This window comes from Nocardia brasiliensis NBRC 14402 (assembly GCF_000308475.2).
GTDB lineage: Bacteria > Actinomycetota > Actinomycetes > Mycobacteriales > Mycobacteriaceae > Nocardia > Nocardia brasiliensis.
In genome coordinates this window covers 1-55,690 of record NZ_BAFT02000015.1, presented here as the reverse complement: position 1 = coordinate 55,690, position 55,690 = coordinate 1, and the positions used below count along the sequence as shown (strand labels likewise).

The following is a 55,690-nucleotide window of genomic DNA, read 5'->3' as shown; positions in this document are numbered from 1 at the left end:
CGGCACCCTGCACGGACCCGACCCCGTGCACGTCTCCGCCCTCGACGACCTCGACGCCGAATCCTTCGCCGTCCGAGACGTTTCAGGCCTGCGCGCCCTGGAACAGATCATCGACACCGCGGTCACCCGAACCCAGGTCGACGGCGGCTACGTCTCGGCCATCGTGGTCAACCGCATCGGCACCGAAATCATCATGACCGTCAACGTCGCCTCGGCCCGCACCACCATGATCGCCCAATTCGACCAGGCCGGAAACATGCTACGAATGCGACAGGCATGAGCGACGCACACCCCGAAGACCACATCCCGCGACGCGCCCCGAAAATCCTCGCCACCCTCGCCGCCATCCTCACCGGCACCGCGATACTGGGATGCGTACTGCCCATTGCCATCTGGCCCGGCGAAGCAGAACTCACCGCGCCGCTGTTCTGCGCCGAACCGTTCACCGAACCGATCGTCGTCTCCGACACCTACCACGATTCCGAAGGGCAGAGCACGAACTACTCCATGTACTGCGTCGGCGAACGAGGGCAATACACCGAAGTCGGTTTCCTGCGGCCCTGGATCGCGCTGTGGGTGCTGCACAGCCTCATCGCGATCGCGCTGGTCGGCATTATTCGGTTGTTGCGGTGGCGGCCGTCGCGACCCGTGGTGCAGGACGATCCGTTGGCGCCACTATCGTCACAGTGACGTTTTTCGAACGCTTCAAGGTGTTGCGGAAATAACGGCAGGGGAGTCGGTCGCTCGCGGAGACGCGCGCACGGAGCATGATCAACAACTCGGGCGAGTGGCATGCCCGCCACAGCGATGTCGCGACCTGGATGCCTGACGCGCTGTTCAGGCTGGGGAGCGCTGTTCAAGCCGGGACAACAGGTGCGGGCTCGGCGGCAGGCCGGGGTTCGAACCCAGGCAGGAAACGGTTCGCCGTCGGAATCATCAGTTGGATCAGCGGCCCGATACCGAACGCGTACACCACCGTGCCGATCCCGACACTGCCGCCCAGAATCCAGCCGATCGCCAGCACCGTCACCTCGATCGAAGTCCGCACCACCCAGACCGAAACACCCGTCCGGCGGACCAGTCCAGTCATCAGTCCATCACGCGGACCCGGACCCATACCCGCGCCGATGTAGAGCACCGTCGCGATGGCATTCAGCACCACCGCGGCACCCATCGCCACCACCCGCGCCGGAATCGCCTCCCACGCCGGCAGCAGCCACAGGCCCACATCCACCGACACGGCGATCACCACCACATTACTCACCGTGCCCAGGCCGGGCCGCTGCCGCAACGGAATCCAGGCCAGCAGCACCGCGATACCGGTAATCGCCGTCACCGCACCGAAACTGAGCGGCACATGACCCGCCACACCCTGATGGAACACATCCCACGGATCCAGCCCGAGCCCCGCCCGCACCATCACCGCCATCGAGAACCCGTACAACCACAGCCCGACATACAACGCAACCAACCGCCGAATCAACACCGACCCAGCATCGCCGACGACTGGCCATCCAAAACAGAGCCAGTCATGAACCGATGGACTGCCACCAGGAGACCAATCGTCCGGCCACGTGCGCGCACCGCCATCGAACGCAGAAGTCGGGGCGTCAGCAGCTCCGAACTACGCCAACAGTTTTGGTACCGCAACCCACCGCAGCATGCCGAGTATCACCGCGGGCCGCGCGAGGCCGTGGCGATGCGCACCCGAAGCCCGTCAGAGTTCATGCCGCCCAACAAGATACGTCCACTCGCCTACCTTCGAATCGTCACTGTGACGTTTCGAAGGTAGGCGAGTGGACCCAGGGGGAGCAGCCCGCATATCCCAGGGAGCAGCCCGAACATCCCAATCTCGGCCCGCTTCAGGACTTTACGGCCAAAACACCAAACGGCAGGAATATTTACATCGGCCATACGCGGTTCCGGGGGAACACCGACACAGCCGACGCCGCCCATGACACCACAGGCAGACCTCGGCAAGCCCGGGCAGTCGGGAGCGGCACATGAAACATCGCCGACACCAACAACATACGCCCAGTCCCAGCACGCCCGTTTCCGTGCCGATAATCAACATTATGTCAACTAATACAGATCCAGCCGACCCATAAGCCGGTCACCGACCGCACTCTCCCGCGACCGGATACGGTGCCACCTACAGCTCGACGGACGACACGAAGGACAGCACGGTGGGATCTCTAGGTGTTCATTTCGCTCTGACATCGGAACAGGCGCAAGCCCTGCTCGGCGCGGACGATCCCGATGATCTCCTGACGCTGCTCGAGGAAATCGAGGAAGAGCTGGCCGACGAAGCCGACCAGGTGGCCAGCGACAAAGCGTGGGATGCCATTCATCGTTGCCTGTCCGACGGCACCCTCGATCCCGCCGCCGGCACCTACCCACTCTCCTATGCTGTGCTCGGCGGAACCCGCCTGGACGCGGGCGACGGCTACTTCGTCAGCTTTCGCACGACCGAACAGGTCGGCGATGTCGCGCGGGCACTGGCGCCGCTGGACGAACAAGCGTTCCGCGAACGCTTTTTCGCCTTGAACCCCGACGACTACGACGGGGCCCGCGACGAAGACGACTTCGCCTACACCTGGTCGAACCTCATCGACATCAGGACCTTCTTCACCCGGGCCGCGCAGCTCGGTCGGCCCGTCATCTTCACGGTGGACCAGTAGCGTCTAGTTCCAGTTGTCGATCCGCACATCGCGCGGATCCGGTGTGCCCGTTCCGGTTTCGACGTAACTCTTCAGGCTCATCAGGAACATCGCCCATTTGGTGCTGCAATGGTGCATGAACTCGACGGGTTCGCGCCAGCCCTGGTGCCGGAACAGCACGATCGCGTAGTCACCTTCGCGTTCGAGGGTGAACGAGACCTCGGTGCCCACCCACTCCTCGGGGCCGTCGACGACCTCCCATCGCACCCGTTCGGCGGGCTGCAGGTCGGTGACCTTCATATCGAACCCTTCCTTGCCTTCGGGTCCGAAGCGGAACCGGATTACTCCCCCGGCGTTTTCGTCGCCGTGGGTGTTGGTGGTCCACCAGTTGGCGAGGCCATCGATCGTCGTCAGTGCCGTGTACACATCGTCGAGGGGTGATTCGATCCCGACCCGATGCAGAATGTCGACCATTTCGGAGTTCCTCTCTCACTTCTTCTCTTCGGCGCGTTGAATCGCCTCGGCGATCTTCTTGATGCGCTGCAGCCGGGCGTCCCACGCGGAGCCGACCGCGTCGAGCTGGGCGACCGCGCGGGCTAGTTGGGCGTCGTCGACGTGGTAGCGGTGCTCGCGGCCGGACGGCGTGCCGTGCACCAGGCCGACCCGGTCCAAAACGCCGAGGTGGCGTGCGACGGCCTGGCGCGTCACGGGCAGCTGTTCGCTGAGCGAGGTCGCGGTGCCGCCGCCCTCGGCGAGCAGCAGGTCGAGCATGCGACGCCGGGTCGGATCCCCTATCGCGGACCAGAGATCGTCGTCGACGGCGGTGCTCATCGGCCCGCACCGACCTTCGCGGCGTACGCCACGAGGCGTGGCAGGAACAGCTCCCAGCCTTCGATGTGGGAGTTGTATTCGCGTTCCAGTACCGCGATCTCCCAACCCCTTTCGCGGAACCCGACCTCGGTCATCTGCACGGTGGTGCCCGTCCCGGACGGACTGAGTTCGAAGGTGACGAACAGCGAGTTCCCGGCGTCGGCAGCCTCGTCCGCCGGGTGTCCCCAGCGGAACGAGAACAGCTTGGGCGGCAGCGCGTCGACGACGGTCAGCAGGGCGACGGAGCCGTCCGGTGCGTTCCGGTCCCCCCACACGAGTTCGCCGACCGCGCCGGGCGCCGGATCGAGCGAGGCCTCGTCGGGCCACCACTCGCGCAGATGTTCGGGACTGCTGATCACCTCGTAGACCACCTGCGGGGTGGCCTCGATGTACAGGGATCGTTCGATGCGTCCGTACTCCATGTCCAAGCCTCTCGATGTGCAACACTTTGTTGCACGTGACGTTAGCTCAACACGACGCAATGCGCAACACTTTGTTGCACAACAGGGCGACCCGACCGCCGGAAACCTGCAGTGCCGGATAATTCGAAGGCCCCAATTAGAGTGATCGTTTAAGCTCTGTTGGGGGCTCGGGAAGCCATTTGATCGGGTGGGCCACATGGAAACGCACTATGGTGCCGACCGGGTGACGGCGACGCAAAGCGCGTTGACGCAACTGGTCGCTGGATTCGACAGCGCTTGGGTGGGTGCCGCCGAACCCCCGGACCTGGCCGCACACCTGCCGGCCGAGGCCGGGCTGCGCCGCTCCGCCCTGATCGAACTGATCAAGGTCGACCTCCAGCACCGCTGGCGAGCGACCGGCAACGGCAAACGCCTCGCCGAATACCGGGCCCAGTTCCCCGAACTCGACACTGCCCCACTGCCGCCGGACCTCATCTACGAGGAGATCACCGCGCGCAGCCGCGGCGGTGACGACCTCGACCTCACCGAATACGAGCACGAGTTCGCCACCCAGATGGCGCAGATCGCCGAACGTCTGGACACCGGCGAGAACTTCCGCACCACGCTGCTCGCCGACGCCACCGCGTCCAACGCACTCGACACCATCGCGCCCGGCGCCACCATCGACGACTTCGACCTGCTCATCGGACTCGGTCAAGGCGCGTTCGCCCGCGTCTTCCTCGCCCGGCAACGATCGATGCAACGCCTTGTCGCCGTGAAGATCTCCCGCGACCGCGGCAGCGAACCGCAGACCCTCGCCCAGCTCGACCACGAACACATCGTGCGCGTCTTCGACCAGCGCCAGATCGAGGAACAACACCTCAAGCTGATGTACATGCAGTACGTCCCGGGCGGCACCCTGCTCGGCGTCCTGCGCCTGCTCCGCACCACCCCGATCGACCGGCGCACCGGACAACTGCTGCTCGATGCCGTCGACACCGCGGTCACCTCGGGCGGCGTGCTCACGCCCCAACCGTCCACCACCCGAACCGAACTCACGAACCTGTCCTGGCCCGAGGCCGTCGCGTGGCTGGGCAGCCGGCTCGCCACCGCACTGGACTACGCCAACCGCGCCGGCGTCCTGCACCGCGACATCAAACCCGCCAACGTGCTGCTCACCGTCGACGGACAACCCAAACTCGCCGACTTCAATATCAGCTTCAGCACGCACATCCCGGGCGCGAGCCCCGTGGCGTACTTCGGCGGGTCGCTGGCATACATGTCGCCCGAACAGCTCGAGGCCTGTCACCCGGCGATCCCCACCACCGCCGCCGACCTGGACACCCGCAGCGACCTCTACGCCCTCGCGGTCGTCCTGTGGGAGCTGCTGACCGGGCGCCTCCCGTTCGCCGACGAGATCGGCATCGGCGAATCCGACACCTCACTCACCCGGATGATCGAACTGCGCAGGCGACCGATCGACGAACGCCGCAGCAGCGCCCCCGCCGACTGCCCGCAGATCCTCCGGCACGCCCTGCTCACCTGCCTGTCCCCCGACCGCGACAACCGCTATAGCACCGGCGCCGAACTCGCCGAACAACTGAACCTCGCGCTGGATCGCACCGCACGCGACCTCATCGACCCGCCCTCGCACAGCCTGCGCGGCCGGCTGCGGATGCGGCCGATGCCCGTCGTCACGTTGTCCAGCGCGCTCGGGCAACTACTCGGCGGCATGTACCTGGCCGGACACAACACCAGGCTGCTCGACCTCGAACTCACCGTCGACGGCCGCGCGGAACTCACCAGACTCGCACTGATCACCGCCGCCATCGGATACCCGATCGGCATCGGACTGCTGCTGTATTGGTGCCGGTTGGTGTTCCTGGTTCCCGAGGGACTGCGGCGCGGTAAACGCTACGACGACAAGACCTTGGCCAAAGCCCGCGCGGACACCCTCGCCTGCAGCGACCGCATCGCCACCGTCGCGTTCACGGGCTGGGTGCTCGCGCTCGGAGTCTTCCTGGTCAAGCTGCACTACATCGGCGACCTCTCCCCCGGACTGCTGATCAACCTGATCGCCTCGCACCTCGTCGCCGCGGCCGTCGCGGTCGTCTACACCTACTTCCCGGTGACCTTCTTCGTACTCCGTTGGTACTACCCCGGATTGGTCGCCGCGGGGCACAGCTCCCCCGGCGAAGCCGTCCAGCTGCACCGGCTCGCGCGACGCAGCCGGATCTACCTCGGCATCGCCGCCTCCGTGCCGTTGTTCGGGGTCGCGGCGGGCGTCGCGTTCCTGGATCCGACGCAGCAGCAGACCGTGATCGCCTCCATCGTGGCGCTGTGCGTGTGCGGGCTGTTCGCGTTCGTCGGTGCGCTGCGGGTGTTCTACACGCTCGAATCAGACCTGCACGCGCTACACCGGATCGTGGATCCACACGCTCGGCCGTGAGGGGCGAACCCCTCCTGTCCATGCGTTTCTGTTCGTTGGTTTCTTACCGCACTGCGGGGTAGAGCTTTATATGCATATATACGCACAGGAGCGTAACGGCATGTTATTCAACCTGTAGTGACTTCAGACGTCCAAACAGTTGAAGCCACTACGGCGATCACGCCCCCCTACGTCCTTCCGTGGCTGACGCGGCGGTCCCGTGCCCTCAGGCGGCAAACGCCACTTCTACCCTCCCGCGCACATCCTCGTCGTCCCGCGCGCATGTCGGTAGCTGACAGATCATGGACCGCATCTGGGATCGAGACGGAGAGTGCGCGGCGTGACATCAGCACGCGGCAGTGTGCCCCCGACTCCCCTGTGCCCAAGGCCAACCCGACTCCCCTAGCTGGATGTTCTTGTCTACCAAGATCACTGAATCGGCATTCGCCGAATAGTCGTGAGGTGAACTAACGTTCAACCGGTGCTTGGACATTCACATGCGACCAGTGGCGCTTTGGCCTGGTCGGGGGCGGCAGCAACGCTGCCCGTCGCGATCTTGACCTACCCCACGATTCAAGGCGCCACCGGACATCTCGGGCCCGTCGATCTGCTGCTGGGAACATTCCTCACGGCCGGAGCCGCGTTGCTGCCGGACGCCGATCACCCCAACGGGACCATCGCGCATGTGCTCGGCCCGCTCTCCTACACCCTCTGCAAGATCATTTCGTGGGTGTCCGGCGGACATCGGCATGCCACGCATTCCCTGGCTTTCGTGGCCGCCGTGACGTACGGAACATGGGCCGGCGAGCACTGGATCGGACGCTGGTTCACCCTCGGACTCGTCTTCTTCCTGCTCGCCCTGGCCGTGCGCGCCCTGCACCTGTGCCCGCCGGGCGACGGATTCTCCGCCTGGGGCACCGTCGTCGTCCTCGCCGTGGCCGGAACATTCGCCATGGACCACTGGATCGCCGACAAGCCCGTCTGGCTGCCGTTCTGCGTCGGCCTCGGCGCTCTGACCCACCTGCTCGGCGACTGTCTCACCGACCGCGGCTGCCGGCTGTTCTGGCCGTTCGCACTCCGCACCAGCCTGCCCATCATCGAGCGCACCGGGAACAAGGTCGAAACGTGGATCCTGTCCCCGCTCTTCGTGATCGGCACCCTCGCCGTGCTCTGGTACGCGATCACCCACCAGCCGTAGGCCTGCGCCGCAACGAACTGCTCACAGAGAGAGCACCCCTGGACATCTACAGCGACCGCTACGCCGCCGGTGCCGCGGGCGCGACCGGGCCGCTGTTCGGGCCGAGTGCGCCCCTGGACATCTGCCGCGACCGCTAGCCACCGTGCTCGCGACCGGGCCGTGAGCACGGTGGGCGTAGCGGTCGCCGCAGATGGAAGAGTGGTGCCCTCTCCGTCTAGGCAGTTTTTGATCGTGCGCACTTCTTTACCGCAGGATTGATCAAGGAGCGTATACATAGTTAGATGCGCATATCTACGTATGACCATGTTATTTTGGTGGACCGACCCCGGGCTGCCGAAAACCCGGGCGCAGCACGTATTCACACTTACCTCCCGCACTCGCCCCTCCCGGATCCGATTCCGCCAGGCACCTCCCTACCCCGGCGTTACGCTGAGACGTGCTCGCATCGACGATGAATCCGCAACGCTGGACCCCTCCCCCCGCTTCGCGGCGTGCGCGCGAAACACGCAGCACCCCACCTCTTCCCGCGCTCACACGAGTGGAATTGCCCGCGGCGGGTCCCGAGGATGTGGTGCGCACGCCGGACGGACGACTGCTCGCCGGAACCGCTGACGGTGCGATTCACAGCATCGACCCGGCGACCGGCGAGGTGCGGTTGCTCGTGAACACCGGCGGGCGACCGCTGGGCTTGCACGCCGACCCGGACGGCACCGTGCTGATCTGCGACTTCGAGCGTGGCCTGCTCGAACTGCGACCGGACGGCACCCTCGAGGTGCTCGTCGACGAGTTCGACGGCGCGCGACTCCCCTTCGCCAGCAACGTAGTTCGCGACTCGGACGGGACCGTCTATTTCTCCTCGTCGACCAGCCGGTACCCGCTGGACCAATACATGGGCGACCTGCTGGAGCATTCGGGGACGGGCAGGCTGTTCCGGCGCGATCCGTCGGGAAAGGTCGAATTGCTGCTCGACGGGCTGCATTTCGCGAACGGTGTGGTGCTCGCGCCGGATCGTTCGTGCGTGGTGGTCGCCGAAACCGGCGGGTACCGGCTGGCCCGGCACTGGCTGACCGGCCCGAAGGCCGGCACCCGGGACCTGCTCATCGAGAACCTGCCCGGTTTCCCGGACAATCTGGGCCTCGGCAGCGATGGGCTGATCTGGATCACCCTGCCCAGTGCCCGCAACCCGATTCTGGACCGGCTGCTTCCCCTGCCCGGGATTCTGCGCCGCATCGTGTGGGCGCTGCCGGACTGGGTGCAGCCGAAGCCGGCGAAGACGATCTGGGTGATGGCGGTCGACTTCGACGGCAACGTAGTGCACGACCTGCAGACCGAGGGCACGAATTTCGCGATGGTCACCGGCGTCGCCGAGCACGAGGGCACGCTGTACCTGGGCAGTCTCACCGAGTCCGCGATCGGCGTGACGCGCGTTCCGTAGTACGCCGAGGGGTCGCTTCGTCCGTCCCGTGCGCTCGGGCAGCACGGTCACCCGGACGATTTCAGTGCACGCTTGTACACTGAAACGATGATTGAGCAGGCGCAGCGGCAGGCCGAGGTACGCGCCCTCGCCAGATTGGCGGGCGACGAACTCGGTGGCGCGGTGGACGGGATCGCGGCAGTGCATCGGGCGATCACGGGCCGGGTGTTCGCGGCGGTGCGGTTGGGGGTCGGCCCGGCCGCGACGCCGGTCGAGGTGGTGCACGACGCGATCGCCGGCGGGGTGTATCGAATCGTGAGCGAGTCGGCCGTAGCGGTGGGCAAGCTGGCCGAGCGGACCGCGGATCTGCCCGGCGCGCAGCCGCCTTCGCGCACGGTGTTCGGGGCCGGGTTCCTCGGCGCGCTACAGGGTTTCATCGGCGACGAGCTGGAGCAGGCGCGGCCGATCCTCGCCGGGCCGATGACGTTGCGGGTGGATGGGGAGCCGGTCGCACCCGAGCGGATCGGCCAGTACGTGGCGAAGCCGAGTTCGACTGTGGTGGTGTTTCTGCACGGGCTGGTGGAGACCGAGCATGCCTGGCGGCTGGGCGGGCGGACGAGCTATGCGGAAGGGCTCGAGCAGGATCTCGGCTACAGCACGCTGCAGATCCGCTACAACAGCGGCCTGCACATCTCGGAGAACGCCCGCCAGTTGAGCGAGCTGTTGCAAAGGGTGGTGGAGCACTGGCCCGTCGAGGTCGAGCAGCTGTCGCTGGTCGGTCATTCGATGGGCGGGTTGATCGCGCGTGGGGCTTGTTTCGAGGCGAGCGAGTCCGGGTCGGCGTGGGTGCGCCGGGTGCGGCATCTCGTCTGTCTCGGTTCGCCGCATCTGGGTGCGCCGCTGGAGCAGTTCGTGCACTTCGCGTCCGCGGCGTTGGTTCGGGTGCCGGAGACGCGTCCGTTCGGCCGGTTGCTGCGGCGGCGTAGCGCGGGGATCCGCGATCTGCGGCAGGGTTCGCTGGTCGATGAGGATTGGCGCGATATCGACACGGACACGCTGCGGCGCAGGGTCATTCGTGAGGTCCCGCTGCTGGACGGGGCGGCGCATTATTTCGTGACTGCGTGCGTCACGCGCAGTCCCCGGCATCCGCTCGGGCGGATCATCGGTGACGGTCTGGTGCTCACCACGAGCGCGTCGGGCCGGAACCGGGCTCGCCGCATCGGCTTCGACGACGCCAACGGGCTGCACGTCCCCGCGGCCAACCACTTCACCCTCCTCAACCACTACGCGGTCTACGAGAGCCTGGTCCGCTGGTTGAGTACCGCGCCGGAGCTGGCTGTCGAGGAGGCGAGCGCGGTCACCGAGTCGTGATCCGATCGGCACGGCAGGCAAACACGCGTGCCGTGCCGATCACTGCCTACAGCAGGTGTTCGGGGTCGGAGTCGGCTTCGATGCGGACGTCGGCGGTGAAGAGGGCTTCGACGTCGTCGTCATCGGTGTGGGCGGCGTAGAGCAGCAGGCTGCCGCGGATGCCGTCGAGGAGGTCTTCGAGCAGGTCGAGGGCGGGGCGGGCGGGGTCGAGCCGGCTGATCCGGAAGCTCGCGAGCATGGCTTCGCGGGTTTCGGCGTCGACCTCGAAGGTGCGGGCCTGTTCCTCGATTTCGGCGACGCGGCCGACCACGGCCCACGGGGCGGGCACCCGGCCTTCGTGCACGGCCATGGCTTCGGCGATCAGGTCGACCACGACCTCGGTGGGGCTCTCCCCTGCGTCGAGCCGTTCGAGCACCAGGGTGGGGGTCTCGACCTGCAGGGCTTCGATGTCGTCGGCTTCCACGACGACGTCGGTGGCGGGCACGCCGGCCATCTCGCCGGCGACTTCGGCGGCGGCGAGCAGCCAGTGTGCGGCGGCCACGGCGGCGGAGGCGGGGTCGAGTTCGGTGAACAGTTCGATGGAGCCGAGCGGGTCGGCGCGCAGCAGGTCGTCGGCGGCTTGTACCTGGGCCGGGGAGACGTCGGGGCGGGACAGTTCGACGGCTTGGCGGGCGCGGCCGGACAGGTCGCCGCGTTCGGCGGATTCGATGGCCGCTTGTTCGGCGCTCACCTCGGCGATGATGGTGTCGCGCAGGACGGGGTCGTCGATGTCGTGCAGGGTGCGTCCGACGCGGTGTGCGGATTCGACGACGCCGCTGTAGGAGACGACGAGTCCTTCTTCGGAGGGCAGGTTGGGGGTGCGCAGTCCGACTTCGACCTCTTTGAAGTTGCGGCGCTCCTCGGCGCGGCGCCAGGCTTCGCTGTTGGGGATGTCGGGATCGCCTGCCGCGCTGGCCGGGTGGGTGTAGGTGCGCCAGTGGAACCGGGACAGCGTGGTCAGGTTCGACGCCAGATTGGTTGCCTGATCGTGGGTCACCTGGTTGGACAGCACGGCTACCGTCTGCGCGAGGTCGCCGCGTCCGGTCGCCCAGGTGGCGACTAGTACGTTGCGGTCGGCGTCGAATGCGTATCGGGTCACCCGGCAAGTCTGGTCTATTCGCGCGCGATCCGCGCGCTCAATCCCGTGCATCGACTCCGCCGCGCAGCGCGATTCGACGTGGCACGCTGAAAGATGGCAGCTCGGAGACAGACCCGGCGTCCGCGTGTCGGGCGGGCAGGAGAGGATGAACGCATGACTCTCGACCATGGTGACCCCGGCGACGCGCCGTCGATTCCGCAGCCCACGGGCCCGGTGGCGAACTCGGCTCGGCCTTCGGCCGCGGAGGAGGCGAGAACGGTTGCCGCCGCGACGAATACCGCGACGCTGGCCAGTCTCAGCGAGGACGGCACACCGTGGGCGTCGTTCGTGACGTATGGGCTGCTGGACGGGCAGCCGGTGCTGTGTGTGTCGCGGTTGGCCGAGCACGGCCGGAATCTGGCGGCCGACGCGCGGGCCAGTGTGGCGATCGTGGCGCCGGATATGCCCGCGGATCCGTTGGCGGGGACCAGGATCACGCTCGCGGGTGTGGTGGAGCAGCCGGTGGGTGCGGAGGCCGAGGCGGCGCGGGCGGCGCATCTGGCGGCGGTGCCCGCGGCGAAGCACTACATCGATTACAGCGATTTCTCGTTGTGGGTGTTGCGGGTGCGGCGGGTCCGCTGGGTCGGCGGGTACGGGCGGATGGATTCGGCGAGCGCGGAACAGTACGCGGCGACGTCGGCTGATCCGATCGTGCCGGTGGCGGCGGGGGCGATCGCGCACCTCAACGACGATCACGCTCCGGCGCTGCTGGCGATGGCGCAGGCGCTCGGCGGGTATCCGGACGCGACGGAGGCGAGCTGCGAGCGGGCGGACCGGTATGGGCTGGACCTGCGGGTGGTTACGCCGCGCGGGGTGGCGCGGACCCGGGTGGGTTATGCCGAGCCGATCGGTTCGATCGACGAGTTGCGGGCGGCGACAGTCGAATTGGCGCGGCGGTCGCGCGGGATGAATCAGACTTCGTAGAGTTCGAGCGGCAGGTCGTCGGGGTCGAAGAAGAACGCCATCCGTTTTCCGGTGACCTCGTCGACGCGCAGTTCTTCGGTGCGTACGCCTTTGGCGGCGAGGCGGTCCAGGGTGGCGGCGACGTCGCGGACCGCGAACGCGAGGTGGCGTAGCCCGGCGGCCTCGGGCCGGCTCGCGCGGTGGGGCGGTTCGGGGAAGGAGAACAGTTCGATCCTGCTGCCGCCGGGGATGGCGAGGTCGAGTTTGTAGGAGCGGCGTTCGGCCCGGTATTGCTCGGCGATCACGGCGAGCCCGAGTGTCTCGGTGTAGAACCGCTTGGAGCGCACATAGTCGGACGCGATGATCGCCACGTGGTGAATGCCTAGGAGTTCCACTCCGCGACCGTATCTCAGGGGTGCGGTCGTTCCCGGTAGGCCCTGTTCGGGTCGCGGGTGGATCACATCGGGTGCCGCGACGGCCGCGTCGCGGCGATCAGGAATCCCGATGCGGCGGCGAGCGCGGTCAGTACGCGGGCGTGGTTCCACCAGACCCACTGCGTGTACAGCTCGTCCCATCGGGTCGCCGCGCCGGGATCGGCGGGGTCGAGCGCATCCACCGACGCGCTGACGGGCACGTTACCGGCTCCGGTGAGCACGACCGTGGCGAACAGGAAGGTGACGGCTGCGGCGAGGATCCACGGCGCCGCAGAGGTACGCCATCGCATGGCCGCGCGCACGATCAGGACGAGGCACAGCGCGGTGGTGCCGTACATGGCCAGCATCAGCGGTGGCGTGACGGCGGTGCGGTCCAGGGCCTGCATGGCGGTGATCGCTTGTGCCGGGGGCAGCTCGCGTAGGCCGGGCATGACGACGAAGGAGAAGTCGAAGAACACGCCGGCGTTGACGGCCGTGGCGAGTGCTGCCGTCCACGTCAGCCATCGATCCGGGCCGCGCATCTCCCGTGCTCCGGGATTGTCTTTTCGCATGGTTCAACAACATCAGCCGTGCGTGCGAAACACCATGCGCGAGGCTCGCCGACGCATGCGGGAACGTCCAGTGCGGTGTTCACACGGTGAGCATGGCGACGATCATGGCGATGATTTCGGCGGCGTCGTCGGGCTGGGGTTTGCGAACGCCCGCTTCCAGGGTGCGTTCGTAGTCGGCGATGAGCGCGAACATGACGGTGGCCATGGTTTCCAGGCGTTGCCTGCGTTTTCGTGCGGACAGGTGCGGCAGGGCGGCGGTGAGCCGGGTGGCGATGATGCGGACGGCGGCGCGGTCGGCGCCCGCCAGGCGGCGCGGATCGGCGATCACCGGGTGGGCGCGCACGACCTCCAGGAAACGGCCGTAGTGGGTGACGCCGTCGGCGGCGCAGAGTTCGAGGATCGGTGCGGCGAGCATCGTGACGAGGGTGTCGAGGTCGTGTGCGGTGCCTTCGGCCTCGTAGCGGGCGAGCAATTGCATGCGCCGGTCTTCGAGCCAGTTCATTCTGCGGTCGACGATGGCTTCGATCAGGCCGGTGCGGGAGTCGAAGTAGTAGTGCACGGCGGAGTTGTTGCGGTTGCCCGCGGCCGCGGCGATATCGCGCAGCGGGACGTCGACCCCGCGTTCGGCGATGAGCCGCTCCCCCGCGTCGAGCAGTGCCGCGCGCGAATCGGCGATGAACATAGCGAGACTCTACTAAACACTCACCTTGACTCGGTTAAGCACACGTGTTTAGTTGAGGAGGTGGGTTGCGGGGTTCAGTGCCGAGCAGCGTCCGGCCGCGGCCTGACGCCTGCGGGTCCGAAGCGGCACTGCCGCGCGGAGGTCGGCCGATGATCGCGTGCGGGCCGATCTTTCAGCTGGGCTGGGTGGTGCCGGATATCGTGGCAGCCCGACGGCAGTTCACCGAGCGGTACGGGGTGGCAGAATGGTTCTCGATCCCGGACGTGCACTTCGGGCCGGAACTGTGTGAGTTACGGGGCGCGCCAGCCGATTACACGATCTCGGTCGCGCTCGGGTATGCGGGTGGGCAGCAGCTGGAGTTGATCGAGCCGCGAGGTGGGGCGAGCCTGTACGCCGAGCACCTCGAGCGGGCCGGCGCGGGATTGCATCATGTGGCGTGGGTGCCGGAGGACTACGACGGCGCGCTGGACGAAGCGCGGGCCGCGGGTATCGAGATCGTCGCTCGCGGGCAGTTCCAGGGTGTCGGAATGGAGTTCGCGTATCTCGAAGGAGGACCGCTCGGATCGCATGTCGAACTCATGCGCTTGTCCGGCGAAGTGCGGGCGATGTTCGACGCACTGATCCCGGAGGGCTGCACCAACCCATGGCAGTAGGAACCGAACTTCCCGATGTGGCCGTCCCACCGGCGGACTGGGACGAGACCGCCGATGTGGTGGTCGTCGGCTTCGGCATCGCCGGTGCGTGCGCGGCGATCAGCGCGGCCGAGGCCGGTGCGCGGGTGCTGATCCTCGAACGCACCGGTGCCGCGGGCGGCGCCTCCGCGCTCGCGGCCGGGCACTTCTATCTCGGCGGCGGCACACCCGTGCAGCACGCCACCGGTCATCAGGACAGCGTCGTCGCGATGCGCGACTATCTGGTCGCGGTCAGCCCCGACCCCGACCATCGCAAGATCGAGGCCTACTGCGCGGGCAGCGTCGCGCATTTCGGGTGGCTGGAAGCGCAAGGGCTGGGCTTCGAGCGGTCGTATTACTCCGGCAAGGCCGTGGTGCAGCCGGGTACCGAAGGTCTGATGTGGACGGGCAACGAGAACGTCGCGCCGCATCGAGACCTGATCGCCCCTGCGCCGCGCGGGCACAAGGTGAACGTGCCCGCCGAACGCGGCGGCGCCGAGATCATGCGGGTGCTCGCCGCGCGGGTGCGCGCGCTCGGCATCCGGGTGCGCTACGAGACGCGAGTCGAGCAGTTGGTGCTCGACGGCAACCGGGTCGTCGGCGTGTGCTGGCCCGGTGGCGCCGCGGCGGGTGCGGTGGTGCTCGCCGCGGGCGGCTTCGTCGCCAACCCCGGCATGCTCGCCGCCTACACCCCGCTCGCGCGGCATTTCCTGCCGTTGGGTGTGCCCACCGACGACGGGCTCGGCATCCGGCTCGGCCAGTCCGCGGGCGCGGCGACCGCGCACCTGCACGGCGCGTTCCTCACCGCCTCGTTCTATCCGCCAGCGCAACTGCTGCACGGGATCATCGTGAACAAAGCGGGTCGCCGGTTCGTCGCCGAAGACTCCTACCACGGGCGCACCGCGGGCGCGGTGGTCGCGCAACCGGATTCGACCGCGTACCTGATCGTGGACAGCAAACATCTGGTGTGGCCGGACCTGCCGATGGCGAAGTTCGTCGACGGCTGGGACACGGTCGCGAAAATGGAGGCCGCGCTGGGCGTGCCCGTCGGGGCGCTGCAGGAGACACTGGCGAACTACAACGTCGCCGCGGCCGACGAGCACGACCCCGAATTCGACAAGCATCCGGACTGGGTGACGCCGCTGACCGAAGGACCCTGGGGCGCCTTCGATCTGACGCCCGGTATCGCGACCTATGTCGGGTTCACCCTGGGCGGGCTGCGCACCTCCGTCGACGGACAGGTGCTGCGGGCCGGCGACGCACCGATCGGGGGGCTGTACGCCGCCGGGGCCTGCGCGTCCAACCTGGCGCAGGACTGCGACGGTTATTCGAGTGGAACCTGTCTCGGGGAGGGCTCGTTCTTCGGGCGCCGCGCCGGGGCGCACGCGGCGCTGCACTCGCGGCGCCAGGAAGGCGACTGATATGCGCTTCACCTATGCCGAGACGATGACCGACCCGGCCTACTACGTCCCACTGGCCCGCGCCGCCGAGGCGGCCGGCTACACCTCGATGGCGGTCGCGGACAGCATCGCCTACCCACGCGACTCCGACGCCAAATACCCCTACACCCCGGACGGGAGTCGAGAGTTCCTGGAGGACAAGCCGTTCATCGAGGCGTTCGTGCTCAGCGCGGCGATGGCGGCCGCGACCACCACGCTGCGGTTCACGCCGTTCGTGCTGAAGCTGCCCATCCGGCCGCCGGTACTGGTTGCCAAGCAGACCGCGTCGATCGCGGCGTTGAGCGGCAACCGGTTCGGGCTCGGCGTCGGGATCAGTCCGTGGCCCGACGATTTCGAGATCATGGACGTGCCGTTCGAGAAGCGTGGCGCACGGATGGACGAGTGCATCGACATCGTGCGCGGACTCACCGCGGGCGGCTACTTCGAATTCCACGGCGAGTTCTACGACATCCCGCCGATCAAGATCAGTCCGGTGCCCACCGAGCCCGTCCCGATCCTCATCGGCGGGCACAGCAAGCCCGCGCTGCGCCGGGCCGCGCAACGCGGCGACGGCTGGATGCACGCCGGCGGCGACGGCGACGAACTCGACCGTCTCCTCGTCGAATTGGACGCGCTACGGGCCGAATACGGCACCCGCAAAGATTTCGAGATCCACGTCATCTCCCTCGACGGCTTCACCGTCGACGGCATCAAACGACTCGAGGACAAAGGGGTCACCGACGTCATCGTCGGCTTCCGCCTCCCCTACACCCTCGACCAAGACACCGAGCCCCTCGACACCAAGATCACCAACCTCTCCCGCTTCGCCGAACACGTGATCGCCAAGGTCAACGGGTAATGCTCCGCTGCGCGCCGATCTTGGGTGCCAGGGGTGTTGGTCGGTTGATCACCAGGTAATGGTGGCGGGGAGCTCTCGCACGATGCCGCCACCATTACCTGGTGATCGCGTGACCAGGTTGTGCGCGGCGTGTCGGCGCGGCGTGTCGCTCAGTCGAGTTCCTGGACGAGGCCGATGATGACGCCGCCGGGGCCGCGGACGTAGCCGTAGCGGTAGATGTCCTTGTACTGGGCGATGTCGCCGACGAGTTCGGCGCCGTGCGGGCGCAGGCGTTCGAAGACTTCGGCGGTGTTCTCGACGACGAAGGTGAGACGCGGGATGCCGGGAGTGTTGACCGGTTCCCGGTGGGCGGTGCGGGTGGATACCGGGTTCTGGAAGGTCGACAGTTCGAGGCGGCCGCTGCCGTCCGGGACGCGCAGGAACGCGACGTCCGCACGGACCTCCGCCAAGCCGATCAGCTGGTCCACCCACGGCCCCTCGACCACGGTCTCCCCCTCGAGTTCCAGACCGAGTTCGATGAAGAAGGCGACCGCGGCACCGAGATCCTCGACCACGATGCCTGCGTGATCCATCCGGATCGTCATGCTGTTCTCCTCTTTCGTTGCGGCACCTACGGTGCCCGTTGATCGTGTCAGGCGCTATGCCTGCGGTTCGTTACCCGGGTTTCTGAAGCCACTTGTGTGACTTGCTCCAGCTCAGGCGTTCTGGCGTTCGGCGCGCTGCCGGATCAGTTCTTCGACTGCAGACGGCAGCGTGTTCTCGAAGTCGATGAGTTTGACCCAGGTCGGCGTGATGACGATCCGGACCATGCCGTCGTACAGCGAACGGACCTCGGCTTCCCATTCGACGCGCTGCTCGGCGCTCATCTCGTAGCTGCCGTTCATCTGCAAATACTCGTCGGGGATGCCGTCGACCTCGTCCAGTTCCGCGCGACCGCGCAGGAGCAGGATCTTCGGCGGGTGCACCTCGGTGTCGATGGTCAGCGCGACCTCGGGTGTGTGCCGCAGCGAATGCAACTTCGCGGCGTTCTTCGTGGTGCACACGACGATCTCCTGTCCGTTCCAAGTGAACGCGACCGGAATGTTGCGCGGACTGCCGTCTTTGGCGACGTACGCCATCCGCAGCAGGTCACGAGCCAGAAGTTCCTGACTCAGCGGCTGATTCAGGATCGCGGTGATCTCGTCGGCGTGCATCTTCGCTCCTTCATGTCGGCGAGGGCCGTTCGGCTGCTCGTACCCCGGGGACGGAGCCACCTACGCGTTCTCGACATCCCCCGACAAGAATTTCCGAACTTTTTTCTCCGCCGCCGAAACGCATCCGGCATGCTTCGCAGCCATGGGTGTCCCGGCATGAGCGAGGTCCGAGTCTGGTGCCTGCGCCACGCCGAGTCCGAAAACGTCACCGCACGAATCGCCGGCGCAGTGCCCAGGCCACCGCTGACCGCCCGCGGCCGCCACCAAGCGGTCGACGTGATGCGAATGTTGCGCGACGAACCGATCACCGGCATCTACTGCAGCACCGCATTACGCGCACAACAAACCGCGGCACCCCTGGCGTCCGATCGCGACATCGACATCACCGCACTGTCCGACCTGAACGAAGTCGGCATCGGCGAACACGAAGGCACAGCCGATCCTGCGGTCCGCCGACACACAGCAGAAGTCTTGCGAGCGTGGATCGGTGTGGCGCACGCCGCTCGCCCATGCCTCGCCATTTCTCGTGACATGGGATCGTGCGATCTGGCGTTGTCGATCCTGGCCCCGGTAGCGCGCCTCCCGTGCCACGGAAGCCCGAGTCCGGTCAGAACATTTGCTCTCGGTGTGGCAAAGACAAGTGAGCAACGGTCGGGAGTGAATCAGTTGGTGCTGTGGTCGAGGTAGGCGAGAACGGCGAGCACGCGTCGGTTGGCCGTGCCGTCCTCCTGGATGCCGAGTTTGTCGAACATTGTGGTTGTGTACTTGCTGATCGCGCTTTCGCTGAGGAATAGGCGGCTCGCGATCGCGCTGTTGGAGAGCCCCTGGGCCATGAGCGCGAGGACGGATCGTTCCCGCTCGGTGAGCTGGGCGAGCTTTGTGGCGGCCGTCGGGCGGGCGAGCAGCTTCGTCACGACAGCGGGATCGAGCGCGGTGCCACCGGCGGCGACACGTTCGAGTGCGTCGATGAACTGGTCGGCGTCGAACACGCTGTCCTTCAGGAGATATCCGACACCGCCTGCGTGGTCGGCGAGCAGTTCGCGGGCGTACAACTGCTCAACATGCTGGGACAGGATGAGCACAGGAAGTCCCGGGATCTGTTTGCGCGCGCGCTGAGCGCTGCGGCGAGGCCTTCATCGGTGTTCGTCGGTGGCATCCGGACATCGACGATCGCGATGTCCGGGCGTTGGGTGAGCATGGCGTGCAGCGCTTCAGGGCCGGTCGTGGCCGTTGCCACGATCTCGTGACCGTACGCGTCCAGCAGCCGGACGATGCCGTCGCGAAGTAGGTAGAGATCTTCGGCTACGACGATTCGCATGGCACCACCATCCTGGCCTGTGTCGGGCCGCCCGCCGGGCTGGCCAGGGTGAGAGCGCCGTCGAATGCGGCGAGGCGCCTGCGGATGCCGTCGAGCCCACCGCCGGGAACGACTTCGGCGCCGCCGGGGCCGTCATCGTCGACATCCACCTCGACGGCCCGGCCACGATCTCGGATCCGTACGTGTACGTGCCCGGAAGGCGCGTGTTTCGCCGCGTTGGCCAGCAGTTCGGCGACGGCGAAATAGACAGCGGCCTCGACCGGGACGTCCAGCCTTATCCGGTCGGGAGCCTCGACGCGGACGTCGACCGGACTGTCGAGGGCCAGCGCACGGATCGCCTCGACCACTCCCCGCTCGACGAGCACCGGCGGGTTGACGCCACGCACGAGCTCGCGCAGCTCGGCCAGCGAGCTCGACGTGCCTTCCCGCGCTTCGCGCAAGAGTGCTCTGGCGCGCGCCGGGTCGTGATCCATCAGCTTCTCCGCGGTCGCGAGGGACAACCCCACCGCGACCAGGCGAGCCTGCGCACCGTCGTGCAGGTCACGTTCGATGCGGCGGATCTCGGCGGCCTGCGCCGTGGTCAAGTCCGCGTGCTGCAACTCCAACTCCCGCATGCGCTCCGCGGTAGCGGCATGTTCGGACAGTCGTAGCCATCGGTGCGCGAGCGGGCCGACGATCCGCCAGGCATAGGGTGCGCTGGCGACGGCGACCGCCACGAGCAGAACTCCCGCTATGACGGAGGCCGACGTGGGATGAGCGAACGCGATCACGGCACCGGCCAGCGCAGCCACCGGCACAGCGCACACCGGTCCCACGATGACGGCTGCGATCACCACCCACCGCACGTCCCGCCGATACGCCGGATCGCCGATCCGTCGACGCCACTGCTGATCTGCCTCTGCGTCACGGCGGCTGCGCTCATAGGAGTGGCCGTTCCACCAGTACCCGGTCGACAACCGCACGGGCTCTGGCGCGGTCTCCGGCCGTCGGTAGCCGTCCTCGATCACGATGCCGCACCACCGGGCGACGAGCCGACGGAACAACGCGCCGACCCGCCGCGCGAACACGAAGGCAAGGGGAACAAAGAACATCAGCACCCCACCCACGACCACGGGTTGCGCCACGACCATGCAGAACCCAGCAACGCGGAGACCACGGCCGGGGCAACGGACAGCGCTGGAAGAATCACTGCCGCCGCTGCGAGCAGCGCCGCCTTGGCGAACCCGCCGACTGCCGCCCCCAGCCACGAACTCGACCGTCGCACGAGCCCCCTCCTTCCCAAGGATCGCCTGTGCGCCATCTTGCTTGCCCCACGAGTCACGGCGACTCAGGCCCCCGTCGGCAAAGCGGTATGCATGACGCGTCGGGTGCGGACGGCAATCGCGATCAGCGGCACTGCCGACACCGCCTGCATCCCCGCGTACCACACCGGGCAGACACCCGGAATCAAGTCAACCACGATGATCGCGATCGGCAAGATCGTCGTCACGATGCGCAAGTGCTCCAAGCTCTTCCGCTCTCCCCGCGACGCACGTACAGCCAGCCGGTAGAACAGCGGAGTAGCGAGAAGCAGAAGACCGGCTCGAACCCACATGAATGTATTCGCCAGGCCATGAGCCACTGCGATCGCGGCCACCGTCGCCAAGACCACGGCACTGATCACACCGAAGATCACGATGCACTTCTTCACCATGCCGAAGACGTGTTGGGCACTAGTATCGTTCGGCGACACCGCCACCGCAGAGTCGCTGTTGCTCAGTTTCTTCGAGTTCGTCATGCCAACGACGCTACGAAGACCAACAGCCATGCAACACAGGTCTAGACCCACAGGGTGGTGGGTCTAGACCCACCAGCCCAGCATCCCCCGGCTCCCCGTCATCGGCGGTCAGAATCTGCCGAATAGATCACCCGCACAACGGCACTACGGCCCCGGAGTTCCGTCAGCGCCGATGGGAACGTGCGACCTGGCGTTGTCGATCCTGGCCCGGTAGTGCACCTCCCGTGCCCGGGAGGTGCGGCCGCGGTCAGAGGGTGATGCCGAGGAGGGCGTCTACGGCGGATTTCAGCGCGGCGGGGGCGGCGGGATCGGGGCCGCTGTAGTCGAGGGCTTGGCGGGCCCAGTTGTCCACGGCGTCGAGGGCTTTGGGGGTGTCCAGGTCGTCGGCGAGGTGTTGGCGCAGGCGCGCGATGGTGTCGGTGGCGTCGGGGCCGGTGGGCAGGGCGGTGGCGCGCCGCCAGAGGTCGAGGCGGGCTTTGGCGGCGTCGAGCACGGCGTCGGTCCACATGCGGTCCTGCCGGTAGTGGCCGGCCAGCAGGCCCAGGCGGATGGCGGCCGGGTCGACGCCGCTGCGACGCAGCGTGGAGACCAGCACCAGGTTGCCCTTGGACTTCGACATCTTCTCGCCGTCCAAACCGATCAGGCCGGCGTGCACGTAATGGCGGGCGAAACGGCGGCCCGCGATCAGGGATTCGGCGTGCGCGGCGGAGTACTCGTGATGCGGGTAGATCAGATCGCTGCCGCCGCCTTGGATATCGAATTCGGGCCCGATCCGGTTCAGCGCGATCGCCGAACATTCGATGTGCCAGCCGGGACGGCCCGCACCGAACGGGGCCGGCCAGGACGGTTCGCCGGGACGGGCGGCCCGCCACAGCAGCGCGTCGATGCTGTCCCGCTTGCCCGGACGGTCGGGGTCGCCGCCGCGCTCGGCGAACAGGCGCTCCATGGTGTCGCGGTCGTAGCCGGACTCGTAGCCGAACTGTTCGGTCGCGTCGGCCCGGAAGTACACGTCGGGGTACTCGGCGTCGTCGACCACGTACGCGGCGCCCGACGCGAGCAGCTTCTGCACGAATTCGACGACCTCGTCGACGGATTCGATGGCGCCGACGTATTCGCGCGGCGGCACGATGCGGAGCGCGGTCATGTCCTCACGGAACAGCTCGATCTCGCGCGTGCCGAGGTCGCGCCAGTCCACGCCGTCGCGTTCGGCGCGCTCGAACAGCGGGTCGTCCACGTCGGTCACGTTCTGCACGTAGTGCACCTCGTGCCCGGAATCGCGCAGCGATCGGTTGACCAGATCGAAGGTCAGATAGGTGGCGGCGTGCCCGAGATGGGTGGCGTCGTAAGGGGTGATCCCGCAGACGTACATGGTGGCGGTGGCGCCGGGTGTGACCGGACGCACCTGACGGTCGGCGGTGTCGAACAACCGCAACGGCGGCCCTGCTCCGGGGATGGTGGGTAGGGCGATATCGGACCAGGACTGCATAATTCGAGGGTAAAGGTGGGGTCGAGATCGTCGCCCTCCGCCCCGGCCGATCCGCCGCCGAACCCCTCTGCTACGCCACTCACGACCTGCGGAAATCAGCAAATCATGGGATGTCAAGGTTTTCGCTCTCGCTGAGTCCCTTGTCCGCGAATAGTTGACGGGACCACGCTCACGCCACCCGACGCTTCGCGCGACGGTAGCGCGTGCACCCGCCGAGAGCAATGCCAGGGGTCATGGGCGCCGCGCAGGCGCACCCTGCAAGATCGCATCGACTGCCGAACCGCGGGCGCTGAATATTTCGCCCGGCGATCGGGGGCACTCGCAACTTCGATACCGGATTCTCCGGCCACCCACCGGCCGACGCGCAGCGACTGGACAAACCGCCAGGACACGCAGAGCCCGAAGCCGCCACGGAGCTGGGCAGCCGCCACCGAGCGACCGGCGTCGCCGGCCGACCTTGGGCTTCGCCCGGGGCCACCGCCGCCGATCCGATCGCGTCCACTCCAGAACGCAAGCCCCCCAAGTCGATTCGGCACCCGATGCAACCCCGCACACCGTGCCGAATCAGCTCAGAACGCGGGCCAGGGTATCGGGCGGGAGGTGCGGGGCGTCGGCATCACTGGATCGTCGACGAGTTCCTGGGTGCGGTCGACCAGGGCTTCGATCTCGGCGTCGGTGATGTGCTCGGCGAGGTCGTCGGCGACCGCGCCGGGCAGTTCTTTGGCGAAGGCGGTGATGTCGGCGACCAGCGCGTCGCTCAGGGGCTGGCCGGCCCAGCCCCACAGTACGGTGCGCAGTTTGTGCTCGCTGTGCAAGCAGATGCCGTGATCGACGCCGTAGACCTGCCCGTCGGTGCCTTCCAGCGCGTGCCCGCCCTTGCGGTCGGCGTTGTTGAGCAGCACATCCAGCACGGCCATGCGTTGCAGGCGCGGGTCGTCGGCGTGGATGAGCGAGACGTCGTTGCCCGCGGGGTCCTGCGCGCGCAGCACCTCGCGGAAACCGTCGGGCACCGCGCCGAGCGGCACCAGGTCCACCAGGTCGAGCCGGTTGCCGCGCGCGGTGTGGTTGTCGACGCCGTCCACCCAGCGCTGCACCATGCCGACGCCGTAGGGTCCGTCGCGCAGGATCGTCTCCGGGATCACGCCCCAGCCGACGGCCGCCGAGATCCGATAGGACGCCACCTCCCGGCCCGCGAGCGTGCCGTCGGGGAAGTCCCACAGCGGACGCTCGCCGCGTACGGGTTTGTACACCACCCGCAGGGGCGGTTCGTTCTCGTCGAGGATTTCGCAGACCAGGGTCACGTTGCTGGCGGTACTGATCCGCCCGATCACGGTCAACTCACCACTGTGGAACCGCTCCCCGGCCCGCGTCACCGTTCACTCCTCTAGCTCGGCCGCGCCGAAGATGTCGCCGCGCTTGTAGCCGTTGGTCCGCACACACATATGTCCCCGCGACGACAGCGGTTCCCCGCACAGCGGGCACGGCGGGCGACCCGCCGCGATCACCCTGGTCGACCGCAGCGCGAACTCCCGGGCCTGGATCGGGGTCAGGAACACGCGCACCGCGTCCGGCCCCTCCTCGGTGTCGTCGAGCACCACCGACTCGTCCACCTCGGTTTCGGTGATCGCCAGCAATTCCACCACCACGGCGTTCGCGTCGGCGTCCCAGCCGAGCCCCATCGTGCCGACCCGGAACTCGGCGTCGACCGGGGTGACCAGCGGGGCGCTGTCGCTGATGTCCTCGGCCTGCGGCGGCACCTCGGCGCCGAAGCGGCGGGCCACCTCGTCCAACAGCAGACCCATCCGGTCGGCGAGCACCTTCACCTGCTGCTTTTCCAGCAGCACGCTCACGACCCGCGGTTCCTGAACGGCCTGCAGATAGAACGCGCGATCGCCCGGCTCACCGACGGTCCCGGCGACGAAACGATCGGGGGTGCGAAATACATGGATTGCGCGTGACACATGCACCTCCTGATACGTGACCCTGATCGACTATCCGCGGCGCGGCGCCGCCGACTACCCGTGTACAAGGAATCTCAACGCTCCGCATTCCCATTATCCGCACTCCCCGCCCCGCCCAGCTCGCCGCCGGGCACCGGGCCGTCCGGATCGGCCGCAGGTTGCTGCCCTGCGGAGCGTGAATCGGCAACGGGGCGTTGCTGATTCGCCAGCGCCGAGAGGTCGGCGCCGGTGTCGTTGAACCGCCACACATACGGCGAGGTGGGGGTGTAGCGGACGACGCTGATCGAGGCGGGCTCCACCATGATCCGCTGGAAACCGTCCAGGTGAATGCCCAGCGCGTCGGCCAGCACCGACTTGATGACGTCGCCGTGCGTGCAGGCCACCCACAGCGCGTCGCCGCCGTGCTGTTCGGCCAGCGCCCGATCGTGCTCGCGCAATGCGGCCACCGCACGGCTCTGCACCTGCGCCAGCCCCTCCCCGCCGGGGAAGACCGCACCGGAGGCGTGCCGCTGCACCACCTTCCAGAGCGGTTCCTCCAGCAGTTCGCTGATCGGCCGCCCGGTCCAGTCGCCGTAGTCGACCTCGATCAGCCGATCGTCGAATACCGGTTCCAGCCCGAATTTCTCCGCCAGCGGGGCCACTGTGCGCTGACAGCGCAGCAGCGGCGAGTGCACGATCCGCTCGATCGGCAGTCCGGCGAGCCGTTCGGCGACGGCCCTTGCCTGCTCTTCGCCGCGCTCGGTCAGCTCGACGCCGGTGCTCCGACCGGCCAGGGTGCGGGCGGTGTTCGAGGTCGACACACCGTGTCGCAGCAGAATCACCGTCATGTAGTCAGCCTAGTCATGCGGCCGGACCGGCCCCCACTTCGTCGGCCGCCGTCGGCCACGTGCCCCACGGCCGCGGCGATACTCATGTGGCCGACACGACCCCGGTCGCGAGCAACCCCATCACGGTCAGACCGAGCAGGATGCGGTACCCGACGAACCAGTCCAGCGAATGCTTCGCCACGAACTTCAGCAGCCACGCCACCGACGCGTAACCGACGGCGAATGCCAGGATCGTCGCCACCAGCAGCTGCGGTCCGCTCGCGTTGAGCCCCTCACCGGCCGGTTTGAACGCGTCGGGGATGCTGAACAGGCCCGAGGCGGTCACCGCGGGAATCGCGAGCAGGAACGAAAAGCGCACGGACGCTTCGCGAGTCAGGCCCAGGAACAGACCCGCCGACGAGGTGGCGCCCGACCGCGACACACCCGGGATCAGCGCGAGACACTGCGCGAAACCCATCACCAGGCCGTCGCGGGTGGTCAGCCGTTCGATCGGGCGCTGCTTGCGGCCGTAGTATTCGGCCGCGGCGATCACCAGGGCGAACGCGATGAGCATGAACGAGATCAGCCACAGGTTGCGCGCCGCGGTGCGGATCACGTCCTTGAACAGGTAGCCGAGCACGCCGATCGGGATGGTGGCGATGATCACATACCACCCGATCCGATAGTCCAGTTCGCGCTGACGTTCCTCGTCGAAGTAGCGGTCCGCCTCCGCGTTCGTCACGACGGGCAGTCGGGTGGTCACCTGTTCGGTGATCGGGACGGTTTCGCGGACGGCGGACAGCTTGCGGCCGAGCACGGTGAACCAGGCCTGCACGATCCGCCAGATGTCCTTGGCGAAATAGACCAGCACGGCGGCCTCGGTGCCCAGCTGGGTGACCGCGGTGAACGAGGCGCCCGCGTCGTCACCGAAGAACACCCCGGACACGATCCGCAGGTGCGCGGACGAGGAAATCGGCAGGAACTCTGTCAGTCCCTGCACCAGACCGAGCACCAGTGCCTGCAACCAGGTCATCGATTCGCCGGTCATGCAGCCTCCCGGTCACTCATTCCGCCTCCATCCGTGCTGCCCGAAAGAACCGTTCCGACTGGGCAATTGGTCAACTGGTGGGTCGCGATGCCGTGGGGTCGGCCGCAATCCCGCAGCGACAGTACAGTGTCGGCGCGTACGGGGCATGCCCGCCGCTCGCTGCCACCGGATCCGCCGCGACGCGCGAGCGCACTGCGCGGTGGGCGACCGCACGGCCGCGCACGCTCTAGGCTTGGCGCCGTGACGATTGCGCGGGCACGGTGATGGAACAGCGGACGGTCGGCCACAGCGGCCTACGGGTGTCCCGAATCGGATTGGCGACCCATACCTGGGGTGCGCACACGGATACCGACGACGCCGCGGTGCAGCTGGCGGCGTTCGTCGAAGCGGGCGGCACGCTCGTCGACACCTCCCCCGCCTACACCGGCGGCGGCGCGCAGCGGATCCTGGCCGAGCTGCTCGGCGATCTGGTCTCCCGCGACGATCTGGTGCTCAGCGGGTGCGCGGGTATCGCGCCGCGGGTGACGCCCGCCCCGGCCGGGCCCGCCGTCCCGGACGCGACGTATTCCGCCGTCGATACGTCCCGGCGCGCGCTACTACGTCAGCTCGATCGGACCCTGCTCGAATTCGGCACCGACCATCTCGACATCTGGAACGTCGCGGTCTGGGATCCGCGGACCCCGCTCGACGAGGTCGCCGCGACGCTGGAACTCGCGGTCCGGTCCGGGCGGGTCCGCTACGCGGGCGTGCGCGGGTTCAACGCCTGGCAGCTGGCCAGCCTCGCCGCGCTCGCCCCGATCAGTGCCGCGCAGACGCCGTACTCGTTGCTCGCGCGAGGCGCGGAAACCGATTTCGTGCCCGCGGCACAGCATCACGGCGTCGGGGTGATCGCCTCGTCGCCGCTCGCGGGCGGCATCCTCACCGGCAAGTATCGCGACGGCGTGCCCGCGGATTCGCGGGGCGCGGACGAATCGACCGCCGCCGATATCCGCGACAGTCTCGACGAGCGGGCGACGCGCGTGGTCGACGCGCTGGTCACCGCCGCCGACGGGCTCGGCACCTCGCCGCTGGCCGTCGCGCTGGCCTGGATCCGGGACCGGCCGAGCGTGGCGAGCATGATCGTCGGCGCGCGCGATATCGGTCAGCTCACCGGCGTGCTCGCGGCCGAGGCGCTCGAGCTGCCGCGGGCGATCGCCGCCGCGCTGGACGACGTGAGCGCCCGCGCCGAATGATCACCGCCCGCGCGTGTGCCGCCTGCCTGCCGCCGCACGGCACGTCTTAGGCTTACCTTCATGAGGCATGCGACGTCGGCAGACCCGTCCGTCCAGGCGCAGCGCATCGGTCGTGGCCGAGCGGGGCTGACCCGGTGCGTGCTCGCGGTGCTCGCACTCACCCTGGCGGTGACGACCGCGGCATGCGGTACCGACAGTGCCGCAACGAACTCCGGCCAGCGCGGCCCCGCAACCGCGAAACTCACCGACCTCGATCCGGTGCCGATCGGGTCCGAGCCCACGCCGACGCTGCCGGTGACGGTGCGCTCCTTCGACGGCACCGACGTCACCATCACCGACGCGAGCCGCATCATCGCCGTCGACCGCTACGGCACCCTGGCCCAGGTCGTGTACGCACTGGGCTTGGGGCCCAAGCTGATCGGGCGCGGCACCGTCGCCAACCCCGCCATCCAGAACGTGCCGATCGTGGCCGGCGGCAACGGGTCCTTGAACCTGGAAGGTGTACTGGCCCTTCGTCCTTCGGTGTTCCTGACCGACGACGTCACGGTGACCCCGCAGTTGCGCGAGCAGTTGCGCGCGGCCGGGGTGAACCTGGTCTTCTTCGATCCGAAACGGACCATGGACGGCGTCGGCCCGCAGATCGAAGCCGTCGCCGCCGCCCTCGGTGTGCCCGATCGCGGCCGCGCGCTCGCGCAGCGCACCAAGGACGAGATCGCGGCCGCCATCGCCGCGGTGCCCCCGCAGGATCCGAAACTGAAGATGGCGTTCCTGTACCTGCGCTCCACCGCAATCACGATGCTGGCGGGCCCTGGTTCGGGCGCGGACACCCTGATCGCCGCGATCGGCGGAGACGACGCGGGTTCGGCGCTGTCCGAGCCGTTCATCACGATCACCAGCGAGGCCATGATCGGGGCCGCGCCGGACGTGCTCATCGTGATGTCCGACGGGCTGAAATCCGTGGGCGGCGTCGACGGCTTGGAGAAGGTGCCGGGCATCGCGCAGACGCCCGCCGGACGCAACAAGCGGGTTGTCGACATGGCCGACACCGTGGTGCTCAGCTTCGGCCCCAACACCGGCCGGGTCATCACGGCCCTCGCCGAGGCCGTGTACGGCACGAAACCCGCATGAGCGAAACCACCACCGCCGCGAAGCCAGTCACTCCCACCCCGAGATCGCGTGGTCGTTCGCGCACCACAGTGATTTTCGTGGTCGCGATCCTCGGGCTGATCGGGCTCGCGCTCGCTTCCGCCGCGATCGGGCAGGTGCCGACCACCCCCGCCGAAGTGGCGGGTAGCGTGCTGCACCGGATCGGCCTCGACTGGGGACCGATGCCCGCGCATCCCGCCGGCGAGGTGACGCTGTGGGAGGTGCGGTTCCCGCGGGTGCTGCTCGCGATGCTCGTCGGCGCGGCACTGGCGACCGCGGGCGGACTGCTACAGGGCGTGTTCGCCAATCCGCTCGCCGAACCCGGTGTGATCGGTGTGTCCGCGGGTGCGGCGGTCGGGGCGGGCACGGTCATCGTGATCGGCGGGGCGTTCGTCGCCGCCTGGTCCGTGGCCGCGGCCGCGTTCGCCGCCGGGCTGGCCACCACCGCGCTGGTGTATGTGCTCGCTCGCTCCAACGGGCGCACCGAGGTGGTCACGCTGGTGCTCACGGGTGTCGCGATCAACGCGTTCGCGGGCGGGCTCATCGCGTTCCTGCTGTTCGTCGCCTCGCCCGCCGCACGCGATCAGATCGTGTTCTGGCAGCTCGGTTCGCTCAACGGTGCCACCTGGGATTCGGTGCGCATCGTCGGGATCCTGAGCGCCGTCGGCATCACCGCGGCCGTAGTCATCGCGCCCCGCCTGGACCTGCTCGCACTCGGTGAGGCGTCCGCGCGGCATCTCGGCGTCGACGTGGAACGGTTGCGGCGCAACGTCATCCTGATCGTCGCCGTGCTCGCCACCGCGGGGGTCGCGTTCACCGGGATCGTGCTGTTCGTCGGGTTGATCGTGCCGCATCTGGTGCGCATGCTCGTCGGCCCCGGGCACCGCGTGCTGATCCCGTTGAGCGCCATCCTCGGCGCGGTGGTGCTGCTGGCCGCCGACGTCGCCGCCCGCTCCCTCGTCCACAACGCCGACCTCCCCCTCGGCATGCTCACCTCCCTCATCGGTGGACCCTTCTTCTTCTGGTTGCTCCGCCGCACCCGCGCCCGCGCCGGAGGGTGGGCATGAGCGGCGTGCGCGCTGGTGCGTCGAACCTCGGCAAGTCGGCGTTCTTCGTGCTCGACGACGCGGAGAGGGTGGCAGCCGGTGCGGTGGCGGCGTTTTCCGTGCACGCCGGGCAGGGTTGTGCCATCGGATCGGCGAAGCAGCCGAGCAGGTGCGCGTCGACGCGGCGTTCCTCGGAGTCGCGACCCGTGGTGGCCGCCGCGCACACTCCGGGTCGGCTGTCACCGGACCGGCACCCCGCGGGCGGCGCGTCTGCACCGATCAGCAGGGGTCGTGCGATGCAGGCGGGCCAAGTAGTGCCGCGGTGGCTCGCGTCGCAGTCCTGCCGGGACGGTGCGCCCCGGCGCGAAGGCACAGCGACGGCAGGTCCGCCACGCGGCCCTGCCGTTCGGCATCGACCGCCCGGCCGGTCGCAGGACGAAGCGAACGCCCAATTGCCGAGGACCGCTCGGCGTCGCCGGATCTCGAAGCACGTGCGTCATGGCGCGACATCGACGCGAAGTTCTTGCGGGGCATGGGCGCTGGGTGTGCGAGGTGGTCGATGAGTGGGGTGCGGCAGGTGTTCGCGCGGACGCATGAGGTGCCGGCGGCGCCGGCGGCGGGCGCGGTGACGTTGCGGGCGCGCGGGGTGAGCGTGGAGCGGCGCGGGGCGCACAGTGCGCAGCGGCGGGTGCTCGAAGACGTCGATTTCGATGTGGTCGCAGGGGAGATCGTCGCGCTGGTCGGGCCGAACGGGGCGGGCAAGTCCACCTTGCTGGCGGCGCTGGCCGGGGAACTCACGCCCAGCACCGGCGTGATCGAACTCGAAGGGCACGCGCTGACCCACTGGTCGCCACTGGACATGGCGCGCCGGCGCGCCGTGCTCCCGCAATCCCACACCGTCGGTTTCCCGTTCACCGCGCGCGAGGTCGTCGCGATGGGCCGCGCGCCATGGCTGCGCACCGAACGCCGAGAACTCGACGACGAACGGATCGCCGCCGCGCTGGCCGCTGCCGACGTGGAACACCTTGCCGCCCGGTCGTTTCCGACCCTGTCCGGCGGCGAACGCGCCCGCGTCGCGCTGGCCCGGGTGCTCGCCCAGGACACCGGCACCCTGCTGCTGGACGAACCCACCGCCGCCCTCGACCTCGGCCACCAGGAAGCCGTGCTGCACCTGGCCACCGCCCGCGCCCGCGCCGGTGCCGCCGTCGTCATCGTCCTGCACGACCTCGGCATCGCCGCCGCCTACGCCGACCGCGTAGCCGTCCTCGAGGCGGGCCGCATCGCCGCCGACGGCCCACCCCGCAAGGTCCTCACCACCGACCTGCTCACCCGCGTCTACCAGCACCCCGTCGAAGTCCTCGATCACCCCGAAACCGGCGCCCAACTCGTCCTGCCCGTCCGCCGCTGAACCCTCCTCGGCGGACGACGAGATCGAGCCCAGTGATCGGGCGTCGATGAGCCGCCGGAACCGATATCGGCGCGCCGCCAGGCGGCGCTACCCGGGCTCGGACAGCAACGGATGGGGTTGTGTCGCAAAGACTTTCCGAACCGGCACTCAGCCGGGCAGGGCCGCGCGGCGCAGGATGTCGATCTCGCCGCCCGGGGTGGTCGGGTCGAAGCCGTGTTCGGTGAGCCAGCGGATGCCGCGCAGGCTGCGCAGGGACCACCAGGCGCGGATCACCTCCCGGTCGACCTCGGTGCCGTAACCGGCCAGCACGTCATCGAGATGCTCGGGGTGCCCGAGTGTCAGGGTGGCGAGGTCGAACAGGGCGTCGCCGCAGGCCGCCTCGGTCCAGTCGAGCACACCGGTGACCTCGTCACCCTCGACGAACACGTGCGCGACCTGGAGGTCGCTGTGCGTGAACACCGGCGTCCACGGTCGCAACGCGGCCTCGGCGACCCGGCGATTGCGCACGACCACCTCCACGGGAAGGACACCGTTGGCGACGATCCACTCGCATTCGCCGTCCAGTTCCGCAGCAAGCCCGTCAACGGTGCGACCGGGCCACGGCGGCAGCGGCGCATCGTGCAGTCGGCGTACCACCGCGCCCGCCGCAGTCCACGCCGCCCGCGACGCGGTCGAAGGTCGACCGAGTCGACCGAGCGGCGTGCCACGAAGAGCGGCGAGCGCGAGCACAGGCGGCTTGCGCCACAGCACTTGCGGCGTCGGAATCGGCGCCAACTCCATCGCCGCGACCTCGACGTCGGTCCGCCCCTGATCTCCGTCGACTTTCAGGAACGCCTCCCCGACCCGCAAGGTCGCACAGTCGTGATGCGCCACCACAACCTCGACGTTTCCCACACGGGCCATTATCGTCGGCCACGTCAGCCGCTGTCGCCAGGTTTATCGGCGGGCGAGAGGAGCTACACCCGTCAGCCTGCGGGTGACGACGGCTCGAAGGCTTGGGCTACCGCGAGGCTGTCCTCGTAGACGTGATGCCTTGTGATGAGGCTGTTCTCGACGGTCACGTGCAGGGCGAAGCGGGATCGGTAGGCGCGGCGGGTGGTGCGGGCCGTTTGGCGGATCTCGCCGAGGATCACCGCGTCGGGGCCGTCGACGAGGATGCGTTCGATCACAGTTCCGACTTCCTCGGGCACGTGGTGGCGGGCGATCTCACGAAAGTGCTCGGCGACGTCCGCGCGCGTCGCACGGTGCCGGATCCACGGTGTCGCCGTGCGCCCGTGCTCGTCCTCGGGCCAATCCAGCTGCCAATCGCTCACCGGCGCATAGAGCGCGGCGATGGCCTCCGCCTCACCCGCCCCGATCCGACCGAGCAGTTCCGTCACGACGGCACGCGTCGCACTCTCCTCCACAACATCCACCCGCCCACTCTCCCCCCGCCACCCGCACCACGTCGATTACCTGCGAGGTAATACCGCCCGTCCCCACGACTCCCACGACGCGTCGGATAGCCAGCATCCGCAAACACCCGACCGAGTGCGGGAGATCCGCGAACGCTACGGCATCGCCTACTTCACGATGCTGGAATCGGATATGGAGGCCTTCGCCCCGGTGATCGAACTCCTGAAATAGCCGCTACTCGCCGGCGGTCGGCGCGAGGTCGACGTGCAGCCCGCCCTGGATCAGCACGCGCATAACGGCATTCACCGCCCAGACGGCGAAGAACAGCGCCCCGGCCAGCGGATGGACGGCGGTGGACCAGGCGAGCGCGCCACCGCCGAACCAGATCAGTTCCAGCGCAACACGCCACGCGCCCGTGAGCGGGAACCGCGCGTCGGCGGCCGCACCGAACATCGCCCACATCAGAATGAACAGCAGCGGCGCCAGCACACCCGCGACCACCCGCACGACCAGCCCGCCGGATACCGAAAATCCCCAAACAGCAGCGCCCGCAATGACGCCCAGCTCCAGCAGGAACATCACGACAAGGTTGACGGCACGCACGAATCCCCCTCAGCGCCAGACGATCTTCAACACCGCGGGCGTCAGCAGCATGCGAATGACGGTGGCATCGAGGATGAGCGCAGCGATCATCCCGTAGGCGATGTATTTCATCAGCACCAGATCGGAGAAGCCGAACGCGCCGGTGACGACGATGAGAATGGCTGCGGCAGAGGTGATCACGCCGCCGGTGTGGGCGATGCCGTACCGGATCGCCTCGGGCGGGTCGGCGCCGCCGGCGCGCGCTTCGGCCACCCGGGACAGCAGGAACACCTCGTAGTCGGTGGAAAGTCCGAACACCACGGTCACGATCAACGCCAGGACCGCGAACATCAACGGGCCAGGGGTGAAATGGAAGATCCCCGAACCGTGCCCCTCGACGAACACCCAGGTGAGCACACCGAGGGTGGACACCAGACTCAACGCGCTCATCGCCACGGCCTTGACCGCCAGCACGATCGACCGGAACGCCGCGTACATCAGCGCCAGTGCCGCGGCCGCGAGCAATGCCACCAGCACCGGCAGTCCGCGCAACAATCCGTTGATGCTGTCGCGTTCGAGCGCGGGCACCCCCGCCACCATGACGCGCACGCCAGGCGGCTCCGGTATCGCGCGCAGCGCATCGATCACCCGATCGGAGTCCTGTTTGTCCACCAGCCCGGCTTGCAGCACGTTGATGCCGTCCTTGGTCGCCGCCGACGGCTCGAATCGTCCGGTGAGGCCCGGTATCCGGCTGGCTTCGTAGCGAATATCGCTGAGCTGCTGCGGATTCGCGCCGAGCACGAGCAGCTTCAGCGGTTCGGTGCGGAAACTGGGAAACAGTTCGTCGAATCGTTCCTGGGCGACCCGGGCCGGGTTCTGCGCGCCGAGATATTTCTCACTGATCCCGCCGAATTCGATGTGCCGGAACGGAATACTCAGCGCCAGCAGCGCGAGCACGATCGGCACCGCGACGGCCCAGGGCCTGCGCATCGACCATTGCGCGAGGCGGGAGAAGAAGCCCGCGTCGATCTGTGCCTCGGTTTTGGTGCGGGAGAACCGTTTCCAGCCCAGGAAATCGATGCGCCGGCCCGCGATGCTCAGCGCGGCGGGCAGCGCGGTCACCGAGAGCAGCGCGGCGAGCAGCACCGAACTGATGCCGCCGTAGGGCACCGAGCGCAGCACCCCGTTCGGGAAGATGAACAGCGCGGCCAGGCTGACCGCGATGATCGCCGCGGAGAACAGCACGGTGCGCCCGGCCGTGGCGACGGTGCGCGCGGTCGCCTCCTCGACGGTGTGCCCGGCCGCGAGTTCCTCCCGGAACCGGGTGACGGTGAACAGCCCGTAGTCGATCGCGAGCCCGAGGCTGACCAGCGTCATCACGGTGCTCGCGAAGACGTTCACGTCGATGAAGCCGGTGAGCACCCGCATGATGCCCGCGGTGCCCATGATCGTCATGCCGCCGATCAGCACCGGCAGCAACGCGCCGACCACGCCGCCGAACACGAAGTACAGCAGGATCGCCACCAGCGGCAGCGCAATCAGTTCGGCCCGGTGGATGTCGTTCTGCATGCCGGTGTTCAGCCCGGCCAGCACGGGCTGCAATCCGGCCAGCTGGACCGTCGTACCGCCGGGACCGCCGCCGTCACGCCCGGCGCCGAGGTGGTCTTTGATCGCGGCGTAGTTCTCCACGGTCGCGGTGCCTTCACCGCGCAGCCCGACGCTGGCGAACGCGTGCGTGCGCGAGGCGTCGGTGGCGTTGGCGGCGAACGGGCTGTCCCAGTAGCTGTCGATCTTCAGGATGCGCTCGGGGAACCGGGCCAGCAGATCGTTCAGCGCGCCGGTCACGGCCGACCGGACCGCGGGATCGTCGACCGTCGTGCCCGTGGGCACCGTGTAGAGCAGGATCAGGTCGCTGTCGGTGTCTCGGCCGAAGGTGGCGTCGGCGATCTTCGAGGCCGCCACCGATTCGCTCGATTCGTCGAACCAGCCCTCCTGGGTCAGCCGGCCCGCGAGGTCACGGCCGAACAGCCCCGACAGCACCACCGCCAACGCGAACACCGCGAGCACCACATAACGATGCCGATAGACGCATCGCCCCCAGCGCAGCAGCCCGCTGTGCAGCTTCGACTCCCCTCGCGCGGCCCGTGGCCCCGCCTCGACGCGCCCGCTGCGCAGATCCGACACGATCCGGGTCAGCCGCAGGCCGGCGTGCGGTAGTCGGCCGAACGCAGGATGCCGCACAGGTCGGTGCGCGAGATCTTCCATTTGCCGTCGAGCAGCACGAAGTGCACCACGGTGGTGCGCACGGCCGTGCCGGTGCCGTCCTTGTCCAGCCGCATGGTCGCGGTGAGCGTGCCGTCGTGGTTGTCGAACACCGGGTCGGTGACGCCGTAGATCGCGCGCGGATTGTCTTGCAGCGCTTTGTACATGTCGGGGATCGCGGTGCGGAACGCGTCGCCGTCCTCGATCAGGTCGGTGCGTTCGCTGTCGGGCAGGGCCGGATCGAGCGCGCGTTTGATCTGCGCGTCCAGTTGCGCGGCGCTCGGCAGCGGCGGATGCGCGGCCAGCGAGGACGTGGTGATCGAGGCGGACAACGACGCGTTGGCCGAGGACCGGGCGGCGTCGACGGCGGCCTCGTCCGGGCCGGTGCTGCACGCCCCGGACGCGGCGACGGTGAGCAGAACGGCCGCGAGCAGCGCGGTGCGGGCGAATCGTGTGTAGGGCATCACCATCTACATACCATCTATGACGGAACTGATTCGTCCCAGCAACGCGCGCACCGTGGTCATTTCCCGATCCGGGATGGCGGCGGTGGGCACGGCGGCGGGGATGGTGTCGCGGACGAGAGCGACGACGCTGCGTTCGTCGTCGAGGTCGATATCGGTGACGCGGGCCTGCGCGACGGCGACGACGTCGTCCGGGCCGGGCATGTCGTCGGCCAGGTCGGCCCGGTAGATCTCCAGCGTGAGCGTGGCGCGGACCGTGCGAAACGCATACGGCCTGCCGTCGGCGGTGGTCCCGAACCCGTGCGCGAACGGACCAACGGTGATGTCATCGATGGCAAACCCCGACGTGTGGTCGGCTATCAACCGGCTCTCCCTGATTTGGACACTGTTTCAACTCAACGGTAACCCGCGTCACCGACATTCACCGTCCGCCGACACCCCGGTACGCCATGCCGGTATACCGACATGGTCAGATGGTTGGGTTGCGGTTGATTCGTCGGTAGAAGGAGTTCGGAGGATGCCCGCTCGCGGTTGGGTGGAATCGGCGGCGATCTCCGCAGTAGCGGCCGTGCTGCTGCTGACCGGATGCTCCTCGAGTTCCGACGGGGACGATCTGGCCACCCGGGATCCCGCCACCGCCGCGGTCGCACCCGCCCAGAGTGCCCGCCCCGCAGGCGATGTCGTCGGCGTGACCACACCGATCGGCGCACTGCTCGCCGAGGAGTCCACCGGGCGGATCGCGGCACTCGGCACCAACGGCGACACGCTGCTGCTCATCGATCCCGACACGCCGAACCCGCGCACGATTTCGCTGCCCGCCCGGGGCGCCGCGCTCGTGCAGGGCAAGCCGGGCGAAGTCCTGGTCCCCGCGCCCGAGCGCGTCCTGCGCGTCGACGTCGCGAGTGGTGCGCTCACCGAGGTCGCGGTCGACGGCGACGCCCGCTCGGTGCAGCGCCGCGCGGACGACACGCTGATCGTCGGCACCGCCGACGGCAAGGTGCGCACGCTCTCGCCCGAGGGCAAGACCACCCGTACCGTCTCGGGACTCGCCTCGGCCGACGCGCTGGCGCTGACCGACGATCACGTCACAGTTCTGGATCGCAAGCAGACCTCGGTGACCGAGATCGAACTCGGCAAAAAGTCCCTCGGCCTGGCCCTTCGCGCCGGTGACGGGGCCACCAACATGATCTCCGACCGGTTCGGCCGGGTGCTGGTCACCGACACCGACGGGGGCGAACTGCTGGTCTTCAGCGCCGGACCTCTCGTCCTGCACCAGCGATTCCCGGTAAACTCTTCGCCTTACGCGATTGCCTACGACCAGCGGTCCGACACCGTGTGGGTGACGTGCACACAGACCAACGAAGTCGTCGGCTTCGATCTGTCGACGGGTATACCGAAAGAGGTGGGGCGGTACGCCACCGTCCGGCAGCCGAACTCGGTGACCGTCGAGCAGCGCACCGGTGACATGTTCGTGGGTTCCGCGACCGGCGACGGTCTGCAGCGGATCCGCGCGGACGATCGGAAGAGAGGGCACTGATGACTCGGGCAGCGGACGAACCAGCCTCAGCACATCATTCCGGCAGGCGGACGGTGCGCCCGCGCGCCCTGCCTGCCGGGTGGGAGACCACCAGTGACGATTACGAATACGTGCCGCTGCGGCTGCCACCCGAGGTGACCCGGGTGACGGCCTCGATGCGGCTGGCCATCCAGGCCGAATTCGGGGGCTGGGAGTTGTCCCGCGTGCGGGCTTACACCGACGGCAGCCGCCGGGTGCTGCTGCGCCGCCGAAAAACCGCACTACCCCAGCCCGAACCGGGAATGTGAGCCGATGTACGCCCTGTTATTACGCCTGATGTTCCTGGTCCCGCCGGAGCGGATCCACCACCTGGTCTTCGCCACGATGCGGGTGTGCGGCCGGCTCGCGCCGACCCGCTGGCTGATGACCAAGTTCTTCGTCACCGACGATCCGATCCTGCGCAATACCGCGTTCGGCGTCGAATTCCCCGCGCCGCTCGGCTTGGCCGCCGGCTTCGACAAGAACGCCGACGGCGTCGACGCGTGGGCGCCACTGGGTTTCGGCTTCGCCGAGATCGGCACCGTCACCGCCCAGGCCCAGCCGGGTAACCCCGCGCCGCGCCTGTTCCGGCTGCCCGCCGATCGCGCGCTCATCAATCGTATGGGGTTCAACAACTTCGGTGCCGCGGCGGCCGCCGCCCAGCTGCGCGACCGGCGCGGCGGGGTGCCGATCGGCGCGAACATCGGCAAGACCAAAATCGTCGAAGCCGCCGACGCCGCAGGCGATTACGCGATCAGCGCGGCTTTGCTCGGCCCGCTCGCCGACTTCGTCGTCGTCAACGTCAGCTCCCCCAATACCCCGGGCCTGCGCGACCTGCAGGCCGTCGAATCGCTGCGCCCCCTGTTGCAGGCGGTGCTGGACAGCGTGCGGGTGCCGGTGCTGGTGAAGATCGCCCCCGACCTGTCCGACGAGGACATCGACGCCGTCGCCGACCTCGCCGTGGAACTCGGCCTGGCGGGCATCGTCGCCACCAACACCACCATCCGCCGCGACGGCCTGGCCACCGCCGCCGCCGAGGTCGCCGCCATGGGCGCGGGCGGGCTGTCCGGCGCGCCCGTCGCCGACCGCTCGCTCGACGTGCTGCGCCGCCTGTACCGCCGTGTGGGCGACCGTCTCGTCCTCATCTCGGTCGGCGGTATCGAAACCGCCGACCAGGCCTGGGAACGCATCCTGGCCGGCGCCACCCTGCTGCAGGGCTACACCGGCTTCATCTACGGCGGCCCGTTCTGGACCCGCAAGATCCATCGCGGTCTCGCCGAACGCCTGCGCGCCAACGGATATCGGAGCCTGGCCGACGCGGTCGGTGCCGAGCACACCGCCAACGCCTGAGCCCGTTCGCGGCTCAGCCGAGGACGTACGGCGGTTCGACGAGGTGCCCGCGCAGCGGGTGCGACCGCGGGTTGCGTCCCGGCGAAGCGGCCGCAGCCGCCCGTTCCTGGTGCAGCCGCACCGCCATCCGACGGGCCAGCAGCAACAGCGCGCCGGTGCGCGGTATCCCGATCTGCTCGGCGCAGACATCGATCCGATCCTGCACCGCGCGGTCGTGCACCGCGCTCAGGTCGCTCAGCAGTTCGTCGAGTTCCATACCGAGCTGCGCCTGCTCGGCGCTGAGCAGGCGATCGGGCAGCCAGCTCAACCGCCACCGGTCCGTGCCGTCCGCTTCGCGGTACGCCCATTCGGGGGTGATATCGCTGGTCATAGTCCAGAAGGTGATGTGCACAGTCATGACTGCCTCCGGTCCAACAAATCGAACGTGTTCACGAATGTCTGTCCCGCACCCGCCGGTGCAGCAGCTCCAGGGCCTGCCGCACGGTGATGCCGAGGACACCGGCCGAGGTTTCGGCCCGCGTCTGCGCCGGACCGTCCGACGCGAAGTCCGGGCGGCTCAGCAGCTCACCCAATTCCATTGCCGCTCTGGCCTGCTCGTGGCTCAGCCGGTGCGGTAGCCAGCTCACGAGCCAGGCCGGTTCGGCGCGTCCGGCCACCCGTTCCGCCCATTCGCCGCAGACACTGCTCGTCATCGATCGGCTGTTCTCGAAAATCGTCACGGCGGCCTCCTCCAGGTGGGTCGTCGCACGGGCGCGTGCTGCTGCACTCGAGGTTGGTGAGCCCGGTCGGCGCAGCGCGCGAACCGGTGCGGCTTCCTCGCGGAAGCGATGCGATGCCGACCGTGGCCGGCCTGCGTAGGGGGTCTGCGAGAACTGCGCCGCGCCCCGCCTAGGCTCCGACCAGGTTCGGCTCGAGCTCGGTGTCGGTACCGAGGTGCCGGTGCGGCCTGCGCCGCCGGTTGTGCCGAATCAGGAGAACTGTTTTCATCTCCGGGTCCCCTCCCGAGGTGGCTGGGAGGCGATGCCTCGCCGAACCCAGTGTGGCATTTGCCGTATCGGACCGTCAATTGCCGTTGTAGGTTGGTAATTGACAGTTCGCCCGCGGGCTAAACGCCGATTTTCGGCGGACGCGGGTATACCCCTCAGCAACGACGACGAGAGAGGTCGAGCCCGCCATGGTCCCGCAGGACTCGGGAGTGGTTGCCGTGCGCAACATCCTCACGCGACTGTGCAAGCGGTCCGGACTCAGCCTGGACCGCCTGCGCACCACCGAGATAGACGTCGCGCCGCTACTGGATCTATTGGCCGTGCGCCAGCACGCGCACCGCAACGGGATCTCCGCCGAAGAGGCAGTGCTGCCGGTCGTGCGCGATCTGGCCGCGCAATTGCCGCCGACGAACCGGCTCATCGCCGACGCCGAGCTCGTCCTCGGGCTGCTGCGCGACGACAATGCCGGCGCCGCAGTGGATCTCGATCGGCTCTACGCCGCCGACCTCGGCGAGCGCCGGGAGTACCTGACCGAGCAGTGGCGCCTGCTGCACGAAACCCTTGCCGCCGAAGACATCCCGCCGGCGCCGACCGTGCGCTCGCTGCGCGCCACCCCCGAACGCCGCGCGTTCACCGCGCTGGCGAACCTGCTCGTCAACGAATCGGTCTACGACGCCGCCTCGGCGCACACCACGCCGATCTTCCGCGCCCCGCCGACCACGAAACCCCCTGCCACACCGACAGTTCCAGGCGTCGTCACGGTGATCGGCGACGCCGTCATCGACCATCTGTACTTCGTCGACCACATCCCGGTGGCGGGCGCGTCGACGCAGGGCAGCAGTTTCGAAGAACATCCCGGCGGCAAGGGGCTCAGTCGCGCGGTGGCCGCCGCCCGGCTCGGCCTGCAGGTCCGGCTGATCTCCGCGGTCGGCGACGACGCCGCGGGCCGTCGCGTGCTGCAATATCTGCGCGACCAGGGCGTGGACACCGATCTGGTGAAGGTGGTGCCCGACGCACCGACGCCGGTGACCGCCGTGCTGATCACCAGCACCGGCGCCGCGGGCTTCATCGGCTGTCGTGACGACCGGATCCGCTTGAGCGCCCAGGACTTACGCAGCCCGATGATCAACGCCGCGCTCGCCTCCTCGGACGCGGTGCTGCTCACCTTCGAACAACCGAGTCCGGTGCTCGAGCGCGTGCTGTCGTTGGTGCAGCGGCTGTCTCCGCGTCCGCTGCTCGTCGTCCATCCGTCGCCGTCGATCGGCGTGCCGCAGTATCTCTACCAATACCTCGGCGCCGTCGACTATCTCGCGGGGACCAGCAAGGACCTGGCCGCGATGGTGCCCGACGGCGCCGCCGCCTCCCCCGCCGCGACGGCTCAGCGCCTGCGCGCGCTCGGGGTCCGATCGGTCTGCGCGATCGAGGACTTCCGCTGCACCGTCTGGTCCGACCGCGTGAGCACCCAGATTCCGCCGTTCCCCGCCGCGATGGAAGATTCACCGGGAGCTCAGGCAGCCTTCGCGGCGGCGCTGGTATACCGTCTCGTCTCGACCCGCCGACCGGCCGATGAGAACGACTACATCTGGGCGACCGCGGCGATGGTGGCAACGCAGTCGTTCGGGGATGTCCCCGGGGCGATGCCACCGGTCAGCGATATCGACCGCATCGTCAGACTTGCTTCGGAGGAGCATTGACCACGTCGCTGTCCGGCCTTGCCGAGACCGAGCACCGGTTCACGCGCAAGGAGAGCACCCTGCCGGTCAGGGTGCTCGAACTCGACGACGCGACCGAACGAGGACATCTGCTGATCTTCGGTGAACTCACCGACGGATGCCTGGTCCGGATCCATTCGCGCTGCCTGTACGGCGAGACCCTGCGCTCCGACGACTGCGACTGCGGTCCGGAGCTCGACGCCGCGCTCGATCTCATCCAGGCGGCCGGCTGCGGCGTCCTGGTGTATCTGGAGCAGGAGGGTCGCGGGCTCGGACTGGTCGCGAAGGCTCGCGGATACCGGCACAGCGAGCAGCACCGCACCGACAGCTTCACCAGCTACGCACAGCTGGGCTATCCCGTCGACGCGCGCACCTTCGAGGCGGCGGCCCGTGGGCTGGCCGGGCTCGGACTGCGCTCGGTCACGCTGCTCACCAACAACCCCGTCAAGATCGAGACGGTGCGCGCCGCGGGCGTGCATGTCATTGCCGCGCCGCTGATCACGCCGGTACGCAGCGACCGGGCCCGGGCCTACCTCGAAGCCAAGCGGCTGTACCGCGGGCACACCCTACCCGCGGATCTGGCCCCGTTCGACGCGCCCGCACCGCTGCTGCCCGCGCCTCGGCTGCGCTCGCTGCTCCCCAGCCGCGAGGTCGTGGTGATGGCGCCGATCGCGCTGCTGGCCGTTTTACTCGTATCGTTCGGTCATATCAGCGTGGCGGTGACCGCGGCGCTGCTCGGCGTGCTCCTGCTCGGCGGTCACGCGCTGCGCTCCAGCGATCTCATCGCCGAGTTGCGAACCCGGCACGAGCGGCACGCCGAGACCGGCCGGCTCGAGCTGACACCGCTGCCCGTTCCGCCGCTGCCCCTCGCCGACGATTCGGCGGGCGCGGACACCGTGATCGTCACCCCGCAGCAGGAGTGCTGCTGATGACGCGCGCCGGAGGTCCTCGGTGACCATCATCGACTCGACACCCGCCGATACCGGACATCGGTTGCTGCGCAAGGGCCGCGACCTGCAGGTCCGGGTGCACGAACTGCCCGGCGACCGCGACGGCGGACACGTCCTGGTCTTCGGCGAGATCGCCGACGGCTGCCTGGTCCGGATCCACTCGCGGTGCCTCTACGGTGACGCGTTGCGCGCCGGCCACTGCCGCTGCGGTGTCGCACTCGACGACGCCATGGACCGGATCCAGGCGGCAGGCGCGGGCGTGCTGATCTATCTGGAGCAAGAGGGCCGCGGCGCGGGACTGGTCGGCAAGGCCCGCGGACTGCACGCCGCGCAACGCCTCGACATCGGCACGCCCTGCAATCCTGCCACCGATGCCCGCTCCTACCTACACGCCGTGGCCGCCCTGCAACGACTGGGACTGCGGTCGGTGCGGCTGCTGACCGACAACCCCGACAAGGTCCGTGCCGTGCGCGCGGGCGGGCTCGAGGTCACCGTCCGCAGCCCCGCGGCAACCGCCCGCGGCGGCTGGATCGCGGCGCTGCGCGCCCGCTGGGTGCACGTCATCCGCCGATTCGAGGCACGGTAGGTCGCGCGTCCATAACTTCCCGAGTAAGCCGTACCACTACCTGCGGATCTGGCTACCATGAGTGAGCCGCGCCACTCCTGGCGCATCGACTCGTGAGAAACTGACAGTAGAGCTGCCGCATTCTGTCAGGATCGGGTCTCGAACCGCCCGCGTGCGGACGCCGTGAGGCGCGGTTCATGGCACAGCTATCGGGAACAGGGTTATGACGACTACAGACATCGGCTATTCGCACAAATCGGGCAAAACGGTCTACACCATCCCGGAAGCATTTCAAGAGACCATGAGCGTGCGGCCCGAGCAGGTCGCATTGCGGACCGTCGGCGGGACGCAGGAGATCACGTGGCGCGAGTACGGCCGGCGCGTGCGGACCATCGCGGCGGGCCTGGCCCGGCTCGGCGTCGGCCGCGGCGACACCGTCGGCATCATGCTCACCAACCGGCCCGAATTCAACCTGGTCGACACGGCCGCCCTGCATCTGGGCGCCACCCCGTTCTCGATCTACAACACCAGCTCACCCGAGCAGATCACCCATCTGTTCACCAACGCCGCGAACAAAGTCGTTGTGACAGAACAGGTCTTCCTCGACAAGGTGACCGCAGCCGGGGTCGAGCTCGCCCACATCATCCTGGTCGACGGACCCGCGACCGGCACGATCACCCTGGCCGAGGTGGAGGCGAACCCGGCCGCCGACTTCGATTTCGAAGCCACCTGGCGGGCCGTGCAACCGGACGACCTCGCCACCCTGATCTACACCTCCGGCACCACCGGTCCGTCCAAGGGCGTCGAGGTCACCCACCGCAACGTGCTCGCCCAGGTGATCGGGCTGGTGGCCGGGCCGCTGCCGGTCGGGCTCGACGACCGCGCGGTGTCCTATCTGCCCGCCGCGCACGTCGCCGACCGCATCTCCGCGCACGCCATGAACCTGCTCACCGGCATCCAGCTGACCACCGTCACCGACCCGCGCGAGGTCGCCGCCGCGCTGCCCGACGCCCGCCCGACGAGCTTCTTCGGCGTGCCCCGGGTGTGGCAGAAGATCAAGGCGGGCATCGAGACCAAACTCGCGGCCGAGACCAGCCAGGTGAAGAAGACCCTCGCGCTATGGGCCATCGACACCGGAACCGCCGCGGCCCGAGCCGATCTCGCAGGCAAGAGCCGCGGCCCGGTGCTCGCGGTGCAGCACCGGCTGGCCGAAACGCTGGTGCTGGCGAAGCTGCGGCACGCGATGGGCCTCGACGCGCTGAACATCGCCGCCTCCGGTGCCGCCCCGATCCCGCCGGAGACCCTCGAATACTTCCTCGGCCTCGGCTTCACCGTGAGCGAGGTGTGGGGCATGTCGGAGACCACCGGCGTCGGCACCTTCACCGAACTGGACAAGCCGCGGCCCGGCTCGGTCGGCCGTCCCCTCGACGGCATCGAACTGCGGCTCGACACCGACGGCGAGATTCTGGTGCGGGGGCCCATGGTCACCAGCGGCTACCGCAACATGCCCGAGCAGACCGCCGACACCATCGACGCGGACGGCTGGCTGCACACCGGCGACGTCGGCACCCTCGACCCCGACGGTTACGTGCGGGTCATCGATCGCAAGAAGGAACTGATCATCAACGAGGCGGGCAAGAACATCGCGCCCAGCAATGTCGAGAACGCCGTCAAGGCCGCCTCCTCACTCGTCGGTCAGGTCGTCGCGATCGGGGACGCGCGGGCCTATATCGGTGCGTTGATCGTGCTCGATCCCGACGTGGCCGCGTTGCGCGCCAAGGATCTCGGCGCGACCGACGCCGACCTGCCGACCCTGGCGCGCCGCCAGGAGATCGTCGACGAGGTGCGCGCGGCGGTGCTGCAGGGCAACGTCAAGCTCTCCCGGGTCGAGCAGATCAAGCGCTTCACCATCATCGGCGCGGTGTGGGAGCCCGGCGGCGACGAGCTGACCCCGAAGATGTCGCTCAAGCGCAACCCGATCGCGGCCAAGTACGCCGCCGAGATCACCGCGCTCTACGCCGAGCAGCCGCCCGAGCACGTCATCTCGGTCAAGTAGAAACGCGGACACGACTGTGGCCCTGGGTGATTCACCCAGGGCCACAGTCGAGCAACGGCCTACTTCTGCTCGTAGGTCGCCACGATCACCGCACGCGCGATGGCATGCGAGAACAGGTTGAAGCCGAGGTAGGCCGGGCTGGCGCTCGCGTCGATGCCCAGGCTCTCCACGTCCACCGCGTGCACCGCGATGAAGTACCGGTGGTAGCCGTGCCCGGGCGGCGGCCCGGCGCCGACGAAGCCGGCGAACCCGCCGTCGTTGCGCAGCGAGATCGCGCCGGTGGGCAGCGCGCCGCCCTCCTCGCCGCTGCCCGCGCCGCTGGGCAGCGAGGTCGCGCTCACCGGGATGTCGGCGACCGCCCAGTGCCAGAATCCGGACGCGGTCGGCGCGTCCGGATCGAACACGGTGACCGCGAAACTCTTTGTCTCGGCAGGGAATCCGGACCAGGACAGCTGCGGCGAGATATCCTTGCCGCCCGCGCCGAACACGCCGCTGACCTGATCGTTGCCGAACGGCGCACCGTCGGTGACGTCCTCGGAGGTCAGCGTGAACGACGGCAGCTGCGGCAGCGCGTCGTAGGGGTTGTAGGAGTAATCGGGCACGTGGTGTCCTTTCGTCGATCGTCAGCTGTTCAGGAGGAAATGCTCCAGCACGCGGGTGCCGAATTCGAGCGCTTGCACCGGAACCCGCTCGTCCACACCGTGGAACAGCGCAGTGAAGTCGAGTTCCGGCGGCAGCTGCAGCGGCGCGAACCCGAAGCAGCGAATACCCAGGCGGGCGAACGCCTTCGCGTCGGTGCCGCCGGAGAGCATGTAGGGCACGGTACGGCCCTGCGGATCGTGCGCGAGGATCGCGTCGTTCATCGCGTCCACCAGATGACCGTCGAAAGTCGTTTCGTACGAGTCGAGTTTGGTGATCCACTCCCGCTCGACGTCCGGGCCGATCAGCTCGTCGACCTCGCGCTCGAACGCCGCCTGCCGTCCCGGCACCACCCGGCAGTCGACCACGGCCTCGGCGGTCTGCGGGATGACATTGGCCTTGTACCCGGCTTGCAGCATGGTCGGATTCGCCGTATCCCGCAGTGTCGCACCGATGATCCGCGAGATGGTGCCCAGCTTGGCCAGCTGACCTTCGATATCGGGACTGTCCGGGTCGAAGTCGAGCCCGGTCTCCTCGGCGACGGCGGCCAGGAACTCCGCCACCGAATCCGACATCACCAGGGGGAAGGTGTGTTTGCCGAGCCGGGCCACCGCGTCGGCCAGGATGGTGACCGCGTTGTCGTCGTGCAGGAACGAGCCGTGGCCCGCACGGGCCTTGGCGCGCAACCGCATCCAGCCCAGGCCCTTCTCGGCGGTCTCCACCAGATACAGCCGTCGCTCGGTGCCGTCCGGGCGGGGCACGGTCAGCGAGAACCCGCCGACCTCACCGACCGCCTCGGTGACCCCGTCGAACAGATCCGGCCGATTGTCCACCAGCCATTGCGATCCCCATTTGCCGCCGTTCTCCTCGTCGGCCAGGAAGGCGAAGACGATATCGCGCGGCGGCACCGTGCCCTCGATCTTGAACTGGCGCGCGATGGCCAGCATCATGCCGACCATGTCCTTCATGTCGATGGCGCCGCGACCCCACACGTAGCCGTCGCGCACCGCGCCCGAGAACGGGTGCACGCTCCAGTCCGCGGCCTGCGCGGGCACCACGTCCAGATGCCCGTGCATCATCAGCGCGCCCCGGCTCGGGTCGGCGCCGGCCAACCGCGCGAAGACGTTGCCGCGGCCGGGCGCGCCGGACTCCACGTACTCGGTCGTATACCCCGCCTCGTGCAGTTGCGCGGCCACCCATTCGGCGCACTCGCGCTCGCCCTTGGTGGTGGCCAGCTCGCCGGTGTTGGAGGTGTCGAACCGGATCAGCGCGCTGACCAGGTCCACCACCTCGTCCACCGCACGAGAGCCGCTGTTGGGAACCGATCCTTCGACAGATGTGGACACGTACCCTTTCCTACCACCTGCTCGCCCCGGCACCGTCGGCGTCCCTGCGCCCGCGTCCCCCGGCGACACCGGACGGCACAGCGTGCGGTACCGATCCCGGTGCCCGCAGGGGTACGCATCACGCTGATCGCAATCGGCGCACGGTGGCCGCGCACATCGGTCCAGCATCTCGGTCGGCGCCGGAGGGTAGGTCGCGACATTCAGCGGGCGAAACCTGTTCCGCCGGGACCGGAATCGGGGCCGGACCGCAGCATGGCTCGGCCTCATCGAGGAAGAACGCGGCCGGATCCTGACGACGCCGGCCAGTACGCCGCGTCCTGCGCCCGCATGCTCGCCGAACCCGCTGTGCAGCAGTGCTATTCGGTGGCCGGACACGGGGATTACGTCGTGGTGATGGTCACCGCGGATCTGGCCGACTATCGCAGGATCTCCAACGAACTGTCCGTCGGCGACAAATCGGTCCAGCGCTACCCGCCTATGAACGCGTGAAAGCGCAACTGGCCGTGCCATTGTCGGCATCGGCGAGTACGGAGATCAAACCGTAACCGACTTCACAGGATCAGCACGGAAAACGTTAGCTCCGTTCACGGCCCGAGGTGGTCAACTGGAAGGGTGCCGATCGGCACGAGCAGGTCTGCACGAGGAGGTCCGGCCCATGTGCTCGGCACCTGTCAGCGATGACACCGATCCCGAGGAGGTTCGCCTCACCGGCGCCACTTGGGAATCCGTGAGCAGGCGCGGCGCGCGCTCGCTCAACGCCGACGCGGCCGCCACCCACACCGACCCCCGCACCGGCCGCACCGCGTTCGTCGTGGCCGACGGCATCGGCAATCATCTGCTCGCGGTCCGTGCCGCGCGCATGGTCGCCGCGGTCGCGGCTCGGGTCGCCACCGCCGCCGGCGCCCGCGCGGGAATCCTTGCCGCCCAAGCGGAACTGCTCCGCGAGTTCCCGCAGTCCGAGGCGGACAGTGTGCTCGTCGTCGCCGTGGTGCCCGCCGGAGAAGGTCCCGCCGATATCGCCTGGGTCGGCGACTGCCGGGCCTACCGCTGGAACGGCCGGGTGCTGCACCAGATCACCGTCGACCACACCGTCGCCGAATTCTGGCGGATCCGCGGCCAGCACCCGCCACCGCGCCTGAATCATCTGGTGACGACCTCGGCCCGCACCGTCCGTCCCGCCGATATCGGCCAGGCCGGCACCGGCGCCAGCAGCGGGCGGCTGCTGCTCAGCACCGACGGCGTGCACAAGCGGCTCGAGATCGCCACCATCAAGGCCGTTCTCGCGAACTCCGCCTCCGCCGCTCTCGCCGCCGACACCCTGGTCCAGTCGGCTTTGCACGCGGGCGGCACCGACAACACCACCGCGCTCGTCGCAGATCGCCGGACCCGGTGAGTCCCGGTGCGGTGTGGTCCCCATGAGAATGGCGATGGCCCCCGAACAAGGATCTGTTCGGGGGCCTCGGTAGCGAGGCTACACCGGACGGCGGGGTCTCGGGGGCGGTTTCTTGCTTACTTTTTGGCCACAGAAGATGACCCGGTGGTCCGCGCCGATACTTCTTCCCACAATGGGCCGAACACCAGCCACAGGCCGACGATCGCCCAGGCGCGACCGATCCACCACCAGAGTGCGTCCGCCTGATCGCCGCGCGCGATGGTGAGGATGATCAGCCCCAGCGTCAGCGAGGCGATCGCTGCGGCGAGCACCACCCGATTCCACTCCCGCCACAGTGCCGCCGCTTTCTCCGGTGTGCCCTTCGCCGGTTTCACCGGAGCCGGGCCGCCTGCGAAGCGATGCGCGAACCGGACATCGGCCCAGCGCACGATCGTCGGTCCGAACGCGACGCTCACGCCCAGGTAGAGCGCGGCGATGCCGTGGATCGTCCCGGGCTTCGCACCCTGATGCAGGTCGATGGCCGCCGCCACGATCAGCGCGACGTCGAGCAGCGGAATCCCCCACAGCAGCGCCGCACCCAGCCCCCGCAACCGCAGCAGATACCGGGCCACCAGCCCCGCGGCCAGCAGCACCCACAGCCCGACCTCCGACACCACGATCATCGTCGCGACCGGGTTGTCGCGAACAAGATCAAACATTTCCGTCTCCCGCCGATTCGTCGAACAGATCGAGCAGGTAAGCGTCCCTCTCCGCCGCCGACCCGCCCTGCCTGATCAACGTAGGTCGCGCACCGGCGTCGACGCGTCCTCCGATGGAACGACCTACCCGTCGACATCCGGAGGACGTTGCGGGGTGCCCCCGGAAACAAGGGCACGCATGCTCCGCACGGACCTCCTAAGGTTTGGCACCGGGTGTGCCGATGTTTCCGGCCGGGGGCGGCTCGAATCTGGTTGGACGCCGGACCGATTACGGCGATCGTGGGGTAACAGGTGACTGAATTCGAACCGTACGAACCGGACTCGATGAACAATCTCGGCGTGCGGTTGCAGAACGAGGGCGACCACGCCGGGGCCGAACGGTGGTACCGGAGATCCGCGGCGATGGGCCACATCAACGCGATGTTCAACCTGGGCGCGCTGCTGCACGAGGCCGATCCCGTCGAAGCGGAGCAGTGGTATCGCCGAGCCGCCGCCAAAGGCGACGCCGACTCGATGCACAACCTGGCCATCCTGCTGCGTGAGCGGGACGGAAACGCCGCCGAGGCGGACTATTGGTCGCGGGAAGCCGCCGAGCACCGGACGGCGCACTCCACGACCACGGAGCCGAGCGGCACGGGTGAACCGACCCGGGAGCGGCGCGTGCTCCGGCAAGTCGGTTATGCCGCAACCGCTTTGGTCGGCATCGCCGCATTCCTGGCCATTCTCGGCGGTATCCTCGGTGTGATCATCGGCAGCGTCGAATGGGCCGAGGCCGACGACACGCCGGTCCCGGATGTTCCGCTCTGTGACGGCAAACCAATGGAACCCGACGACCTGTGCATAACGTTCCAGGGCGGTAAAGCCACCAGGGAAACCTACGAAGACAAACTCACGGCATTGCGCCGTCATGAGGACAGCGGGCCGGGAACGGTAATTTTGGGCGGTGTGCTGATCGTCGGTGGACTCGCGACCGTCATGGTCTGCCGATTCCTCCTGCCTATCCTGGATGTCGACGCGAAACCGGCTGCCCCGGAACCGATTCCGCCCGCTCAGCGCCGCCGCGTGCCCGCACAGCCACCTCGCCCGCAGGTACCGGCCAGGCCGGTCCCGCCGCCACCCACCGCCGACACCTACCAGGCTCTGCTGACCCTCGTGATGGGTAGCACCGGCACCGCCGAACGCCTCATCGAGCACGAACGCAGCAGGACCCCGGGAGCGGACCGCACGACCCTGATCCGAAAGGCGATCGATCGCTTGACCTGGGAACGTGAGCGCCACAATTGATTTCGCGGACGCTACAGTGCGCGACGAAGCCGCCTTCTCGTCGTTGAAGACCAGATACGACCCTTCGCCGGAACCGCCCAGCCCGGTCGCCGGGTACGTTAACCGCCCATAGCGAATCGGGCGTGCCACGAGGCAGAAAAGGAACGCTTCCCCGAGAACAGTTCACTAAACCTCGGGGTAATTCTGTTCACAAAGCAGCGTCGCTGATTTGCGCGGCGCCGACGAACACTATCAACTGGAAGGATGCCGACCGAGAATTCGATGACGAGCAGACGCCGGGCTTTTCTGCCGCGGCTGCGCCGCCGCAATCTCGACGGCTACGAAATGGTTGTTTCCGCGCCGGAGAAACCGACAAAGGACGAAAGGCACATTGCGGACCGCAATGTCGTGGTCGTCGCATTGTTCGCCGCGCTGGGCGGCATGCTCTACGGCTACGACACCGGCATCATCTCCGGGGCGCTGCCCAAGATGTCCGCCGAATGGGGCATCGACCACACCCGGCAGGAGATCGTGACCGCCGCGATCCTGGCCGGCGCGGTGATCGGCGCGCTGATCGGCGGATCGCTGTCCAAGACGCTGGGCCGGCGCAAAGTCATCTTCCTCATCGCGTGTGTCTTCGCCGTCGGGGTCGTGGCGTGTTCGCTCGCGGTGGACGAGTGGATGATGACCGCCGCGCGGCTGTTCCTCGGCCTCGCGGTGGGCGGCTGTTCGCAGATCGTCCCGACCTACATCGCCGAATTGGCCCCGCCGCACCGCCGCGGTGCCATGGTGACCTTCTTCAATATCGCGATCGGCGTCGGAATCTTCTTGGCGAACCTGGTCAGCCTGCTCGCGGCCGCGGGCGACACCGCCGAACCCAGCGGCGATTGGCGCTGGATGATCGGCATTGCGGTGATCCCCGCCCTGGTGCTCGGCGCGGCGATGCTGCGGCTGCCGGAGACCCCGCGCTGGCTGATCGAGAACGGGACGATCGGCAAAGCCCGCGTCGTGCTGCGCTGGCTGCGGCCCAATCGGTCCGCCGCTGTCGACGAGACCTTGCAGATCTGGGCGATCTCTCAGCAGGAGCAGCGGGAAGCACGGGGCGGCTGGTCCAATTTGTCCCAGCGCTGGGTGCGGCCCGCGCTCGTCGCGGGCCTCGGCATCGCGGCCTTCACCCAGCTGTCCGGGCTGGAGATGATGATCTACTACTCGCACACCATCCTCGGCAGTGCCGCGGGTTTCGGCACCGGCCTGGTGGTCTGGTCCGGTTTGGGCATCGCGACCGTCTATCTGATCTTCACCGCCGTCGGCGAACGGCTGGTCGACGTGGTGGGCCGCCGCCGGCTGATGCTCACGCTGATCCCCGGTTCGACCGTCTTCCTGCTCTGCTTCGGGCTGATGTTCGTGCTCACCGACCACCCCAACCGCTATCTCACGGTCGGGTTGATGCTCGCCTACATGGCGTGCAACGCCGCCGGACTCCAGGCGGTCGGCTGGCTGCTCGGCTCCGAGCTCTATCCGCTGAGCATCCGTGATCGCGCGACCAGCTTGCACGCCGTGGCACTTTGGGGTTCGAACCTGGTGCTCACCCTCACCGCGCTGAGCACCATCGACACCCTCGGCCTCGGCCCCGCATTCGTCATGTACGCCGGATTCAACCTGCTGTCCCTGGTTTTCGTGTTCTTCTTCGTCCCGGAAACGAAGGGGCATTCCCTCGAAGACATCGAACAGTCCTTGCGCGAAGGAACTTTCATGCCCCTCCGCGGCAACATCGGCAGCCGAGTCCAGATCCCCACCAACGCCCCACTACCCGCCCCCCAATCCCCCTGACCCCGAAGCACTTTCACCGCCCCGGCGGCTCTCCTTCGTCGCGGGCCGAGCCGGGCGGATCGCCCTCATCGCGGACCGTGTCGGGCGGCTCACCGTTATCACGCGCCGAGCCCGGGGGCTCGCCCTCGTCGCGCGCCGAACCCGGCGGCTCCCCTTCGTCCCGGACCGTTCCAGGCGCACCGCCCGCGTCCTGGACCTGCCGAGGCCGAACACCCTCGTCGCGGGCCGTGTCAGGTGGGCTGCCCGCAGCCCGGACCGTGTCGGGCGGCTCACCCTCATCACGCGCCGAACCCGGCGGGTCGCCCTCGTCGCGGAACGGTCCAGGCGGGTCGCCCTCGTCGCGCACGGTGCCGGACCGCTCACCCTCATCCCGCACCGTCCCAAGCGGCGTACCGTCGGCGCGGACCGTGTCAGCCAGCTGACGCTCGCCGCGCACAAGTTCGAGCAGGTCGCCCTCGTCGTGGGCAGGTCCGGGCGGGTCGCCCTCGTCGCGCAGGATGTCGGGTGGCTCGCCTTCGTCCCGGAGTGTTCCAGGTGGTTCACCCTCGTTGCGGAGCGTGCCGGGCGGGTCGCCCTCGTCGCGCCGCGTGCCGTGTTGACCACCTTCTGCGCGAGCAGTTTTCGCGTGCACGGGCGGGAGGATCACCGGGCTGGTACCGGAGTGAATTCCGGGGGCGTGTTCGACCTGCGCGTGGACGGCGGGTGGGGTCGGGGGCATATCCATCAGCGGCATCGGGTCACTGTTGCCGACATCTGTGCCGAGGTCGAGGACTCGGTCTGCTCAGTGAACCGTTCGAAGGCTCAGGGGCGGGGCTGTCCGGGGGCGGGGGCCGGTTTGGTGTGTTCGGTCCACGCCTGCCCGTCCCACCAGTACAGCAGGCGACCACCTGAAGGCGGGTGGTACCAGCCCGGCGGAACATTCCACACCGGGGCGGGCGATGCCTGCTCAGCGGTGTGCTGGTCCCCGGCGATGCGCGCGCAGAAGATGAAGAACGCGGCGGTGACCGCAAGCGCGAGCGCCCCGGCGATCAACCCTTGCACCAGCAGCAGGAGTGCGACGACACCGCAGATCCCGGCGAGCACCTGCAAAAGGACGCGCCCGTCAGCGATACGAGGTGAGGACCCACCCGCGACTGCGGCACGAGGCGACGGATTCCGGCCACGGCTGCGCCGGGCCCCGATTACTTTGGTGTCCGAGATTCCTGTCCCCGGTATTCGTACCGTTCGGGTCACCCGCCCGTCGGCGCGCTTGGTCACCCGTAACGGACCCCCACCCGCGCTGTACCCGAACCCGGTCTTCGATACGGTGACCCGCACCGGACCATATTTTCTGTGTACCCGGACCACGCACTGCTCCTTCGAGCATCGAACTCGACCAGCCTGCGAACGACTCCGATGGTACTGCGCCGCACCCCGCCCGATCGAGGAGTTCGCCGGCCCGGTTCCCGCCCCGCGCCATAGGCTCGCGCGTCCGATCGGCCGTGACCGCCACCCGAGCGCCGCCCCGGCCGACAACGAGTCTTTCCGGGCCCGCCGCGGCCTTGACCCGAAAGCGCGAGCAGGTGCGGTCGCCGCCGGTGCCGAATCCCGCGCCCACCAAGCCACTCGCTGTGCCGAACCTCCTCGCGCGGAGGCCAGAAGGACGCGCACCGCGGCGACGGTGCCGACGGAACCGAGCGGCGGCCTACTACCTGCGTGCGCGGCGGCGGAAGCGGAAGGAGCGGCTGCCGGTGCCGACGCCGGCCAGGTGCAGGGCGATCAAGAGGAAGCCGAGGGTCACCAGGGTGCCCGCGGTGATCGTGTCGCCGAGGGTGGCATCGGTCAGGTCGAGCAGCAGCGCGAGTCCGAACGCGACTGCGGCGGCTATGGCCATCATGGTGAACCTCCTTGTGCTGCCCCGGAAGTACCCAGCGGCGCGCGGCGCAACCACACCGATTTCGGTCAGTCACCGACCATGCGTCCGGCCAGGTTGCGAATCGTCCGCTCGGTGAACACATCCCGGAGTTCGACGGTCACACCGATCTGTTCGGCGATCCGCCCGGCCAGGCGCACGACGAGCAGCGAATGCCCGCCGAGTTCGAAGAACGAGTCGTCGATCCCGACCTGTGCCACGCCGAGCACCTCGGCGAACACCGCGCACAGCTGTTCCTCCAGCGGGCTGCGCGGCGCGTGGTAGCGCCCGCCGGTGAACACGGGCTCCGGCAAGGCTTTTCGATCCACCTTGCCGGTCGGCCCCACAGGCAGCGCGTCGAGTACCACGAACGCCGCGGGCACCATGTACTCCGGCAACCGGCTCGAGACGAACTCGCGCACCGCCGACTCCACCACTCCCGCAGACGGATCGGCGGGCACCAGATACCCGACGAGCTGCCTCCCCACGTGGCCTTCGCGCGCGACGACCACGGCGCGGGCCACCGACGGGTGATCGGACAACGCCGTCTCGACCTCGCCGGGCTCGATCCGGAACCCGCGAATCTTCACCTGGTCGTCGGCCCGTCCGGCGAGCACCAGCTGCCCGTCGTGGTCCCGGCGCGCCAGATCGCCGGTCCGATACAGCCGTCCGCCAGGACGAACCGCATACGGGTCGGCTACGAACCGTCCGGCGGTCAGTCCGGCGCGCCGCAGGTACCCGCGCGCCAATCCGGCTCCGGCAACATACAATTCGCCTACCACGCCCGGCGGCACCACCCGCATCGCGTGGTCCAGCACGTACACCCTCGTGTTGTCCACCGGTCCCCCGATCGGCTCCGCGACCGTGTCGCGCGTCGCCCCGGCCACCGCCCATGTACTGTCCGCACTGGTTTCGGTCGACCCGTAGAAGTTCAGCAGCACACTGTCCGGCAACAGCGCGCCGAACGAGTCCGCGACCGACACCGGCAACGGTTCACCGCTGCTGACCCACACCGCGCAGCCCGCGCCGCGGTGTACCCGCGGGTCGGACAGCATGACCGCGAGCAAGCTGGGCACCACCACGATTCGGCGCACCGCGTAGCGTTCGATCAGCGTGAGCAGCGCGCCCACATCCCGCATCTGGTCGGCATCGGCGACCACCACGGTGCCGCCGTAACTCAGCGGCCCCAGGATCTCGGCCAGCGAATCACCGAAACTCAACGCGGTTTTCGCGCACACGACCTCGCCGGCCCGCCACGGCAGCACCTTCTGATA

Annotated in this window: 61 protein-coding genes and 1 pseudogene (1 of these 62 cut by a window edge); 27 read left to right on the top strand and 35 right to left on the bottom strand. The window is 68.5% G+C overall.

Annotated elements, in window-relative coordinates; genetic code table 11:
- Together TY25_RS02645 and TY25_RS02640 are read left to right on the top strand one after the other, a co-directional pair.
- A protein-coding gene (locus TY25_RS02645; protein ID WP_146153973.1) for a hypothetical protein crosses the window boundary here: on the top strand, positions 1-280 show its final stretch. The gene continues 383 nt to the left of window position 1, outside the view; the window shows 280 of its 663 coding nt (coding positions 384-663); the start codon falls outside the window, past its left edge; the stop codon is at positions 278-280.
- The gene (locus tag TY25_RS02640; protein WP_052382755.1) at positions 277-690 is read left to right on the top strand and encodes a hypothetical protein; all 414 of its coding nucleotides are present in this window, start codon (positions 277-279) and stop codon (positions 688-690) included. The genes TY25_RS02645 and TY25_RS02640 overlap by 4 nt, the downstream gene beginning before the upstream one ends.
- A gap of 166 nt (positions 691-856) precedes the next feature.
- On the opposite strand, the gene yczE is transcribed toward TY25_RS02640, so the two are convergent.
- The gene (gene yczE / locus TY25_RS02635; RefSeq protein ID WP_042253828.1) at positions 857-1,486 is read right to left on the bottom strand and encodes a membrane protein YczE; all 630 of its coding nucleotides are present in this window, start codon (positions 1,484-1,486) and stop codon (positions 857-859) included.
- Positions 1,487-2,186: 700 nt separating this feature from the next.
- Here yczE and TY25_RS40285 point away from each other — a divergent pair.
- The gene (locus tag TY25_RS40285) at positions 2,187-2,681 is read left to right on the top strand and encodes a YfbM family protein (protein ID WP_052382754.1); all 495 of its coding nucleotides are present in this window, start codon (positions 2,187-2,189) and stop codon (positions 2,679-2,681) included.
- A gap of 3 nt (positions 2,682-2,684) precedes the next feature.
- Here TY25_RS40285 and TY25_RS02625 read toward each other — a convergent pair whose 3' ends face one another.
- Genes TY25_RS02625 through TY25_RS02615 form a run of 3 tightly spaced genes read right to left on the bottom strand, consistent with a single transcriptional unit; the run spans position 2,685 to position 3,952 of the window.
- Entirely contained in the window at positions 2,685-3,134 is a 450-nt protein-coding gene (locus TY25_RS02625) for an SRPBCC family protein (RefSeq protein WP_042253826.1), read from the bottom strand.
- A 15-nt stretch (positions 3,135-3,149) separates the two neighbouring features.
- Positions 3,150-3,491, bottom strand: a complete 342-nt coding sequence (locus TY25_RS02620; RefSeq protein ID WP_042253823.1) for an ArsR/SmtB family transcription factor — start codon at positions 3,489-3,491, stop codon at positions 3,150-3,152.
- Positions 3,488-3,952, bottom strand: a complete 465-nt coding sequence (locus TY25_RS02615) for an SRPBCC domain-containing protein (RefSeq protein WP_042253820.1) — start codon at positions 3,950-3,952, stop codon at positions 3,488-3,490. The genes TY25_RS02620 and TY25_RS02615 overlap by 4 nt, the downstream gene beginning before the upstream one ends.
- Positions 3,953-4,148: 196 nt before the next feature.
- On the opposite strand from TY25_RS02615, the gene TY25_RS02610 reads away from it, so the two are divergent.
- From TY25_RS02610 to TY25_RS02595, 4 genes are all read left to right on the top strand, one after another.
- Positions 4,149-6,380 (top strand): serine/threonine-protein kinase, encoded by a 2,232-nt coding sequence (locus TY25_RS02610; RefSeq protein WP_042253818.1) that lies wholly within the window; start codon positions 4,149-4,151, stop codon positions 6,378-6,380.
- Between the two features lie 460 nt (positions 6,381-6,840).
- Positions 6,841-7,557 (top strand): metal-dependent hydrolase, encoded by a 717-nt coding sequence (locus TY25_RS02605; RefSeq protein ID WP_042253817.1) that lies wholly within the window; start codon positions 6,841-6,843, stop codon positions 7,555-7,557.
- 451 nt (positions 7,558-8,008) lie between these two features.
- Positions 8,009-8,992: an SMP-30/gluconolactonase/LRE family protein gene (locus TY25_RS02600; protein ID WP_256656778.1), complete on the top strand. Its 984-nt coding sequence runs from the start codon at positions 8,009-8,011 to the stop codon at positions 8,990-8,992.
- Positions 8,993-9,079: 87 nt separating this feature from the next.
- Positions 9,080-10,342, top strand: a complete 1,263-nt coding sequence (locus TY25_RS02595) for a lipase family alpha/beta hydrolase (RefSeq protein ID WP_042253816.1) — start codon at positions 9,080-9,082, stop codon at positions 10,340-10,342.
- Between the two features lie 46 nt (positions 10,343-10,388).
- On the opposite strand, the gene TY25_RS02590 is transcribed toward TY25_RS02595, so the two are convergent.
- Positions 10,389-11,480: a hypothetical protein gene (locus TY25_RS02590; RefSeq protein WP_201773629.1), complete on the bottom strand. Its 1,092-nt coding sequence runs from the start codon at positions 11,478-11,480 to the stop codon at positions 10,389-10,391.
- Between the two features lie 153 nt (positions 11,481-11,633).
- Here TY25_RS02590 and TY25_RS02585 point away from each other — a divergent pair, with 153 nt between their 5' ends.
- Entirely contained in the window at positions 11,634-12,443 is an 810-nt protein-coding gene (locus TY25_RS02585) for a HugZ family pyridoxamine 5'-phosphate oxidase (protein ID WP_042253814.1), read from the top strand.
- On the opposite strand, the gene gloA2 is transcribed toward TY25_RS02585, so the two are convergent.
- From gloA2 to TY25_RS02570, 3 genes are all read right to left on the bottom strand, one after another.
- On the bottom strand, positions 12,431-12,817 hold the full coding sequence (gene gloA2 / locus TY25_RS02580) for an SMU1112c/YaeR family gloxylase I-like metalloprotein (protein ID WP_029899450.1): 387 nt from the start codon (positions 12,815-12,817) through the stop codon (positions 12,431-12,433). The two genes, TY25_RS02585 and gloA2, sit on opposite strands and share 13 nt — an antisense overlap.
- Positions 12,818-12,879: 62 nt before the next feature.
- Positions 12,880-13,407 (bottom strand): anthrone oxygenase family protein, encoded by a 528-nt coding sequence (locus TY25_RS02575; protein ID WP_052382753.1) that lies wholly within the window; start codon positions 13,405-13,407, stop codon positions 12,880-12,882.
- A 79-nt stretch (positions 13,408-13,486) separates the two neighbouring features.
- Complete coding sequence (locus TY25_RS02570; RefSeq protein WP_052382752.1) at positions 13,487-14,089, bottom strand: TetR/AcrR family transcriptional regulator; 603 nt, start codon at positions 14,087-14,089, stop codon at positions 13,487-13,489.
- Positions 14,090-14,238: 149 nt separating this feature from the next.
- On the opposite strand from TY25_RS02570, the gene TY25_RS02565 reads away from it, so the two are divergent.
- From TY25_RS02565 to TY25_RS02555, 3 genes are read left to right on the top strand one after another with little or no spacing between them, the layout of a single operon-like run.
- Positions 14,239-14,742, top strand: coding sequence for a VOC family protein (locus tag TY25_RS02565; RefSeq protein ID WP_042253811.1), 504 nt, complete (start codon positions 14,239-14,241; stop codon positions 14,740-14,742).
- Complete coding sequence (locus TY25_RS02560; RefSeq protein ID WP_042253809.1) at positions 14,733-16,181, top strand: FAD-binding protein; 1,449 nt, start codon at positions 14,733-14,735, stop codon at positions 16,179-16,181. Before TY25_RS02565 ends, TY25_RS02560 begins: the two co-directional genes overlap by 10 nt.
- Position 16,182: 1 nt before the next feature.
- Positions 16,183-17,058 (top strand): TIGR03619 family F420-dependent LLM class oxidoreductase, encoded by an 876-nt coding sequence (locus TY25_RS02555; protein ID WP_042253808.1) that lies wholly within the window; start codon positions 16,183-16,185, stop codon positions 17,056-17,058.
- A 149-nt stretch (positions 17,059-17,207) separates the two neighbouring features.
- Here TY25_RS02555 and TY25_RS02550 read toward each other — a convergent pair whose 3' ends face one another.
- Together TY25_RS02550 and TY25_RS02545 are read right to left on the bottom strand one after the other, a co-directional pair.
- Positions 17,208-17,642, bottom strand: a complete 435-nt coding sequence (locus tag TY25_RS02550; protein WP_042253806.1) for a VOC family protein — start codon at positions 17,640-17,642, stop codon at positions 17,208-17,210.
- A 111-nt stretch (positions 17,643-17,753) separates the two neighbouring features.
- On the bottom strand, positions 17,754-18,251 hold the full coding sequence (locus tag TY25_RS02545) for a pyridoxamine 5'-phosphate oxidase family protein (protein ID WP_042253804.1): 498 nt from the start codon (positions 18,249-18,251) through the stop codon (positions 17,754-17,756).
- Positions 18,252-18,407: 156 nt separating this feature from the next.
- Between TY25_RS02545 and TY25_RS41400 the strand changes: the two genes are divergently transcribed.
- Positions 18,408-18,938, top strand: a complete 531-nt coding sequence (locus TY25_RS41400) for a histidine phosphatase family protein (RefSeq protein ID WP_201773628.1) — start codon at positions 18,408-18,410, stop codon at positions 18,936-18,938.
- Here TY25_RS41400 and TY25_RS43840 read toward each other — a convergent pair.
- The 9 genes from TY25_RS43840 to TY25_RS02505 all read right to left on the bottom strand — a co-directional run bounded on the left by TY25_RS43840 (position 18,914) and on the right by TY25_RS02505 (position 26,647).
- Entirely contained in the window at positions 18,914-19,303 is a 390-nt protein-coding gene (locus TY25_RS43840) for a LuxR C-terminal-related transcriptional regulator (RefSeq protein WP_226887338.1), read from the bottom strand. The genes TY25_RS41400 and TY25_RS43840 overlap by 25 nt on opposite strands.
- Positions 19,249-19,569, bottom strand: coding sequence for a response regulator transcription factor (locus tag TY25_RS43835; RefSeq protein ID WP_226887337.1), 321 nt, complete (start codon positions 19,567-19,569; stop codon positions 19,249-19,251). Before TY25_RS43835 ends, TY25_RS43840 begins: the two co-directional genes overlap by 55 nt.
- Complete coding sequence (locus TY25_RS02535; RefSeq protein WP_174484628.1) at positions 19,554-20,699, bottom strand: sensor histidine kinase; 1,146 nt, start codon at positions 20,697-20,699, stop codon at positions 19,554-19,556. The genes TY25_RS43835 and TY25_RS02535 overlap by 16 nt, the downstream gene beginning before the upstream one ends.
- Positions 20,700-20,896: 197 nt before the next feature.
- The gene (locus TY25_RS02530) at positions 20,897-21,346 is read right to left on the bottom strand and encodes a hypothetical protein (RefSeq protein WP_052382751.1); all 450 of its coding nucleotides are present in this window, start codon (positions 21,344-21,346) and stop codon (positions 20,897-20,899) included.
- Positions 21,347-21,593: 247 nt separating this feature from the next.
- Complete coding sequence (gene mshC / locus TY25_RS02525; RefSeq protein WP_042253802.1) at positions 21,594-22,832, bottom strand: cysteine--1-D-myo-inosityl 2-amino-2-deoxy-alpha-D-glucopyranoside ligase; 1,239 nt, start codon at positions 22,830-22,832, stop codon at positions 21,594-21,596.
- 569 nt (positions 22,833-23,401) lie between these two features.
- Positions 23,402-24,205, bottom strand: a complete 804-nt coding sequence (locus tag TY25_RS02520) for an SCO1664 family protein (protein ID WP_042253800.1) — start codon at positions 24,203-24,205, stop codon at positions 23,402-23,404.
- Positions 24,206-24,208: 3 nt separating this feature from the next.
- Positions 24,209-24,793: a DUF3090 domain-containing protein gene (locus TY25_RS02515; RefSeq protein ID WP_014985009.1), complete on the bottom strand. Its 585-nt coding sequence runs from the start codon at positions 24,791-24,793 to the stop codon at positions 24,209-24,211.
- Between the two features lie 74 nt (positions 24,794-24,867).
- Positions 24,868-25,620 carry a histidine phosphatase family protein gene (locus tag TY25_RS02510; RefSeq protein WP_042253799.1) on the bottom strand — a complete coding sequence of 251 codons (753 nt, stop codon included), beginning with the start codon at positions 25,618-25,620 and terminating at the stop codon, positions 24,868-24,870.
- 82 nt (positions 25,621-25,702) lie between these two features.
- On the bottom strand, positions 25,703-26,647 hold the full coding sequence (locus TY25_RS02505; RefSeq protein WP_063602695.1) for an undecaprenyl-diphosphate phosphatase: 945 nt from the start codon (positions 26,645-26,647) through the stop codon (positions 25,703-25,705).
- Positions 26,648-26,910: 263 nt separating this feature from the next.
- Between TY25_RS02505 and TY25_RS02500 the strand changes: the two genes are divergently transcribed.
- The 4 genes from TY25_RS02500 (at position 26,911) to TY25_RS02485 (ending at position 31,479) form a co-directional block, all read left to right on the top strand.
- A complete protein-coding gene (locus TY25_RS02500; RefSeq protein ID WP_042253798.1) occupies positions 26,911-27,879 on the top strand; it encodes an aldo/keto reductase in 969 nt (322 codons plus the stop codon).
- 60 nt (positions 27,880-27,939) lie between these two features.
- Positions 27,940-29,007: a heme/hemin ABC transporter substrate-binding protein gene (locus tag TY25_RS02495; RefSeq protein WP_081868630.1), complete on the top strand. Its 1,068-nt coding sequence runs from the start codon at positions 27,940-27,942 to the stop codon at positions 29,005-29,007.
- Positions 29,004-30,092, top strand: a complete 1,089-nt coding sequence (locus TY25_RS02490; protein ID WP_042253797.1) for a FecCD family ABC transporter permease — start codon at positions 29,004-29,006, stop codon at positions 30,090-30,092. Before TY25_RS02495 ends, TY25_RS02490 begins: the two co-directional genes overlap by 4 nt.
- Positions 30,093-30,630: 538 nt before the next feature.
- On the top strand, positions 30,631-31,479 hold the full coding sequence (locus TY25_RS02485) for a heme ABC transporter ATP-binding protein (RefSeq protein WP_042253796.1): 849 nt from the start codon (positions 30,631-30,633) through the stop codon (positions 31,477-31,479).
- A gap of 147 nt (positions 31,480-31,626) precedes the next feature.
- On the opposite strand, the gene TY25_RS02480 is transcribed toward TY25_RS02485, so the two are convergent.
- From TY25_RS02480 to TY25_RS02455, 6 genes are all read right to left on the bottom strand, one after another.
- Entirely contained in the window at positions 31,627-32,382 is a 756-nt protein-coding gene (locus tag TY25_RS02480; RefSeq protein WP_042253795.1) for a phosphotransferase family protein, read from the bottom strand.
- 62 nt (positions 32,383-32,444) lie between these two features.
- A complete protein-coding gene (locus TY25_RS02475; RefSeq protein ID WP_226887335.1) occupies positions 32,445-32,894 on the bottom strand; it encodes a nuclear transport factor 2 family protein in 450 nt (149 codons plus the stop codon).
- A 214-nt stretch (positions 32,895-33,108) separates the two neighbouring features.
- The gene (locus tag TY25_RS02470; RefSeq protein WP_042253794.1) at positions 33,109-33,477 is read right to left on the bottom strand and encodes a YrdB family protein; all 369 of its coding nucleotides are present in this window, start codon (positions 33,475-33,477) and stop codon (positions 33,109-33,111) included.
- A 9-nt stretch (positions 33,478-33,486) separates the two neighbouring features.
- A complete protein-coding gene (locus TY25_RS02465; protein WP_169744314.1) occupies positions 33,487-35,697 on the bottom strand; it encodes an MMPL family transporter in 2,211 nt (736 codons plus the stop codon).
- Positions 35,649-36,188, bottom strand: coding sequence for a WKL family lipoprotein (locus tag TY25_RS02460; RefSeq protein WP_081868629.1), 540 nt, complete (start codon positions 36,186-36,188; stop codon positions 35,649-35,651). The genes TY25_RS02465 and TY25_RS02460 overlap by 49 nt, the downstream gene beginning before the upstream one ends.
- Positions 36,189-36,545 (bottom strand): hypothetical protein, encoded by a 357-nt coding sequence (locus tag TY25_RS02455; RefSeq protein WP_014985022.1) that lies wholly within the window; start codon positions 36,543-36,545, stop codon positions 36,189-36,191.
- Between the two features lie 154 nt (positions 36,546-36,699).
- Here TY25_RS02455 and TY25_RS02450 point away from each other — a divergent pair, with 154 nt between their 5' ends.
- The 3 genes from TY25_RS02450 to TY25_RS02440 are packed head-to-tail and all read left to right on the top strand — an operon-like array spanning position 36,700 to position 39,087.
- The gene (locus TY25_RS02450) at positions 36,700-37,719 is read left to right on the top strand and encodes an NHL repeat-containing protein (RefSeq protein WP_042253793.1); all 1,020 of its coding nucleotides are present in this window, start codon (positions 36,700-36,702) and stop codon (positions 37,717-37,719) included.
- Positions 37,719-38,006, top strand: coding sequence for a DUF5703 family protein (locus TY25_RS02445; protein ID WP_226887334.1), 288 nt, complete (start codon positions 37,719-37,721; stop codon positions 38,004-38,006). The genes TY25_RS02450 and TY25_RS02445 overlap by 1 nt, the downstream gene beginning before the upstream one ends.
- A gap of 4 nt (positions 38,007-38,010) precedes the next feature.
- Positions 38,011-39,087, top strand: a complete 1,077-nt coding sequence (locus tag TY25_RS02440) for a quinone-dependent dihydroorotate dehydrogenase (RefSeq protein ID WP_042253791.1) — start codon at positions 38,011-38,013, stop codon at positions 39,085-39,087.
- Between the two features lie 13 nt (positions 39,088-39,100).
- On the opposite strand, the gene TY25_RS02435 is transcribed toward TY25_RS02440, so the two are convergent.
- Together TY25_RS02435 and TY25_RS02430 are read right to left on the bottom strand one after the other, a co-directional pair.
- The gene (locus TY25_RS02435; RefSeq protein WP_042253790.1) at positions 39,101-39,484 is read right to left on the bottom strand and encodes a hypothetical protein; all 384 of its coding nucleotides are present in this window, start codon (positions 39,482-39,484) and stop codon (positions 39,101-39,103) included.
- Between the two features lie 31 nt (positions 39,485-39,515).
- Positions 39,516-39,806, bottom strand: coding sequence for a hypothetical protein (locus TY25_RS02430; RefSeq protein ID WP_042253789.1), 291 nt, complete (start codon positions 39,804-39,806; stop codon positions 39,516-39,518).
- A gap of 485 nt (positions 39,807-40,291) precedes the next feature.
- Here TY25_RS02430 and TY25_RS02425 point away from each other — a divergent pair, with 485 nt between their 5' ends.
- The 4 genes from TY25_RS02425 to TY25_RS02410 all read left to right on the top strand — a co-directional run bounded on the left by TY25_RS02425 (position 40,292) and on the right by TY25_RS02410 (position 45,356).
- Positions 40,292-41,767 (top strand): PfkB family carbohydrate kinase, encoded by a 1,476-nt coding sequence (locus TY25_RS02425; protein ID WP_226887333.1) that lies wholly within the window; start codon positions 40,292-40,294, stop codon positions 41,765-41,767.
- Positions 41,764-42,714: a GTP cyclohydrolase II gene (locus tag TY25_RS02420; RefSeq protein ID WP_063602694.1), complete on the top strand. Its 951-nt coding sequence runs from the start codon at positions 41,764-41,766 to the stop codon at positions 42,712-42,714. Before TY25_RS02425 ends, TY25_RS02420 begins: the two co-directional genes overlap by 4 nt.
- A gap of 22 nt (positions 42,715-42,736) precedes the next feature.
- Positions 42,737-43,321: a GTP cyclohydrolase II gene (locus TY25_RS02415; protein ID WP_052382750.1), complete on the top strand. Its 585-nt coding sequence runs from the start codon at positions 42,737-42,739 to the stop codon at positions 43,319-43,321.
- A 202-nt stretch (positions 43,322-43,523) separates the two neighbouring features.
- Complete coding sequence (locus TY25_RS02410; RefSeq protein WP_042253787.1) at positions 43,524-45,356, top strand: AMP-dependent synthetase/ligase; 1,833 nt, start codon at positions 43,524-43,526, stop codon at positions 45,354-45,356.
- A 59-nt stretch (positions 45,357-45,415) separates the two neighbouring features.
- Here TY25_RS02410 and TY25_RS02405 read toward each other — a convergent pair whose 3' ends face one another.
- Complete coding sequence (locus tag TY25_RS02405; protein ID WP_042253785.1) at positions 45,416-45,958, bottom strand: YbhB/YbcL family Raf kinase inhibitor-like protein; 543 nt, start codon at positions 45,956-45,958, stop codon at positions 45,416-45,418.
- Positions 45,959-45,979: 21 nt separating this feature from the next.
- Complete coding sequence (locus TY25_RS02400) at positions 45,980-47,341, bottom strand: M20/M25/M40 family metallo-hydrolase (RefSeq protein WP_042253783.1); 1,362 nt, start codon at positions 47,339-47,341, stop codon at positions 45,980-45,982.
- A 327-nt stretch (positions 47,342-47,668) separates the two neighbouring features.
- Here TY25_RS02400 and TY25_RS42355 point away from each other — a divergent pair, with 327 nt between their 5' ends.
- Together TY25_RS42355 and TY25_RS02390 are read left to right on the top strand one after the other, a co-directional pair.
- On the top strand, positions 47,669-47,830 hold the full coding sequence (locus tag TY25_RS42355) for an Lrp/AsnC ligand binding domain-containing protein (protein ID WP_162184179.1): 162 nt from the start codon (positions 47,669-47,671) through the stop codon (positions 47,828-47,830).
- A 166-nt stretch (positions 47,831-47,996) separates the two neighbouring features.
- Positions 47,997-48,734, top strand: coding sequence for a PP2C family protein-serine/threonine phosphatase (locus TY25_RS02390; RefSeq protein ID WP_052382749.1), 738 nt, complete (start codon positions 47,997-47,999; stop codon positions 48,732-48,734).
- 116 nt (positions 48,735-48,850) lie between these two features.
- On the opposite strand, the gene TY25_RS02385 is transcribed toward TY25_RS02390, so the two are convergent.
- Positions 48,851-49,432: a hypothetical protein gene (locus tag TY25_RS02385; protein ID WP_042253781.1), complete on the bottom strand. Its 582-nt coding sequence runs from the start codon at positions 49,430-49,432 to the stop codon at positions 48,851-48,853.
- A 291-nt stretch (positions 49,433-49,723) separates the two neighbouring features.
- Here TY25_RS02385 and TY25_RS02380 point away from each other — a divergent pair, with 291 nt between their 5' ends.
- A complete protein-coding gene (locus tag TY25_RS02380; RefSeq protein ID WP_042253780.1) occupies positions 49,724-50,716 on the top strand; it encodes a tetratricopeptide repeat protein in 993 nt (330 codons plus the stop codon).
- Positions 50,717-50,959: 243 nt separating this feature from the next.
- Positions 50,960-52,525: a sugar porter family MFS transporter gene (locus TY25_RS02375; protein ID WP_042253779.1), complete on the top strand. Its 1,566-nt coding sequence runs from the start codon at positions 50,960-50,962 to the stop codon at positions 52,523-52,525.
- Positions 52,526-52,538: 13 nt separating this feature from the next.
- On the opposite strand, the gene TY25_RS02370 is transcribed toward TY25_RS02375, so the two are convergent.
- The 5 genes and pseudogenes from TY25_RS02370 to TY25_RS02355 form a co-directional block, all read right to left on the bottom strand.
- A complete protein-coding gene (locus TY25_RS02370) occupies positions 52,539-53,258 on the bottom strand; it encodes a hypothetical protein (RefSeq protein WP_042253778.1) in 720 nt (239 codons plus the stop codon).
- 68 nt (positions 53,259-53,326) lie between these two features.
- The gene (locus tag TY25_RS43825; RefSeq protein WP_226887485.1) at positions 53,327-53,608 is read right to left on the bottom strand and encodes a DUF2510 domain-containing protein; all 282 of its coding nucleotides are present in this window, start codon (positions 53,606-53,608) and stop codon (positions 53,327-53,329) included.
- Between the two features lie 117 nt (positions 53,609-53,725).
- Positions 53,726-53,842, bottom strand: a pseudogene (locus TY25_RS44615) (DUF4236 domain-containing protein); the annotation flags it as partial.
- Positions 53,843-54,212: 370 nt separating this feature from the next.
- A complete protein-coding gene (locus tag TY25_RS02360; RefSeq protein WP_042253776.1) occupies positions 54,213-54,401 on the bottom strand; it encodes a hypothetical protein in 189 nt (62 codons plus the stop codon).
- A 65-nt stretch (positions 54,402-54,466) separates the two neighbouring features.
- A partial coding sequence (locus TY25_RS02355; protein WP_156055031.1) for a non-ribosomal peptide synthetase occupies positions 54,467-55,690 on the bottom strand: 1,224 nt, incomplete at its 5' end.

Excerpts from the sequence above, each read along its gene's own strand:
- TY25_RS02640 (WP_052382755.1), top strand. The coding sequence starts at position 277 with ATGAGCGACGCACACCCCGAAGACCACATCCCGCGACGCGCCCCGAAA.
- TY25_RS02625 (WP_042253826.1), bottom strand. The coding sequence starts at position 3,134 with ATGGTCGACATTCTGCATCGGGTCGGGATCGAATCACCCCTCGACGAT.
- TY25_RS02620 (WP_042253823.1), bottom strand. The coding sequence starts at position 3,491 with ATGAGCACCGCCGTCGACGACGATCTCTGGTCCGCGATAGGGGATCCG.
- TY25_RS02615 (WP_042253820.1), bottom strand. The coding sequence starts at position 3,952 with ATGGAGTACGGACGCATCGAACGATCCCTGTACATCGAGGCCACCCCG.
- TY25_RS02610 (WP_042253818.1), top strand. The coding sequence starts at position 4,149 with ATGGAAACGCACTATGGTGCCGACCGGGTGACGGCGACGCAAAGCGCG.
- TY25_RS02600 (WP_256656778.1), top strand. The coding sequence starts at position 8,009 with ATGAATCCGCAACGCTGGACCCCTCCCCCCGCTTCGCGGCGTGCGCGC.
- TY25_RS02595 (WP_042253816.1), top strand. The coding sequence starts at position 9,080 with ATGATTGAGCAGGCGCAGCGGCAGGCCGAGGTACGCGCCCTCGCCAGA.
- TY25_RS02585 (WP_042253814.1), top strand. The coding sequence starts at position 11,634 with ATGACTCTCGACCATGGTGACCCCGGCGACGCGCCGTCGATTCCGCAG.
- TY25_RS02575 (WP_052382753.1), bottom strand. The coding sequence starts at position 13,407 with ATGCGAAAAGACAATCCCGGAGCACGGGAGATGCGCGGCCCGGATCGA.
- TY25_RS02570 (WP_052382752.1), bottom strand. The coding sequence starts at position 14,089 with ATGTTCATCGCCGATTCGCGCGCGGCACTGCTCGACGCGGGGGAGCGG.
- TY25_RS02565 (WP_042253811.1), top strand. The coding sequence starts at position 14,239 with ATGATCGCGTGCGGGCCGATCTTTCAGCTGGGCTGGGTGGTGCCGGAT.
- TY25_RS02560 (WP_042253809.1), top strand. The coding sequence starts at position 14,733 with ATGGCAGTAGGAACCGAACTTCCCGATGTGGCCGTCCCACCGGCGGAC.
- TY25_RS02555 (WP_042253808.1), top strand. The coding sequence starts at position 16,183 with ATGCGCTTCACCTATGCCGAGACGATGACCGACCCGGCCTACTACGTC.
- TY25_RS02550 (WP_042253806.1), bottom strand. The coding sequence starts at position 17,642 with ATGACGATCCGGATGGATCACGCAGGCATCGTGGTCGAGGATCTCGGT.
- TY25_RS02545 (WP_042253804.1), bottom strand. The coding sequence starts at position 18,251 with ATGCACGCCGACGAGATCACCGCGATCCTGAATCAGCCGCTGAGTCAG.
- TY25_RS41400 (WP_201773628.1), top strand. The coding sequence starts at position 18,408 with ATGAGCGAGGTCCGAGTCTGGTGCCTGCGCCACGCCGAGTCCGAAAAC.
- TY25_RS43835 (WP_226887337.1), bottom strand. The coding sequence starts at position 19,569 with ATGCGAATCGTCGTAGCCGAAGATCTCTACCTACTTCGCGACGGCATC.
- TY25_RS02535 (WP_174484628.1), bottom strand. The coding sequence starts at position 20,699 with ATGGTCGTGGCGCAACCCGTGGTCGTGGGTGGGGTGCTGATGTTCTTT.
- TY25_RS02530 (WP_052382751.1), bottom strand. The coding sequence starts at position 21,346 with ATGACGAACTCGAAGAAACTGAGCAACAGCGACTCTGCGGTGGCGGTG.
- mshC (WP_042253802.1), bottom strand. The coding sequence starts at position 22,832 with ATGCAGTCCTGGTCCGATATCGCCCTACCCACCATCCCCGGAGCAGGG.
- TY25_RS02510 (WP_042253799.1), bottom strand. The coding sequence starts at position 25,620 with ATGACGGTGATTCTGCTGCGACACGGTGTGTCGACCTCGAACACCGCC.
- TY25_RS02505 (WP_063602695.1), bottom strand. The coding sequence starts at position 26,647 with ATGACCGGCGAATCGATGACCTGGTTGCAGGCACTGGTGCTCGGTCTG.
- TY25_RS02500 (WP_042253798.1), top strand. The coding sequence starts at position 26,911 with ATGGAACAGCGGACGGTCGGCCACAGCGGCCTACGGGTGTCCCGAATC.
- TY25_RS02495 (WP_081868630.1), top strand. The coding sequence starts at position 27,940 with ATGAGGCATGCGACGTCGGCAGACCCGTCCGTCCAGGCGCAGCGCATC.
- TY25_RS02490 (WP_042253797.1), top strand. The coding sequence starts at position 29,004 with ATGAGCGAAACCACCACCGCCGCGAAGCCAGTCACTCCCACCCCGAGA.
- TY25_RS02485 (WP_042253796.1), top strand. The coding sequence starts at position 30,631 with ATGAGTGGGGTGCGGCAGGTGTTCGCGCGGACGCATGAGGTGCCGGCG.
- TY25_RS02480 (WP_042253795.1), bottom strand. The coding sequence starts at position 32,382 with ATGGCCCGTGTGGGAAACGTCGAGGTTGTGGTGGCGCATCACGACTGT.
- TY25_RS02460 (WP_081868629.1), bottom strand. The coding sequence starts at position 36,188 with ATGGTGATGCCCTACACACGATTCGCCCGCACCGCGCTGCTCGCGGCC.
- TY25_RS02450 (WP_042253793.1), top strand. The coding sequence starts at position 36,700 with ATGCCCGCTCGCGGTTGGGTGGAATCGGCGGCGATCTCCGCAGTAGCG.
- TY25_RS02445 (WP_226887334.1), top strand. The coding sequence starts at position 37,719 with ATGACTCGGGCAGCGGACGAACCAGCCTCAGCACATCATTCCGGCAGG.
- TY25_RS02440 (WP_042253791.1), top strand. The coding sequence starts at position 38,011 with ATGTACGCCCTGTTATTACGCCTGATGTTCCTGGTCCCGCCGGAGCGG.
- TY25_RS02435 (WP_042253790.1), bottom strand. The coding sequence starts at position 39,484 with ATGACTGTGCACATCACCTTCTGGACTATGACCAGCGATATCACCCCC.
- TY25_RS02410 (WP_042253787.1), top strand. The coding sequence starts at position 43,524 with ATGACGACTACAGACATCGGCTATTCGCACAAATCGGGCAAAACGGTC.
- TY25_RS42355 (WP_162184179.1), top strand. The coding sequence starts at position 47,669 with ATGCTCGCCGAACCCGCTGTGCAGCAGTGCTATTCGGTGGCCGGACAC.
- TY25_RS02390 (WP_052382749.1), top strand. The coding sequence starts at position 47,997 with ATGTGCTCGGCACCTGTCAGCGATGACACCGATCCCGAGGAGGTTCGC.
- TY25_RS02385 (WP_042253781.1), bottom strand. The coding sequence starts at position 49,432 with ATGTTTGATCTTGTTCGCGACAACCCGGTCGCGACGATGATCGTGGTG.
- TY25_RS02375 (WP_042253779.1), top strand. The coding sequence starts at position 50,960 with ATGCCGACCGAGAATTCGATGACGAGCAGACGCCGGGCTTTTCTGCCG.
- TY25_RS02370 (WP_042253778.1), bottom strand. The coding sequence starts at position 53,258 with ATGCCGCTGATGGATATGCCCCCGACCCCACCCGCCGTCCACGCGCAG.
- TY25_RS02360 (WP_042253776.1), bottom strand. The coding sequence starts at position 54,401 with ATGATGGCCATAGCCGCCGCAGTCGCGTTCGGACTCGCGCTGCTGCTC.